This window comes from Paraburkholderia caffeinitolerans (genome assembly GCF_902859945.1).
In the GTDB taxonomy this organism is placed as follows: Bacteria; Pseudomonadota; Gammaproteobacteria; order Burkholderiales; family Burkholderiaceae; genus Paraburkholderia; species Paraburkholderia caffeinitolerans.
Genome location: NZ_CADIKL010000014.1, coordinates 115,344 through 169,613, shown reverse-complemented (window position 1 = coordinate 169,613; position 54,270 = coordinate 115,344). Strand labels below are relative to the sequence as shown.

Sequence of the window (54,270 nt, the reverse complement as noted above, 5' to 3'; positions counted from 1 at the left end):
CGCGAGGTCTTCGCCGTCGACGAAGATCTTGCCCGAGGTGGCCGTTTCGAAGCCCGCGAGCATGCGCAGCAGCGTGGACTTGCCGCAGCCCGAGCTGCCGAGCAGCGCGAAAAGCTCGTTCTTCGCGATGTTCAGGCTCACGTTGTTGACGGCGACGCTGTCGCCGAACTTCTTGACGACGTTTTCGATACGCACGAAGGCGTCGCGGGAGCTAGCCGCGGTATTGGCGCGAGCGGCTTCTGAGGCGTTGACTTTGGACGTCGGATTCATGATGTAACTGGGTTCCTTTCTGATCGCATGCACTGGCATGTTCTTGCCAGATTGGGCAAACGCGGGCGCGAGTTGCCCCACACGGGGCGCTCGAGGCGACTCGCGGATATCAGTACTGCGAACTGGGCTCGTTGGAGGCTAGTGCGTCGATTTAAAAAAAGGGGGGCGACGCACTCAACCGGACTTCGAAACAGCGAACTTCTGAGGAAGAGGGGTCGAGCGATCCCTCTTCCGCGCGTTGTCTCCTTCCTTCTGCTTCGGCTTCCTTCCAGGGCGGATAACCGATCTGTTCAGTCGATCAGTGGCCGGTCTTCAACTGCGACCACAGGCGGTTTTCGAGGCGCAGGATGTCGGCCGGCATCGGCTTCATCAGCGTCATCTTCTTGAGCACGTCTTCGGACGGATAAACCGTCGGGTCCTGCGCGACCCCAGGCGTCACGAACTGGCGCGCGGCCTTGTTCGCGGTCGGATAGAACACTTCGTTGGTGATGGCCGCGTTGACCTTCGGATCTTCGATGTAGTTGATCCACTTCATCGCGTTCTCGGCATTCGGCGCGTCCTTCGGAATCACCATCACGTCGAACCAGAGCAGCCCGCCTTCCTTCACGTTCGAGAACTTGATGTGATACGAGCGCTTGGCTTCTTCGGCGCGGCGGTGCGCGATGCCTACGTCGCCCGACCAGCCGACCGCCACGCAAACATCGTTGTTCACGAGGTCGTTGATGTAGCCCGACGAATTGAACTGCGTGATGTACGGGCGGACTTTCTTCAGCACTTCATAGGCGGCCTGGTAGTCGGCCGGGTTCGTGCTGTTCGGGTCCTTGTGCATGTATTGCAGCGTCGCTGCGAACACGTCCACGGCCTGATCGAGGAACGACACGCCGCAGCTCTTGAGCTTCGAAAGATTGGCGGGGTCGAGCACGAGCGCCCAGCTGTCCACCGGCGCATTCGGGCCGAGTGCCTTTTCGACGGCCTCCTGGTTGTAGCCGATGCCGTCGGTGCCGAAGGCCCAGGGCACGCCGTACTGATTGCCCGGATCGGCGTCGGCGATCATGTGCATGAGCACGGGGTCGAGGTTCGCGAGGTTGGGGATCTTCGACTTGTCGAGCTTCTGGTACACGCCGGCCTGGATCTGCTTGGCCATGTAATTCGAGGTGGGCACCACGATGTCGTAGCCCGAGCTGCCGGCGAGCAGCTTGGCTTGCAGCGTGTCGTCGCTATCGTAGTTGTCGTACTTCACGTGGATGCCCGACTGCTTTTCGAAGTTCGGGATCGTGTCCTTCGCAATGTAGTCGGACCAGTTGTAGACATTGAGCTGGCCGTCGGCGGCGTGCGCCGGCGCGCTCGAGGTCGCCGTGAGGCCCGCGCATACAGCAAGCGCGGCGAGCGCGACAGCGTGACGAAGATGACTGACACTCATGTTGATATCCCTGGAAGGTGAGGATTGGCGGGCGGCGCACGCACCCCGTTGTGCGCCGCCGGCCCTTACGTTTGCAGCGTTACGAAAGTCCCAGTTGTTGCGCGGTTGCGTCGATGGCCTTCTTCGCCTTCGTCACGATTTCGTCGATCTCGGCGCGCGTGATCACGAGCGGCGGCGAGAGCAGCATGCGGTCGCCGGTGGCGCGCATGATGAGGTTGCCGTTGAAGCAGAAGTCGCGGCAGATCGTGCCCACGTCGCCGCCATTCGCGAAGCGCTTGCGCGACTTCGGGTCCTCGGCGAGCTGCAGGCCCGCGACCAGACCGGCGCCCGAGATGTCGCCGATGATCGGGTGATTGGCGAAGGTTTCGCGCAGGCGCTGCTGGAAGTACGGGCCGGTGTCCGTCTTCACGCGCTCGACGATCTTCTCGTCGCGCAGCAGCTTGAGGTTCGCAACCGCCACGGCCGCCGCCACCGGATGGCCCGAGTACGTGAGGCCGTGATTGAAGTCGCCGTTCTCGATGAGCGCCTTCGCCACGCGGTCATGGATGCCCACTGCGCCCATCGGCACATAGCCGCTCGTGAGGCCCTTGGCCATCGTGACCAGATCGGGCTCGAAGCCCAGGTGCTGATGCGCGAACCATTCGCCGGTGCGCCCGAAGCCGCCGATCACTTCGTCGGCGCACAGCAGGATGTCGTACTTGCGGCAGATGCGCTGGATTTCCGGCCAGTAGGTCGAGGGCGGGAAAATCACGCCGCCCGCGCCCTGGAACGGCTCGCCGATGAACGCGGCCACGTTCTCCGCGCCCACTTCGAGAATCTTCGCCTCGAGCTGTTGCGCACGTTCGAGGCCGAACTCTTCGGGCGTGATGTCGCCTTGCGCTTCGCCGAAGAAGTACGGTTGATCGATGTGCACGATGTTCTCGACCTTCGAGGGCATCTGCTCGTGCATGTAGCCCATGCCGCCGAGCGTGCCGCCCGCGATGGTCGAACCGTGATAGGCGTTCTTGCGCGAGATGACGACCTTCTTCGAAGGCTTGCCTTGCGTGAGCCAGTACTGGTGCACGATGCGCAGCACCGTGTCGTTGCCTTCCGAGCCGCTGTTGCAATAGAAGAAGTGATTGAACGGCTCGGGCGACACCTCGGCGAGCAGCGCCGAAAGCTCGATCACCGGCGGATGCGTGGTCTTGAAGAAGGTGTTGTAGAAGGGCAGTTCCTGCAACTGCTTGTAGGCGGCATCGGCCAGTTCCTTGCGGCTGTAGCCCACGTTCACGCACCAGAGTCCGGCCATGCCGTCGATGATCTGGTTGCCTTCCGAGTCCCACAGGTACACGCCCTTCGCTTTCACGATCACGCGGCTGCCAGCCTTGTTGAGCGAGCCCATGTCGGAGAACGGATGGATGTGATGCGCGGCGTCGAGCGCGCGGTACTCGGCGGTCGAGCGCGCGCTTTGCGTCGATTGCGCGCGCAGCGTCGTCGGCACTTCTTGCAGCGCGCTGGCGGGGGCGTCGATTCGATAGTTCATGTTTCGTTTCTCCTTTCTGTTACACGTGCAGCAGCAGGTGCCTGCGTTCCCACGAGCTGATCACGCGGAAATAGGCTTCGTATTCGGTTTCCTTGAGCGCGAGATACGCGCGCACGAACTTCTCGCCAAGAATCTCCTTCAGCGGCTCCGATGCGCTCATCAGCGTCAGGCCCTCTTCGAGGTTGCGCGGCAACTGGTACGGCAGTGAATAGCCGTCGGAGAGCAGGGGCTCGGTCGGCTTGAGGTGCTGCGTCATGCCGAGGTAGCCCGCGGCCAGCGTCGCGGCCATCGCAAGGTACGGGTTCGTGTCGACGCCCGGAATGCGGTTCTCGATGCGGCGCGCGCCCGGCGACGAGTGCGGCACGCGAAAGCCCACCGTGCGGTTGTCGTAGCCCCAGGCGACGTTGATCGGCGCGGCCATGAAGCGCGAGAGGCGGCGGTACGAGTTGATGTACGGCGCGAAGATCGGCATCAGCGCGGGCGTGTACTTCTGCAGGCCGGCGATGTACGCGTAGAACATGTCGGTCGCCTTGCCGTCCGCGCCCGTGAAGAGGTTCTGGCCGTTTTCGGAGGACACGATGCTCTGGTGCATGTGCATGGCCGAGCCCGGCTCGTTCTCCATCGGCTTCGCCATGAACGTGGCGTACATATGGTGGCGCAGCGCCGCTTCGCGCACCGTGCGCTTGAAGAGGAACACCTGGTCCGCGAGCTTCAGGGCGTCGCCGTGCAGGAAGTTGATCTCCATCTGCGCCGCGCCCACTTCGTGAATCAGCGTGTCGACTTCGAGGCCCTGAATATCGCAGTACTCGTAGATGTCTTCGAACAGCGGGTCGAATTCGTTGACCGCTTCGATCGAATACGCCTGGCGGCCCGTTTCCGGGCGGCCCGTGCGGCCCACGGGCGGCGCGAGCGGAATATCCGGATCCTTGTTCATGTCGACGAGATAGAACTCCAGCTCCGGCGCGATTACGGGCTTCCAGCCCTTCGCTTCGTAGAGTTCGAGCACGCGGCGCAGCACGCGGCGCGGCGAGATCTCGACCGGCGTGCCGTCGAAGTGCACGCAATCGTGGATCACTTGCGCCGTGGGGTCGACGGCCCACGGAATGATGCGGATGGTCGAGGGGTCGGGCACGCACACCATGTCGGGGTCGGTGACGCCGGTGAAGCTGCCGTCTTCCGGATAGTCGCCGGTCACGGTCTGGATCATCACCGCTTGAGGCAGGCGCATGTTCTCGCCGAATTCGAACTTGCTGCGCGGGATGATCTTGCCGCGCGCGATGCCCGCCATGTCGGGGATGATCGCTTCGATTTCGGTAATGTGGTGCTTCTTCAGGAAGTCGTCGATGTCGTTCATGATGATTCTCTCTGTTCTGTATGAGCCGGCGTCATGCGTGCATTGATTGGCGCTCGGCTCCGCGCGGTATTCGGGCCAGCATGCGAGCGCGGCAAGCGTCGCCGAAGGCGCGGAAGATCGCAGTGGATAGCGCGTTCTGCGCGTGCTGCCATTCGGGATGCCATTGCACGCCGAGCGCGAAGCTCGCTGCATTGGCCACGCTGATCGCTTCGATAAGGCCGTCCGGTGCCGTTGCTTCCACAACGAGATTGCCGCCGAGCGTTTCGATGCCTTGCCCGTGCAGCGAATTCACGCGGGCTTCGCGTGCTCCGCCGGCGAGTCGTTGCAGCAAGCCGCCCTCGGCCAGCGCGATGGCGTGCGCCGGACCATATTGCGTGTCCAGCGTGTCGGCCTTGTTCTCGCGATGGTCGTCGAAGCCTTCAACGGCATGCACTTGCTGATGCAGCGTGCCGCCGAACACGACGTTCATCTCCTGATAACCGCGGCAGATGCCGAGCACGGGCACGCCCGCTTCGATGGCTGCGCGCATCAGCGGCAGCGTGGTGGCGTCGCGCTCGGGGTCGTGCAGCGTGCCCGTTGCGCTGGCCGTGCCGCCGTAACGATGCGGCTCCACGTTCGAATAGCTGCCGGTGAAGAGCAGGCCGTCCACGGCTTCGAGCAGGTCGGCCGTGGCCTGTCGCGCGCCGAGCGCCGGCAGCACCAGCACGAGCCCGCCCGAGCCGTCCACGGCGGCGGCGATGTACTTCTCGCCGGCCACGTGCGACGCGTGCGGTCCCATCATCGTGCGATCGGCGGTGACTCCAATCAATGGCTTGGTTCGCATGACTAATGTTTCACTTCTTCTGCCCGGAAAACGCATGTGCGTATCGTTTTTCAGCGATGTCCGGACGTGACATGACCTTGCGACCTTGCACGAGGCAAAGCCGCAAACCTTGGGTGCTGCGCGAGAGCGTCGCTAACGCATCGCGCTGCGGGTGGAGATCATGTAGGCGGTTCGTTTTCGGCCGTTATGCGGCGACACCGTGCAAAGACGTGCGCATCCGCGCCGCGGGCGCGCAGCAATGCGGCTCGCGAGCAATCGACGGCGATGAAAACGAACGGCGCAGGAAGGAGAGGCGCTAGGGCAGGAGCGACGCGACTTCGTCGGTATGAACGGCGATGAAGGCGCGGGCCGAGACGGCGTTATGGCGTCGAACGGACCGGCGGGAAAGAATGGTGAAGACGGACGGAAGCAGGCGAGAGGCAAGCCTGCCGCGAATGCCGTCGGCGATGGCGGCGCAGTCACTGCGAAGACACCTCGCATGACTTCGTTCCCATCTCACCAGAGGGCCACGGACTCTCACAATTACACTCGACTGGGTGGTTAAAAAATTGCCCGATTTATTCAGTGCGGTATGAATACTTCGCACTGCATCAATCTGAACATCGGTGTCGTTCAATGTACTTCGCATGAATGGCTTGTTGCAGGACCGTTTCATGCTCGCAGTCATCGTTCGATCGACCTGTGTTTCAGCATATACGAGCCAAAAAGGCCGTCAATTATTTTTTACGTTTTTTATGTCAGCACTTTCCCGAGGGTGTCCTATAAACCACGACAAACACGCAATATGCCCTGTCGTTTTTATATTTCGATTTACTTACAGGGGTTTCCACTAGCGCAAAATTTCGCAAACTGATTAGAATATTCAACACATCCAACGCGCCGTTTGGCTGTTGTTCGTTCGTCGTTCATTGTTGTCCGCAGTTGTCTTTCGGCGCGCTCCCTGATCAACCGGCTTTCGAACGTGACCGAGTCCGCTTCCACTGAAGTCGCAACACGCCTGCGTTACGTGCGCAAGCGCTATGGGTTGTCGCAGCGCGAGCTCGCCAAGCGCGCGGGCGTCACGAACGGCGCGATCTCGCTGATCGAGCAAAGTCGTGTCAGTCCCTCTGTGGGCTCGCTCAAGAAGCTGCTCGAGTGCATTCCCATGAGTCTCGCGGAATTCTTCACCTTCGATCTGAATGAGGGTTCGAGCGTGGTGTCGCGTCGTGGCGAGATGCCCAATCTCGGCAACGCGTCCATCGAGTTCTACCTCGCTGGCTCGAACGTGAAGGACCGCAACATGGGCATCATGCGCGAGGTGTATCAGCCGCTCGCCGACACCGGCGCCGAAATGCTCACGCATGCGGGCCACGAGGGCGGCGTCGTGGTGGCCGGCCAGCTCGAACTGAGCGTGGACGGCACGACCTGGCTGCTCGACCCCGGCGACAGCTACTACTTCGAAAGCCGTCTTCCGCACCGGTTTCGCAATCCCAGCGCGAGCGATGTTTGCGAGGTGGTGTCGGCCAATTCGCCGCCCACTTTCTGACTCGCGCATATCAGGTTCGCTTCTTGCTGCCATTGGGCTGAATTCAGGCTGAACGTCGCCTGAAATTCGGCCGCGTCCCCGGCACGCGAAGCGGATCGCAAATCATTGAGGCATCCTCATGGAAAAGAGAACTCTCGCTTACTGGCAGGACAAGGCCGCAACGCTTTCGATTGAAGGGCGTGCATTCATCGACGGCGCGTCGCGCGACGCGTACTCGGGCCGCACCTTCGATTGCGTGAGCCCGATCGACGGCCGCGTGCTCGCGAGCGTGGCTGATTGCGGCGCGGCCGATGTCGATGCCGCCGTGGCTGCTGCGCGCCGCTCGTTCGAGCAAGGCGTATGGGCAGGCCGCAATCCGCGCGAGCGCAAGGCTGTGCTGCTGCGCTGGGCCGCGCTGATGCGCGAGCACCTGGACGAACTCGCGCTGCTCGAAACACTCGACGCAGGCAAGCCGATTGGCGACACCACCACGGTGGACGTGCCGGGCGCGGCCTATTGCGTTGAATGGTTCGCCGAAGCCATCGACAAGGTGGGCGGCGAAGTCGTGCCCGCCGACCATCATCTCGTGGGCCTCGTCACGCGCGAGCCCATCGGCGTGGTGGCGGCCGTGGTGCCGTGGAATTTCCCGATCCTGATGGCGTCGTGGAAGTTCGGTCCCGCGCTGGCCGCCGGCAACAGTGTCGTGCTCAAGCCTTCGGAGAAGTCGCCGCTCACGGCTATTCGCGTGGCGCAGCTCGCGCACGAGGCCGGCATTCCGGCGGGCGTGTTCAACGTGCTGCCGGGCGGCGGCGAGCCGGGCAAGCTGCTGGCGCTGCATCGCGACGTGGATTGCCTTGCCTTCACGGGGTCGACCAACGTGGGCAAGCAGATCATGCAGTACGCGGGCCAGTCCAACCTCAAGCGCGTGTGGCTCGAACTCGGCGGCAAGTCGCCCAACATCGTGTTGCCCGACTGCCCGGACCTCGATCGCGCGGCCAAAGCCGCAGCGGGCGCGATCTTCTACAACATGGGCGAGATGTGTACGGCCGGCTCGCGCCTGCTCGTGCATCGCGACATCAAGGACGTGTTCCTCGCGAAGCTGCTGGAAGCGGCGAAGGCATACAAGCCTGGGAATCCTCTTGATCCCGATGTCTCGATGGGCGCGATCGTCGACAAGCTTCAGCTCGAGCGCGTGCTCGGCTATATCGAGGCGGGGCGCAAGGATTCCACGCTGCTGCTGGGCGGCGAGCGCGTGAACGCGTCGAGCGGCGGCTTCTACGTGGAGCCGACCGTGTTCGATACGCGCCACGATGCGCGCATCGCGCGCGAGGAGATTTTTGGCCCGGTGCTTTCGGTCATTACGTTCGACACGATCGACGAAGCGGTGCGCGTCGCCAACGACAGCGATTACGGTCTGGCGGCGGCGGTGTGGACGGCGAACCTCACGCATGCGCACGAGATTTCGCGCCGCCTGCGCGCGGGCACCGTGTGGGTCAACTGCTATGACGAAGGCGGCGACATGAACTTCCCGTTTGGCGGCTTCAAGGAATCGGGCAACGGCCGCGATAAATCGCTCCATGCGCTCGAGAAGTACACCGAACTGAAGTCCACGCTCGTGCGGCTGCGCTAAAAGAGGGGAGTGAGCCCGCGCGGCAGCGCAAGCTTGCCGCGCGGGCTAGCGCGCAAGAGCAAGTCCGCGGGCGATTCGTATGATCGGCTTGATCAGCGCTCGACGAGCGCGCCCAGATTGGCGCGCACGCGCTGGAGCATCCGGCTGAACTGCTCGGCTTCTTCGGGCGTGAAGCCGGCCAGCGCTTCGGCCTGCACTTCGTCGCCCACGCGGCGCGCGCCGCTGAGCGCACTTTCGGCCTTGGGCGTGAGGCTCACCAGCCATTCGCGGCGGTCCTCTGGGTTGGGCGCACGCACGACCCAGCCGCCTTCCTCCATTCTTTCCAGCAGCCTGCCAGCGGAAATCGGCGCGACTTCGAGCCGCTCGGCCAGGCTCGCCTGGTTCATGTCGCCGTAATGCGCGAGGTACGCGATCGTGCGGCACTGCGCGCGCGTGAGTTCGAGCGACGACTTTGCAAGCTCGTCGTAACGTTTGCCATACAGGCTGCCCACGTCGACGACGAGAAAGCCGAAGCGTTTTTCCAGGTCGGTAGTCATCGCGCGATTATACGGTGCGCCGCACGGGCGGAGCCTCGCGGCCGCACGCCCATTCTTTATGGTTGTGCCGGGTCGGGCGGGCCGTATAATAAGCAGGCTTACTATCGTGCCACCTGGTCCCCACTTAGCCGCCACGCCGCCACGCGCCGCCCGAACCCACGATGACCGCAGTTCCGCACGGCACCGCCCCGCAGCGTGAGGGCGCGCCGCTCAATCGCGGCATGATCACTTTGTCGATCATGCTCGCCACGCTGATGCAGACGCTCGACAGCACGATCGCCAACGTCGCGCTCCCGCACATGCAGGGCGCGCTTTCGGCGTCGCAGGACGAGATCACGTGGGTGCTCACCTCGTACATCGTGGCGGCGGCCATCGCCACGCCGCTCACGGGGTGGCTCGCCGACCGCTTCGGCGTGAAGCGGCTGCTTGGTGTGGCCATTGCGGGCTTCACGGTGGCCTCGGCGTTGTGCGGGCTCTCGGAAACGCTCGGCGAGATTGTCGGCTCGCGCCTGTTGCAGGGGGTGTTCGGCGCGTCGCTCGTGCCGCTCTCGCAGTCCATCCTGCTCGACATCAATCCGCGCGAGCGCCAGGGGCAGGCCATGGCGGTCTGGGGCATGGGCGTGATGGTGGGCCCCGTGCTCGGCCCCACACTGGGCGGCTGGCTTACAGATAGCTACAACTGGCGTTGGGTGTTCTTCATCAACGTGCCGATCGGCGCGTTCGCGTTCTTCGGCGTCTCCACGTTCATGCCCTCGCGCACGTCGCGCCGCGACACGCGCTTCGACGTGTTCGGCTTCGCCACGCTGGCGCTCGCCATCGGCGCGCTGCAGGCCTTGCTCGACCGCGGCGAACAGCTCGACTGGTTCGGTTCGCTCGAAATCCGCATCGAAGCGCTGGTCGCGTGCATTGCGTTCGCGTTCTTCGTCGTGCACACGGCCACTTCGGGCCCCAATACGTTCTTTCGCTATCAACTGCTCAAGGACCGCAATTTCGCCACTGGCACGCTGTTCATCTTCGTGATTGGCGCGGTGCTCTATGCCACGCGTGCGCTCCTGCCGCCGATGCTGCAGAACCTGATGGGCTACCCGGTCGCCACCACCGGTCTCGTCACGGCGCCTAGCGGCGCGGGCACCATGCTGGCCATGTTGATCGCGGGACGCCTGCTCAAGCACGTGGACGCTCGCGCGATGCTGCTGTTCGGCTTCGTGGTCTCGGCCTATGCGCTGTGGCAGATGATGCAGTACACGATCGTGCTTTCGGCCTCCGATATCGTGTGGCCCGGCGTGGTGCAGGGCTTCGGGCTCGGCTTCGTGTTCGTGCCGCTTTCCACGCTGACGTTTTCCACGCTCTCGGCTCCGCTGCGCGCGGACGGCACCGCCACGTACAGCCTGATGCGCAACATCGGCAGCAGTATCGGCATTTCGATCGTGCAGACGTTCGTGACGCGCGGCACGCAGATCGCGCACGCGGATCTCGCCGCGAACATCACGCCGTTCAACCCGGCGCTCCAGCCGCTGCTCGCGTCCGGATCGCGCTACGATCTCGCCGTGCTCAACCAGTCGATTACGCAGCAGGCGCAGATGATTGCGTACCTGAACGACTTCAAGATGATGTTCGTCGCCACGCTGCTGGTGATTCCGCTGCTCGTGCTGATCCGGCCTTCGTCGGGCAGCACGGCGGTCGACACGAGCCACGCGGCGATGGACTGACCTCCAGCGCTTTTCGCGCGCGAGACTCGCGCGGCACATTCACGTTCGCACGATTCGCACGATTCGCCCGATGCTCTCCGCTGTCTCGATCCTGCTGCCTGTTTTCGGCCTCATCTTTGCCGGCTTCGCTTGCCGCCGCTGCGGCGTGCTCGGTCCCACGGCGGCCTCCGAGCTGAACCGCTTCGTCGTGTGGCTGGCGCTGCCCGCGCTGCTCTTCGACATCCTCGCGCACGCAACGTGGCATGAACTCTTTCAACCCGCTTTCGTCGCGGCGTTCAGCCTCGCGGGGCTGGCGGTGTTCGCGGCCGTGGTGGGCGTGCGGCTCCTGCTCGGACGCTCGCTCGCCGACGCCAGCATCGACGGGCTCGCCGCTTCGTATCCGAACACGGGCTATGTGGGCTTTCCGCTGTGCATGATCGCGTTCGGGCCGGCAAGCCTCACGCCCACGACCATCGCCACGATACTGGTGGTATGCGTGCTGTTTGCGATGGCCATTGTGCTGATCGAGACCGGCCTGCAAAGCGAACGCCGTCCGCACCGGCTGCTGATCAAGGTGGTGCGCTCGCTCATGCGCAATCCGCTGCTCGTCGCCCCCGCATTGGGCGCCATTGTGTCGGGCACGCATCTCGTGCTGCCGGCGAGCGCGGAGACCTTCCTCAAGCTGCTGGGCGGCGCGGCCAGCCCCTGCGCGCTCGTGAGTCTTGGGCTTTTTCTCGCCGAGCGCCGTGCGAAAAGCGAAGCGCCGCCCGAGTCGTCGTGGTGGCTCACGCTGTCGAAGCTCGTGGTGCAGCCGGTGCTCACGTGGTGGCTGGCCGCGCGTGTGTTTGCGCTGCCGGAGCAGCTCGTGGAGATCGCCGTACTGCTGGCGGCGCTGCCCACCGGTACCGGGCCGTTCATGCTCGCGGAATACTACCGGCGCGAGGCACATGTCACGTCGCGCACGATTCTTCACTCGACGCTGGGTTCGCTCGTCACGCTCACGCTGATCCTGCTGCATTTGCATAGCCGCTGACGCTGTGGGGTGTGATGGAATCGGATTGCGCTATTTGCTAAGGATATCGAATTATTGTTTGCGTTTTGAAAGATTGCCGATTGTGTTCTTTCGTCAATGCGACAAGGTCCATCCGCAAACGGCTTGAGCGGATTTTCCAAAATTTCCTTTAACCGTCCTCAAACTTCGCTTGACTAGCGGCGCATTGCGCCATGCCCGCCGCGTATACTTTTCACCGCGATGCCGCTCCCGCGGATCACGCAAATATCTTATTTTCCAGCTATCTTTCCCGAATGGTGTGCCGCTGCCCGGGCCACTGTTGTCCGCCTGCTCGACCCTTTCCGTCCTGCAATCCGCCATCTGAAATGTTGTGAAAGCCATTTCGCAACGTCACCGAGACTGCATATGAAAGACATCCGCTCCAAAGCTTTCGCCATGCCGTTCACCAACCCGGCTTTCCCGCCGGGGCCCTACAAGTTCGTCAATCGCGAATTCCTGATCATCACGTATCGCACCGATATCGACCGGTTGCGCAAGGTCGTGCCCGAGCCGCTCGAGGTGGTGGATCCGCTGGTCAGCTACGAGTTCATCCGCATGCCGGATTCAACGGGCTTCGGCGATTACACGGAAAGCGGGCAGGTCATTCCCGTGAAGTACGAGGGGCAGCCCGGCAGCTACACGCACTCGATGTATCTCGACGACCACCCGCCCATTGCCGGCGGCCGCGAATTGTGGGGTTTCCCCAAAAAACTCGCGACTCCGCGGCTGGAGCCGTATTCGGACACGCTGGTCGGCACGCTCGATTACGGCCCGGTGCGCATCGCCACCGGCACGATGGGCTACAAGCATCGCGAACTCGACGTGGCCGAGCAGGCGCGGCGGCTCGCGGGCCCCAACTACCTGCTCAAGATCGTGCCGCATGTGGACGGCTCGCCGCGCGTTTGCGAACTGGTGCGCTACTACATGAAGGACATCGTGCTGAAGGGCGCATGGACCGGGCCGGCCGCGCTGCATCTGGTTCCGCATGCGCTCGCGCCCATCGCCGACCTGCCGGTGCTCGAAATCGTCGAGGCGCGGCATCTGCTCGCGGACCTCACGCTCGGTCTTGGCGAAGTCGTCCACGACTATCTGGCGCAATAAATCGCGCAGCACGCGCGGCTCGGTTCAAGCCAACTCCAACTCCAACTCCAACTCCAACTCAAGCAAGGCGGAAACAACATCATGAAGAAGCTCGAAGGCAAGACGGCAGTGGTTACCGGTGCGGCCAGCGGCATCGGCAAGGAGATTGCACTCACGCTCGCCGCGCAAGGCGCGGCGGTCGCCATCGCCGACCTCAACCAGAGCGGCGCCGACGCCGTGGCCGAGGAGATCAAGGGCGCGGGCGGCAAGGCCATCGGCATCGCCATGGACGTGACCAGCGAAGAGGCCGTGAACGAGGGCATCGATCAGGTGGCCGCATCGTTCGGTTCGATCGACATTCTGGTTTCTAACGCCGGCATCCAGATCGTGAACCCCATCGAAAACTACGCGTTCTCCGACTGGAAGAAGATGCAGGCCATTCACGTCGATGGCGCGTTTCTCACCACCAAGGCGGCGCTCAAGTACATGTACAAGGCCGATCGCGGCGGCGTCGTGATCTACATGGGCTCGGTGCATTCGCACGAGGCTTCGCCGCTCAAATCGGCGTATGTGGCAGCCAAGCATGCGCTGCTGGGTCTCGCACGCGTGCTCGCGAAGGAAGGTGGCAAGCACAACGTGCGCTCGCACGTGGTTTGCCCGGGCTTCGTGCGCACGCCGCTGGTGGAAAAGCAGATTCCCGAGCAGGCGAAGGAACTGGGCATTTCCGAGGAAGAAGTGGTCAAGCGCGTGATGCTGGGCGGCACGGTGGACGGCATTTTCACGACGGTCGAAGACGTCGCGCAGACGGTGCTGTTCCTCTCGGCATTCCCGAGCGCGGCCTTCACGGGCCAGTCGTTCGTGGTGAGCCACGGCTGGTTCATGCAATGAGCGAGTCCGACAACGTCGAGCGGCCCGCGCCCACGAAGCGCGGCGAGGCCGCCGCCGGGGCCGCGCGCGAGCATCACGCGCGCAGCCTCGACTACGAGACCGTCGCGCTGGTGCTGCAGGGCGGCGGCGCGCTGGGCGCGTATCAGGCCGGTGTGATGGAGGGGTTGAGCGAGGCGCGCATTCCGCTCAACTGGGTCGCGGGCATTTCGATTGGCGCGCTCAACACCGCCATCATTGCCGGCAACGAGCCATCCATGCGGGTGCCGCGCTTGCGCGAATTCTGGGAGACGATCTGCCAGCCGGGCTTCACGCCGGCCATGCCGGTCCCGATCGAGCATGCGCTATTCTCGGTTTCCGATGCAACGCGTTCGATGCTGACTGCGTTCCAGGCAGCGAGTGCCGCCGCGCAAGGGCAGAGTGGTTTCTTTGCGCCGCGCGTGCCCACGCCGCTGCCCTGGCTCGCGAACGCACCGGATCGGGTCAGCTGGTACGACACCACGCCGCTCAAGGCCACGCTCGAGCGGTTCTGCGATTTCGGGCGAATCAATTCGGGCGAGATGCGGGTCTCGGTGGGCGCCGTGAATGTGGCCGACGGTAATTTCGTCTATTTCGACAACACGCGCACGACGCTGCGCGCCGAGCATTTCATCGCTTCAGGCGCGTTGCCGCCGGGTTTCGCGCCCGTGGAAATCGAAGGCCAGTTCTACTGGGACGGCGGCGTGGTGTCGAATACGCCGCTGCACGAAGTGCTCGGGGCGTCGCCGCGCCGGGACACGCTCGTGTTCCAGGTTGACCTTTGGTCCGCGCGAGGCGCCGTGCCGCAAACGCTGGAAAACGTTGGCACGCGCGTGAAGGACATCCAGTATTCGAGCCGCACGCGCTTCGTCACGGACATGCTGCAACGCGAGCAGCGCTACCGGCATTTGCTGCGCGAGCTGCTGGAACGGGTGCCGGAGGCCACGCGCGAAAGCGACCGGCTCTGCAAGCTTGTCGAGAGTCTCGCGTGCAACAAGCGCTACAACGTGCTGCAACTGATCTATCAGCAGCAGAAGTTCGAGCGCGGCGACAAGGACTACCAGTTCGGCCGGTCCACCATGCGCAGCCATTGGGAGGCCGGGTTGAGCGACATCCGCCGCACGCTCAGTCAGGACACCTGGCTCGATTTGCCCGATAACCAGTCGGGCTTCGTCACGCACGATATTCATCGCGTGAGCCGTTAATGTGCCCTTGCGGTGACCGGCGCCGGCTTGACCGCCGGTGCCGCTTCAAATGGCTCGCCGAACACCTGGTTCACCGCTTTATTTCACTGCCCCCAGCGCGAGCCCCTTCACCATATAGCGCTGCAGCCACGCGAACACCACGGAAACCGGCAGCGTAGCCGCGAGCGTGGCCGCCATCACCAGTTCCCATTCGACGGTGTACTTGCCGGCCACCATGTCCGTGACCTGCACGGTGAGCGTCTTGTTCTCGGGCGAGCGGATCAGCGTATAGACCACCGCGAATTCGTTCCACGCGCTAATGAACGTGAAGATTGCGGTGACCACCACGGCCGGCACTGCGAGCGGCAGGAACACGCGCAGTACCGCGCCGCTGCGGCTGCACCCTTCTAGCCAGGCCGACTCTTCGAGATCGCGCGGCACGGTCTGAAAATACGAAGACAGCATCCACACCGCGAACGCAATGTTGAACGCCGCATACGAGACAATCACGCCGATCTTCGAATCGACGAGATTGCCGTCGCCGTAAGGGATCATCGCGGCGAGCCGGAACAGGCCCACCACCAGCAGGATGGGCGAGAGCATCTGCGTGACGAGCAGGAACTGCCGGTAGAGCCCGCGCCCGCGAAACGGAAAGCGCGCGAGCGCGTAGGCGGCGGGCAGGCTCACCGCGAGCGCGAGCGCCGTGGAAAGGCACGAAATCACGATGCTGTTGCGCAGCGCGACGCCGAAGTTCGCGGCCTGCCACATGTCGACATAGTTTTCCCAGCGCCAGTGCACGGGCAGCCAGCGCGCCGGATAGACGAACACCTCGGAGGCGGGTTTGAGCGAGGTGAAGAACATCACCGCGAACGGGAACAGCACGGCCACCACGAGCGGCGAGAGCGCGAGCCAGCACCAGAGCGAGCGTTTGAGCTTGCGGTTCATGCGAGGTCTCCTTCGGCGCTGCCGCCGCGCCTGGCCTGCACGCGCAGGTAAGCCACCGAGAACGCGAACAGGATCACGAGCATGATGAGCGAGACGGCGGCCGCTTCGCCGGGCCGGCCGAGCCGGAAGCCGAGTTCGTAGAGGTAGGTGACGAGAATGTGGGTGCTGTCGTCGGGGCCGCCTTGCGTCATCACCCAGATGATCGGGAACGAGTTGAACACGTAGATCACGTTGAGCAGGATAGCCATGTTGATGAAGGGCTTGAGCAGCGGCAGCGTGAGTTGGCGGAATTGCTGCCAGGCGCTCGCGCCGTCGATGCGCGCGGCTTCGTAGATGTCGCTGGGCACCGAGGAGAGCCCGCCCAGCAGGATCGTGGTGCTGAACGGGATCGACACCAGAATGCCCACGGCAATCTCGACCGGGAACGCATATTGCGGCGTGGCGAGCCAATGGATGGGCCCCGAGATCATGCCGAGGCGCTGCAGCGTGACGTTGACCATGCCGTAGTCGTCGTTGAAGGCCCAGCGCCAGACCACGGCGGTCATGGTGAGCGAGACCGACCACGGCAGCATGACGATGGTGCGCGCGATACCGCGTCCATAGAAGTCCTGATTGAGGATCAGTGCGACCGGCACGGAAATCGCCACCGTGCCCACCACGACGCAGAACGTCCAGATCAGCGTGTTCTTCAGCGCGCTCAGGAATACGGGGTCGGTGAAGACGTTGTAGAAGTTCTGCAGGCCGCTGAAGCCGCGAATCTGGCCGAAGCGCGATACCTCGTGCAGCGATTGGTACACGATGTTGAAGATCGGGTAGCTGATGATGAACAGCGCCAGCGCGAGGCTCGGCACGATCAGTAGCCAGGGGGCGCGGGGCACGGCGATGGCGCGGTGTGATCGGCTCATGTGACTCGTTGAACTCATGCGACGGCGGTTCGTGGTGCGTGGCAGCGGGTTGGGCGGGGCGCTTGCCTGGCCGCTCGCCGGACCGGCTGGCGGCGTTTGCTTCAGGGGACCGTGGGTCATGGCGTAATGCGTCCGGTGTTGCGGTCGTTGCATGAACGAACCGGCGCGCCGCGTAGCGAATCCCATGCTACGCCACGCGCCGGTTTTTTGCGGCGATGAAGCGCCTTGCTGCTTTTCCAGCAGTGGACGCCGCTTACTTCCCGAGCGACTTGTTGGCTTCGGCGGCGGCCTGGTTCAGCGCGTCGGCGGGCTTGGCCTTGCCGAGGTAGATCGACTGCATCGCGTTGGTCACGGCCTTGGCGGTGTCTTCCCAGCCCGTCACGGTGGGCGCGAAGCGCGCATGCGGCAGCAGCGCGACGAAGGCCTTCGTGTCCGGATCCTGGAACGCCGGGTCGGTGGCTTCAGCCTTGGTCGTCGGCAGGAAGCCCTCGGTGCTCGTGAACTCCACGCGCGGCTGCTTGGTGAACAGGAAGTCGAGGAATTTCCACGCGCTCTTCTTCACCTTCGAGTTCTTGAACATCATGATCGAGTCCGTGACCGCGTAGGTCGCGGGCGTCGTGCCCACCGGGATCGGGTCGATGCCGTACTTGATGTTCGGCGCTTCCTTCTTGAGCTGCTTGGCGAGGAACGGCGCGGAAATCATCATCGCCACGCGGCCCTGCTTGAAGAGGTTCTGCACGTCCTCGCGGCTGTAGCCCGTGACGCCCGGCTCCGTGAGCCCTTCGTCGATCAGGGTCTTGTAGAGCGTGGCCGCCTTCACGCCGGCCGGCGAATTGAACGCGGCCTTGCCGTCCTTGCCCACCACCTCGCCGCCGTTGGTCCACAGCGCATAGTAGTAGTACACGTCGGTTTCGATTTCCTTGCCTTGCAGGCCGAACCCGGCAATGCCCTTGGCCTTGAGTTTCTTCGAGGCGTCGATCACCTCGTTCCAGCTCTTCGGGCCGTTCGGATAGCCCACCGAGGCGAGCATGTCCTTGTTGTAGTAGAGCGCGCGCGCGGAGGCGGCGATCGGCAAGCCGTAAATCTTGCCGTTGATCTCGCCGGGCGCGAGGAACGGGCCGATGAAGCGGCCCTTGAAGCTCGCGTCCATGTAGGGGTCGAGCGGCTCGGCAATGTCGTCCTTCACGAAGTCGAGCAGCCAGCGCGTGCCGATGATCGCGAGGTCGGCGTTCGCGCCGCCGGAGATATCGGTCTGCAGCTTCTGTTGCAGCGAGTCCCAGTTCACGTCTTCGATCTTGATGGTGGTGCCGGGATTGGCGGCTTCGAACTGCTTGGCCATTTTCTCGAAGTACGGGGCCGTGGCGTCGCTGTAGTGAGCGACGGTCACGCGGACCGTGTCGGCGTGCGCCGCGACAGCGATACCTGTGAACGTCAGCGCGACGGCGAGCTTGCCGAGCGTGAGGGATGCACGTGCCTTAAACGCCATTCTCTGTCTCCTGTGTCGATGGAAGCGGGTGCTTTGGCACCGCGTCCCATCCCATGCGGGGTGGTTGCTGCCTGGTTTTTCGGGTGATTGCCGCCGCCTTGGCTCCGGTCGTCGTGCTGACCGTCTTGCGTTGTATGAAAAAATCCTACAGGATGAAAAAAGCGTTGTCACCTGGGAAACGCGAGATTGTTTCGCAAGCCGGAAATTGCCTAACATGCTGTAAAACAGGGGGAATTAATGCGGCGTCGCAGCAGCGAACGGTTTGTGCAAGCCCGCAGGCAAGATCGCACGCAACCCACTATGTAGGAAATTTACAGCCCGGCCGGGCGCATGGCGGGGCCTTTCGAATCCTTCGCGGAGAGTCGACGATGAGCCGGGTGGTGCTGGTGACGGGCGCGTGCGGCGGTATTGGCCGTGCGCTATGCAAGCGATTTCACGAGGCGGGCGATACCGTGCTCGCGCTCGATCGCGACGAGGCCGGCGTGCAGGCGCTGGCGGACGAGTTCGGCGCGCTGCGCCTCGAAGCGCTGGCCGCCGACGTGAGCGATCAGGCCGCCGTTGCCGATGCCGTGGCGCGCGCCGTGGCTGCGCGCGGCCCGGTCGAGGTGGCCGTGGCCAACGCGGGCGCCGCGCTCGGCACGACGCTCGCGCATACCGACGCCGCAAGCTGGCGGCGCGACATCGACCTGAACCTGAACGGCACGTACTACACCGTCGAAGCCGTGCGCCGATCGATGATCGAACGCGGGCGCGGCGTGCTCGTGCTGATCGGCTCGGTGAACGGGCTGTCCGCGCTCGGCCATCCCGCGTACAGCGCCGCGAAGGCGGGACTCGTGAGTTACACGAAGGCGCTGGCCATGGAACTCGGGCCGCACGGGATTCGCGCGAACATCGTCTGCCCCGGCACGGTGAAAACGCCGGCCTGGCATGCGCGCGTGACGCAGCATCCGAAAATATTCGAAGAACTAATGAAATGGTATCCGCTCGGCGACGTGGCCACGCCCGAGGACATCGCCGACGCCGTGCAGTTTCTCGCGTCGCCGCAGGCGCGCGTGATCACGGGCGTGGCGCTGCCGGTGGACGCGGGCCTCATGGCCGGCAACCGGCTGATGGCCAACGAGCTCACGCTCGATCCGTTCTGAAGCGCGCGGCAAGCGACGACAGCACAAAAGGACAGCCCAAGAGGACAACATGGCGGCAGTGCAACTGAACGGCATCTACAAACGCTACGGCGACACCCAGGTCGTGCACGGCGTGGACCTCGACATCGCGGACGGCGAATTCGTCGTGCTGGTCGGGCCCTCGGGCTGCGGCAAGACCACCTTGATGCGCATGATCGCGGGTCTCGAAGACATCAGCGGCGGCGACCTCACCATCGGCGGCACGCTTGCGAATACGCTGCCGCCGCAGCAGCGCAATATCTCGATGGTGTTCCAGAGCTACGCGCTCTATCCGCATCTCTCGGTCTACGACAACATCGCGTTCGGGCCGCGCATCCGCAAGGAGCGCGAGGACGGGTTCAAGCCGCGCATCGAGGCCGCCGCGAAAATGCTCAACCTGTCGGGCTATCTCGACCGCCTGCCGCGCGCGCTCTCGGGCGGCCAGCGCCAACGCGTGGCGATGGGGCGCGCCGTGGTGCGCGAGCCTTCATTGTTTCTGTTCGACGAACCGCTCTCGAATCTCGACGCCAAGCTGCGCGTGCAGATGCGCACGGAAATCAAGGCGCTGCATCAGCGCCTGCGCAACACGGTGGTGTACGTCACGCACGACCAGATCGAAGCGATGACCATGGCCGACCGCATTGTGGTGATGAACGCGGGGCGCATCGAGCAGATCGGCAAGCCGCTCGATCTCTATGACAAGCCGGGCAACTTGTTCGTGGCGAGCTTTCTGGGCTCGCCTTCGATGAACTTCGCCTCGGGCAGCGTGATGAGCGACGCGCGCGGCACGGCGCTCGTGCTCGAGGACGGCGTGCGCATTGCGCTGCCCGAGGGCCGTGCGCAAGCCGGCGCGCGTGTGACGCTCGGCATTCGCCCCGAGCACATCGAAACCCAGGGCGGCGACGTGCCGTTCAACGTCGAGGTGATCGAGCCGACTGGCGCGGAGACGCACTTGTACGGGAAAATAGGCGGCACGACCTGGTGCGTCACGACGCGTGCGCGGCCCGGCATCGAACCGGGGCAGCGCTTGACGCTGGGGCTGCCGCCCGCACACCTGCATCTGTTCGATACCGAAAGCGGCAAGCGGCTCGACTGACGAAGCAACGAAGCACGGGTCGCTCGCACCTTCCAGGGCTTATCCACGGAACACAGCTTGCCGGTCTCCAATCTGATCCATCACATCCGCAACGTAGCGGAGTCGCTGCGGCCCGCCGAACGCAAGGTCGCGGAGATGGTGCTTGCCGACATCGACTTCGCGATGCGCGCGAGCATCACCGAACTCGCGCTGCGCGCCGAAGTGTCCGAGCCATCGGTTACGCGTTTTTGTCGCGCGGTGGGCGCGCACGGCCTGCGCGACTTCAAGATGCGGCTCGCGCAGAGCGCTGCGGGCGGCATGCCGTTTGCCGCCGCGCGCGAAGTGGCGAGCGGCGACCTCACGCCGGCCAGCACGCTATTCGACCGCGTGACGGAGCAGGTGGTGCAGGGCGTGCAGCACGCGCGCGCTTCACTGGACCCGGCTGTGTTCGAGGCGGCGGTGGCGGCGCTTGCGAGCGCGCGTCGCGTCTATTTCTTTGGCGTGGGTGCGGGCTCGGGGCTCGTGGCGCAGGACGCGGCGCTGCGCCTGCTGCGTCTGGACATCGCCGCGAGCGCCTTCACCGACGCGCATTTGCAGCGGCTCTATGCGGGCTTGCTCGAACCCGGCGATGTGGCGTTCGCGATCTCGCAGTCGGGCCGCAGCGTGGAAGTGAACGAGAGCATCCAGATCGCGAAGGAGCGCGGGGCGACCACCATCGCGCTCACCAATGCGGGGGCGCGGCTTGCGTGGGTGGTGGATATTCCGTTGCTGTTGCGCGTGCCGGAATCCGAAGCGCCGGAAGAGGCGCATGCAGCGGGCGTGGCGCGCATCGTGCATCTCGCGGTGATGGACGCGCTCGCGATGGGCGTGGCGCTCGGACTGGGTCCGAAGACGCTCGAGAAGATGCGCGATGCGCGGGGGCGCTAACGCTTCCTCAACCTCACCGGCATCGTATCCGGCACCATCGTAAACGCCGACACCTCGTTGATCTTCGCCGGGTCGATGGCCATCTCGATCGAGAATTCGTTCATCAGCATGGAGAGCGCGAGGCGCATCTCCACGGTCGCGAGATGACGCCCCGGACACACGCGCGGCCCCGCGCCGAACTGTAGATAGGCGCGCACGTCGTGCGGACCGCCGTGAGCCTCATGCTCGCCGCTGTGCTCCCTCTTATGCATCCAGCGCCACGGATCGTAGCGCTGCGGATCGGCGAAATTCCTTGCGTCGACCATCGCGGGTCGCGCCACGAAGAACATGCGCGTGCCACGGGGCAACGCCACGCCGTCGAGCACCACGTCTTCGAGCGGTTCGAACGAGTGCACGGCCGCCACGGGGCGCAGACGCGTTGCCTCGATGCAGATCGCCTCGAAGAGGTCGAGCTCCTTGAGCGTCGCGTAGTCGGGGCATACGCTCGCTTCGCCAAGCACGCGGCGCGCCTGTTCGCCCAGATGCGTCTGCAGTTGCGGGTCCGCCGCGAGGTAGGGCAGCGTCCATGCGATCGAATCGGCGGTGGTGTCTTCGCCCGCGAGCAGAATCGTTAGCGCGTTGGCGCGGATCTGCGCATCGGTGATGGGCGTCGCGCCGGGTTCCGCTTTTGAGTCCTGCTGCTGCGCGAGCATCGCTTCGAGCAGGTTGCGCGGCGTTTCCGAAGGCTCGTCGCGCATGCGTTCGCGGGCGCGCGCCATCATCGCGTTGACGTAGCGGTGCACTTCGGCCAGCGATTGATCGAGCTTGCGGTCGGCGGGCAGCTTGAAGTAGCGCCAATACGGAAAGAGCGCGTTGATGCGGCCCATCACGCTCGGCAGGATTCGCTCCAGATGCTCCTGAATCACGCCGTGGTCGCGCTCGAGCGTGCGCGGGTCTTCGCCGAATGCGAGCGCACTCGTTACGTCCACGGTGTAGCGCTTGAGGTCGTCGGTCATCTCCACGGTTTCGCCGCGCTCGGCTGCACGCAGCCAGCGTGCGCGCAGCCGCCCGGTGATGTCGGCAAGCGTGGGATAGAACGCCTTGATGGTCGGAATCGAGAGCGCCTGCATCACGAGGCGGCGTTGCGGCTCCCAGGCCGCGCCTTCCGCCGAGAACAGGCCGTTGCAGCCCATCTCCTCGAGCACGGCTTCGATCGGCTGATAGCGCCGGTAGCGGTGCGGGCGCTCGCGCATGATCTGCTGGATCAGCTCGGGGTCGGTCCAGATCGTGATGGGGATGCTGCCCACCTGGAAGCGGTAGGGCGTGCCGAGCTCGGCGGCCCAGCGTTCGAGGATCAGATGCAGCCGCGCGGGCGAGAGCTGCAGCAGATTGCCGACGAGCGGCAGGCCGCGCGGACACGGCAGGTCGGCGACCTGGCGCTGCGCGGTGCGAGAACCGGTGGAGGCCGTGTTCATGAGCGCTTCCTTGGTGGCGGCTGGTGTGGCTGTTGCGTGGCTGCTTGCGAACGACTGGGGGCCGATTATAGCGACGCAGCCCCAGCCACATATCCGAAGCGGCGCGACAGGCGCTCGGCCGAGGCGCTTAGCCGCTGCGCGCTGTCGCCTTCGCTGGCCGTGTCGAAGTTGCCCGATGGCCCCATCAGCGCGAGCACGAGGCACACGCTGCCGGTGTGGTCGAACACGGGCGCGGCCACGGTGCTGATGCCGGGGATCGGATTGTCGAGTGCGGTGTCGAGCCGTTGAGCGCGGATCGCGGCAAGGCGTTCGGCGTAGCGCGGGTCGGGTGATGCCGATTGCGTGCGCGCCGACGATGACGGCGACGGCGCGCCGGCGAGGCGCAGGCCGTCTTGCACGAGCAGTTCGGCGCGCATGTCGTCGTCGAGCCAGGCCGCGAACACGCGGCCGATGGCCGTGTTCACGAGCGACATTACCGTGCCTGGCCGCAGGCTCACGTGCAGCGGGCGCGGCGATTCTTCGAGGCGCACGACCGTGGGCCCGAGCGGCCCCGGCACCGCGAGCGCCACACTCATGCCGGTGCTGGCGGCGAGGTCGACCAGTTCGGCATCGGCTTCGCGCACGGGCGAGAGGCGCGCGAGTCCCAGCAGGCCCAGTTCGAGGCTCAAGGGGCCGGCTTCGTAACGGCCCGCCGCGTCGCGTGCGAGCAGGCCGGTCTTGAGCAGGCTCACGAGGTGCGGGAACGCCTTCGCGCTCGGCATGCCGGCCGCTGACGCGAGGTCGCGCAGCGAGAGCGGCGAGCCGGCCGCCACGAGTGCGGCGAGCAATTCGCCCGTGGCGTCGAGCGCCTGGATGCCGCGCTGCGGCTTATCGACGGATTCCGCCTGCGGCGCGGGTTCGGCGCGGGATTCTTCCGTGGCCTTGGCAGTGGACGGGGTGTGGGCTCGGGGCATGGTGGCGGCTTTAGTTCGGAGCGGAGGCGGGAGGGGGGGTGACAGCGCCAGGGGCGTCGGAAGCAGCCGCAGAGGCGGCCTCCGGAAAGGCGGCCTCGGCGATCTCGCGCGCGGCCTCGCGCAGTGCGTTCACGAGCGCGCTGGCTGGGCGCACATCGAGCACGCCGGTGGCGCCCACGGCCGTGAGCGTGAGGCGCAATCCATGCTGCGGATCGAGCACCGGCACGCAGGCGCTGCTGACGCCGGGGCTGGGCGAGTCGATGCCGAGTTCGAAGCCGCGCGCGCGGATGGTGTCGAGCGTGGCGGTGAAGGCGGCATCGTGGTTCGGCGATGCGTCGCCTTGCTTCGACGCGGCTTTGCTCCCCGCCGCCGTAGCGGCCGTCGACGTCGCGCCGTCTGCCGTCGTGCCGTGCCAGACCGGCTGCGCCGTCTGGTTGCGCCACATCGCGCGCAGCGCGGCTTCGTCGAGGAACGCGCAGAACACGCGGCCCGTGGAGGTGGCCGGCAGCGACATCACCGTGCCCACGTGCAGGTTCACGTGCAGCGGCAGGCTTGCGTGCTCGTAGCGCACGATGGTCGGCCCCTGCGGCCCGGCAATGCACAGCGCGATGCTGCAGTTGTGCGCCTGCGCGAGCGCTGCTGCGCGCGGTACGGCTTCACGCAAGGCGGGTTCCTGTGCCAGATGCAGGAGGCCGAGGCGCAGTGCGAGCGGCCCCGCCTCGTAGCGCCCGGACAGCGCGTCGCGCTTGATCAGGCCGAGCCGCGTGAGGCTTACCAGATAGGCGTGCGCCTGGCTCGACGCGATTTCGGCGCCCGCCGCGAGATCGCTGGGCGCGAGCGGCGCGCGGGCGTCGGCGAGCACGCGCAACAGACGCGCGGCTACTTCCACGCTCTGAATGCCGCGCTGCGTCTTGCCCGCGCCCGCGCCCGCGCCCGCGTCCGCATCCGGCGTGGCGTGCGGAGCGGACGTGGCGGACTTGGCCGAGGCGGCGGCGGCGCGCGCGTTGCGAGGGGTCTTCACTCGTTGTCCCGGGCTGAAAAAGGGTCCATGTTAACCGAACGGCGCGCAAACACTTGCGTTCGGGTTATTTGCATATGGCTAGTGTATTCGCCATTGACAAATAAAAACGGGCGGGCGATCATGGCCTCACCCCGGCAAAACAGCGGCTCATTCACAACCAGGCGGGGCGAGACATTCGGGCGGGCGTCATGCCCGCCATTGCGGCGCGTGCTCGCGCGGGCCGCCCTGCCTCGCTCTGTCGTTCGCTCCCCCAACGGATACGGAGACTCAGATGGCAAAGGCGTTCGCATCGCAGGCGGATCTCGAAGAGAAACAGGTCACCTTCACGCAGCTTTCGGAAAACGCGTACGCGTACACCACGGAAGGCGATCCGAACTCGGGCGTCATCATCGGCGACGACGGCGTGATGATCGTCGACACCACCGCTACGCCCGCCATGGCGCAGGACCTCATCGCGAAGATCCGCAGCGTCACGGACAAGCCCATCAAATACGTCGTGCTCTCGCACTATCACGCGGTGCGCGTGCTAGGCGCGTCGGCGTATTTCAAGGAAGGCGCGCAGCAGATCATCGCGAGCCGCGGCACCTACGAAATGATCGTCGAGCGCGGCGAAGCCGACATGAAGTCGGAGATCGAGCGCTTCCCGCGTCTGTTCGCGGGTGTCGAAACCGTGCCGGGCCTCACGTGGCCCACGCTCGTGTTCGATAAGGAAATCACGCTGTTCCTCGGCAAGCTCGAAGTGAAGATTGCCCACCTGGGCTCGGGCCACACGAAGGGCGACACCGTGGTGTGGCTGCCGCAGCAGAAGGTGCTGTTCTCGGGCGACCTCGTGGAATACGACGCGGCCTGCTATTGCGGCGACGCCCAGCTCGAACAATGGCCCGCCACGCTCGAAGCGCTGCGCTCGCTTGGCGCGCAAAAGCTCGTGCCGGGCCGCGGCCCCGCGCTCGTCACGCCTGAAGAAGTGAACAAGGGCCTCGACTACACCAAGGACTTCGTCACCACGCTGCTTGCGCAGGGCCGCAAGGCGGTCGAGCAAAAGCTCGACCTCAAGGACGCCATGGCGCTCACGCGCGAAGCGATGGACCCGAAGTTCGGCCATGTCTTCATTTACGAGCATTGCCTGCCGTTCGACGTGTCGCGCGCCTATGACGAGGCGAGCGGCATCGCGCATCCGCGCATCTGGACCGCGCAGCGCGACAAGGATATGTGGGACGCGCTGCAGGATTGAAACGGCGTGTGCAGGAGGAACTAGGTGGAGACAACAATGATCGACTATCAGACGCTGACCTTCGAATACACGCGCTGTAGCGAGCAAAGCCCGGATGCCGCCGCGAGCGTGCATCCGGTCGTGGTGGTGGGCGCGGGGCCGGTGGGTCTCGCTACGGCAATCGATCTTGCGCAGCACGGCTTGCCCGTGGTGCTCGTGGACGACGACTGCACGCTCTCCACAGGCTCGCGCGCGATCTGCTTTTCGAAGCGCTCGCTCGATATCTTCGACCGGCTCGGCTGCGGCGAGCGCATGGTCGAGAAAGGCGTGAGCTGGAACGTGGGCAAGGTGTTCCGCAAGGACGAGCTGGTGTACAGCTTCAACTTGCTGCCGGAAAGCGGGCATCACCGGCCTGCGTTCGTCAATCTTCAGCAGTACTACGTGGAAGGCTTCCTGCTCGAACGCGCGCAGGAACTGCCCAACCTCGAGATCCGCTGGAAGAGCAAGGTGACGGGCCTCGCGCAGCACGGCACGCCGGGCGCCGAAGACGCACGCGTGACGCTCGAAGTCGAAACGCCGGACGGCCCTTACGCACTGCTCGCGCGTTACGTGGTGGCCGCCGACGGTTCGCGCAGCCCGGTGCGCAAGCTCATGGGCCTCGACAGCCACGGCCGCACCTTCAAGGACCGCTTCCTGATCGCCGACGTGAAGATGGAAGCCGAGTTTCCCACCGAGCGCTGGTTCTGGTTCGATCCGCCGTTTCACCCGAACCAGTCGGTGCTGCTGCATCGCCAGCCCGACAACGTCTGGCGCATCGACTTCCAGTTGGGCTGGGATGCCGACCCGGTCCTCGAAAAGACGCCCGAGCGTGTAATTCCGCGCGTGCGCGCGCTGCTCGGCCCCGACGTGAAGTTCGAGCTGGAGTGGGTGAGCATCTACACGTTTTCGTGCTTGCGCATGGACAGCTTCCGCCACGGCAACGTGCTGTTCGCGGGCGACTCGGCGCACCTTGTTTCGCCGTTCGGCGCGCGCGGCGCGAATAGCGGCTTCCAGGACGGCGAGAACCTCGCATGGAAGCTCGCGATGGTGCTGGAGCAGCGCGCGCCCGATGCGCTGCTCGACACCTATGCGAGCGAACGCGAATACGCCGCTGACGAAAACATCCGCAACTCCACGCGCTCGACCGACTTCATCACGCCGAAGAGCGCGGTGAGCCGCGTGTTCCGCGACGCCGTGCTGACGCTCGCGCGTGAGCACGCCTTCGCGCGGCAACTGGTGAACAGCGGGCGGCTTTCGGTGCCTGCGGTGCTGCACGAATCGACGCTCAATACGGCCGATGAAGAGACCTTCGCTGGCCAGATGGTGCCGGGCGCGTCGTGCGCCGATGCTCCGGTGGCCGACGCGCAAGGCGCGCCGCAATGGTTGCTCGCGCAACTCGGCGGGCGCTTCGCGGGGCTGCTGTTCTGCCGCGCGGGATCGGCGCTAGACGGTGGCACGCGTGCGGCGCTCGATGCGCTGGCGCGTGGCCCGGTGCCGATGCATTTCGTGGTGGTGCTCGATGGCGAGGGCGCCGTGCCCGAGGGCCTGCCTTCGAATGCGACGGTGCTGCGCGACGCCGAAGGCCTGGCCGCGCAACGCTACGGCGCGCAAGACGGCGCGTTCTATCTGATCCGGCCCGATCAGCATGTATGCGCGCGCTGGCGTCGCGCCGACGCATCGCGCGTCGAGCATGCGCTCAAGCGGGCGTTGTGCGTGGCCGGCACGGCTTGACGCGCCGGACCGCCAATAAAGGAGACAACGATGCTCAACACCCAACCCAACCTCGCACGCCCCGACGACTTCTACGAGGCGCTCATCGACATGCATCGCGATCTCGACGAGGCACAGAGTCAGTCAGTCAATGCGCAATTGATTTTGCTGCTCGCGAATCACGTGGGCGAGCACGAGGCGTTGATGGAGGCGATCCGTTTTGCACGAGCGGGCGTGGCGTGCGCGCCCGAAGGCAATGGCGTTGCAGGCGGTCACGGCCAGTTGGCGGCTTGATGGTGTGAAAGCGCGCGGGGTTCTGGCTCCGCGCGCTTCAGGGACCGTTTAACCGATCACTTCACCGCATCGCCCTCGCGATGCACCGGCTCCGTCTCCTTCAACTGCTTCGCGAGCCGCGATGCCTGCAAATAGCCCGGATTCGCGGGCCGCTTCAGATAGCGCCCCGCGCCGCGCCGCGCGCGCAAGTCGCCATCGGCCCACACGAGTTCCCCCTGCGAAACCGTATGTGTGGGCACGCCGCGCACCGTCATGCCTTCGAACACGTTGAAGTCCACGTTCTGATGATGCGTCTTCACCGAGATCGTGCGTGTGCCCTGCGGGTCCCAGACCACCAGATCGGCATCCGAACCCACGGCCACCGCGCCCTTGCGCGGGTAGAGATTGAAGATCTGCGCGGCGTTCGTGGAGGTCACGCGCACGAACTCGTTCGGCGTGAGACGCCCGGTGTTCACGCCCTGATCCCATAGCACGGCCATGCGGTCTTCCACGCCGCCACAACCATTAGGAATCCGTGTGAAATCATTGCGCCCCATGGCCTTCTGCGAGGCGCAGAACACGCAGTGATCGGTGGCCGTGGTGTGCAGCAGGCCGCCTTGCAGCCCGCGCCAGAGCGCGTCGCGATGCTCCTTCGTGCGGAACGGCGGGCTCATCACGTGCGCGGCCGCGCGCGTCCAGTCGGGGTCGCGATACACCGACTCGTCGATCACCAGATGGCCCGCGAGCACTTCGCCGAAGACGCGCTGGCCTTCGGCGCGCGCGCGCGTGATGGCTTCGAGCGCCTCTTTCGCGGAGACGTGCACGATATACACGGGCACGCCCAACACCTGCGCAATGCGCATCGCGCGGTTCGCGGCTTCGCCTTCCACCTCGGGCGGCCGCGAGAGCGGATGCGCCTCCGGCCCGGTGAAGCCGCGCGCGAGCAACTGCCGCTGAAGCTGGAACACGAGCTCGCCGTTTTCCGCGTGCACGGTGGGCAGCGCGCCCAGTTCCAGTGCGCGCGCGAAGCTGTTCACGAGGATCTCGTCGTCGGCCATGATGGCGTTCTTGTACGCCATGAAGTGCTTGAAGCTCGATACGCCGTGGTCCTGCACGAGCAGCCCCATGTCGCGATGCACGCTCTCGTCCCACCACGTCACCGCCACGTGAAAGCCGTAGTCGGCGGCGGCCTTCCCGGCCCAGCCGCGCCATTCGCGGAACGCGTCCATGAGCGGCTGCTTCGGGTTCGGAATCACGAAGTCGATGATCGACGTGGTGCCGCCCGCGAGCCCCGCCGCCGTGCCGCTGAAGAAGTCGTCGCTCGCGGTGGTGCCCATGAACGGCAGCTCCATGTGCGTGTGCGGGTCGATGCCGCCTGGCATCACGTATTGCCCGCCCGCGTCCACCACGGTGGCGCCCGCAGGCGCGTCGAGGTTCTCGCCGATCGCCTGAATGATGCCGTTATCACAGAGCACGTCCGCGCGATAGCTCTTGTCCGCGTCGACGACGGTGCCGCCTCGAATCAGGATCGCCATGATGCAATGTCTCCTTCGGTTACGTGATCGGTTATGCGTTCGCAATACGCGGGCTGCGGCTCTTACCGAGCTTCATCAGCACGCCGTAGACGACGGCTGCGATGGCGAGTCCCACGAACCACGCATAGGTATAGAGGTTCTTGAACGCATCGGGCACCGAGGGAAACGCATTCGGAAACGCCACGTTCAAGAAGCCCGGCAGATTCGGCAACACGCCCGCCACGAGCGCGATCACGGCGGCGATGTTCCAGCCGTTCGTGTAGGCATATTCTCCGTTTTCCTCGAAGAGCTGGTCGGTGTTCAGGCGCGTGCCGCGAATCAGGAAGTAGTCGACCATGAGAATGCCCGCCACCGGCCCGAGCAGCGCCGAATAGCCCACCAGCCACGTGAAGATATAACCCTCCGTGGTGGCCAGAATCTTCCACGGCATCATCACGATGGCGATGGTCGCCGTGATCAGGCCGCCCGCCTTGTACGAGATGCCCTTGGGCCAGAGGCTCGAAAAATCATAAGCAGGACCGACCAGATTCGCCGCGAGATTGCAGCACATGGTGTCGAGCGTGAGGATCACGAGCGCGATGCCCACGCCGATGCCTTCCATGCGGCTCGTGACGTCGATGGGGTCCCAGATCGCCTTGCCGTAGATCACCACGGTGGCCGAGGTAACTACGACCGAGACCACCGAGAGCAGCGCCATCGGGATCGGCAGGCCCAGCGCCTGGCCCACGAGCTGATCCTTCTGCGTTTTCGCGAAGCGCGTGAAGTCGGGGATGTTGAGCGCGAGCGTGGCCCAGAAGCCCACCATCGCCGTGAGGCCCGGCCAGAAGGTGGCCCAGAAGAGCCCGGCCTTCTTGCCGCCGGGCGCGAACTGCGAGGGCTGCGAGAGCATCGAGCCCACGCCGCCCGCCTTCGAGCAGGCCCACCAGACCAGCGCCACGCACATCACGACCTTGATGGGCGCCGACCAGCTTTCGAGCCAGCGGATCGAGTCGGTGCCGTGCACGATGAAGTAGAGTTGCAGCGCCCAGAAGATCAGGAAGCACGCGCCCTGGGCGATCGAAATGCCGAGAAACGGCAGCGCGTCGCCGACCAGTGCATTGTGCGTGAGGATGTTGGCGAGCGTGTAGATCGCGCTGCCGCCGAGCCACGACTGAATGCCGTACCAGCCGCACGCCACGATGGCGCGCAGCATGGCGGGCAGCTTCGCGCCCTGGGTGCCGAACGATGAGCGCACCAGCACCGCGTAGGGAATGCCATATTTCGCGCCCGCGTGGCCGATCAGCAGCATGGGCACGAGCACGATCACATTGCCGAGCAGCACCGTGATCACGGCCTGCCACGGCGACATGCCCTGTTCGGTGAGCCCCGCCGCGAGCATGTACGAGGCGATGTTCATCACCATGCCCACCCACAGCGCGGCGAAGTGATACCAGCGCCACGTGCGCTGGAAGGCGCGCGTGGGCGCGAGGTCGTCGTTGTATAGCTCGCTGGCGCTGCGGCGCGCGTGCGCGTCGCCTTCCATATCACCGCTGGCTGCTGGCTGGCTCATGGTGCGGGTTCTCCTGGCGTCTCGTTGCTCAGGTTGGGGGAGAGTGTGGATCAGGCCGCCTTCGGATCGGCCGCGCGGGCCGGATTGTTCGGATGCGTGGTCCAGTTCGCGTAACGTGCCGTGTCGACGCGCTCCATCGTGATGCATTGGTCGACCGGGCAGACATGCATGCATAAATTGCACCCGACGCAGTTCGCATCGACCACTTCGAAGTGGCGCTTGCCGTCCTTCGTCGCGGTGATGGCCTGGTGCGAGGTGTCCTCGCAGGCGATATGGCACAGGCCGCACTGGATGCAGCGGTCCTGGTCGATGCGGGCCTTGATGTCGTAGTTCAGGTTCAGGTATTGCCAGTCGGTGACGTTCTGCACCGCGCGGCCGCGAATCGCATCGAGGTTCGCGTAGCCCTTGTCGTCCATCCAGTTGGAGAGCCCGTCGATCATGTCCTGGACGATTCGGAATCCGTAATGCATCGCGGCGGTGCACACTTGCACGCTTCCGGCGCCCAGCACCATGAATTCGGCGGCGTCGCGCCAGTCGGAAATGCCGCCGATGCCTGAGATCGGCAGGCCCTGGGTTTGCGGGTCGCGCGCGATTTCGGCCACCATATGCAGCGCGATCGGCTTGGCGGCGGGGCCGCAGTAGCCGCCGTGCGTGCCCTTGCCGTCCACGGTGGGCAGCGGCGCCATGGCGTCGAGGTCCACGCCCACGATCGAATTGATGGTGTTGATGAGCGAGACGCCGTCCGCGCCGCCCTTGAACGCGGCGCGCGCGCCGTGGCGAATGTCGGTCACGTTGGGCGTGAGCTTCACGAGGCAGGGCAGGCGCGTGCCTTCCTTCACCCAGCGCGTGACCATTTCGATGTATTCGGGCACCTGGCCCACCGCCGCGCCCATGCCGCGCTCGCTCATGCCGTGCGGGCAGCCGAAGTTGAGCTCGACGGCGTCGGCGCCGGTGTCTTCCACCAGCGGCAGGATCCATTTCCAGTCCTGCTCGGTGCACGGCACCATCAGCGAGACGATCAGCGCGCGGTCGGGCCAGTCGCGCTTGACCTGCACGATTTCCTTGAGGTTCACGTCGAGCGGGCGGTCGGTGATGAGTTCGATGTTGTTCAGGCCCGCGATGCGCTGGCCGCGCCAGGTGGTGGCGCCGTAGCGCGAGCTCACGTTCACCACGTGCGGATCGAGCCCGAGCGTCTTCCAGACCACGCCGCCCCAGCCGGCCTCGAAGGCACGGTTGACGTTATAGGCCTTGTCGGTGGGCGGCGCGGAGGCGAGCCAGAACGGGTTGGGCGATTGAATACCGGCAATCGTGCAGCGGAGGTCGGCCATGATGCGGCTCCAAATGAAGGGCGTTCGTTTTTGTCGAAATGGATCGGTCGAGTGCGCGCGTCTTGCGTCGCTCAAGCCGCTTTCGTCGCCTGCGCAGCGAGATAGCGGTCGATCGCGCGCGCAGCGAGCTTGCCGTCCTGCACCGCCTGCACGGTGAGATCGGTCGCGCCGTGGCCCGCACAATCGCCGCCGGCCCAGACGCCTTCGAGCGAGGTCGCGCCATCGGCCTCAACGGCGATGCGCACGCCGCCCTCGGTCAATTGCAGCGCTTCGAAGCCCGCGGGCAGCAGCTTCTGGCCGATCGCCTTGAACACCATGTCGGCCTCGATGCGTTCGATCTCGCCGGTGCCTTGCAGCACGCCGTTCGCGTCGAGCGCCGTGCGCTCGAACTCGACGGCCTCGACACGGCCCGTACCCAAAATCCGCAACGGCTTGCGCCACTCGACGATCGTTACACCCTCGGTGCGCGCGAATTCCTGCTCGGCCCACGTGGCGCTCATGTGCGCGCTGCCGCGCCGGTAGGCGAGCGTGACGTGCTCCGCGCCGAGCTTGCGGCTTTGCACGGCGGCGTCGATTGCGGTGTTGCCGCCGCCGATCACCACGACGCGGCGGCCCGTGGGCAAGGCGCCCAGGTCGCGCGCCTGGCGCAGTTCGGCGATGAACTCCACGGCGTCGCGCACGCCGTCGAGCGCTTCGCCTTCGATGCGCAGCGCCTGCGTGCCGCCCAAACCGATGCCGATGAACACCGCATCGAACGTTTCGCGCAGCGTGTCGAGCGAGAGATCGCCGCCCAGCCGCTTGCCCGATTCGATCACGATCCCGCCAATGGAGAGCAGCCACTGGACTTCGCGCTGGGCGAAATCGTCGACAGTCTTGTACGCGGCGATGCCATATTCGTTGAGCCCGCCGGGCTTCCCGCGCGCGTCGAACACCGTCACGGTGTGCCCGGCCAGGGCGAGCCCATGCGCGCACGCGAGCCCCGCAGGACCCGCGCCGACCACGGCCACGCGCCGCCCGGTCTCGCTCGTGCGCTTGAAGAGCGGCGCCGCGCCCTGGGCCTCGCGCGCCACCTGGAAATCGGTGGCATGGCGCTGCAGCGCGCCGATCTGGACTGGTTCGCTATCCTGATGATTTCGCACGCAGGCGCCTTCACACAGAATCTCGGTGGGACACACGCGCGAACACATGCCGCCGAGCGGGTTGGCGCTCAGGATGTCGCGCGCCGCGCCTTTGAGGTTGCCGTTGCCGATCTTGCGGATGAAGCCCGGGATGTCGATGCCGGTGGGGCAGGCCGCGATGCAGGGCGCGTCGTAGCAGTAGTGGCAGCGGTCGGCGGCGATGACGGCGGCATCGGCGGAGAGGGGCGGGGCGACATCGGCGAAATTGCAGCCGAGCGCCTCGGCGCTGAGGCGTCCTGCAGCAACGCCTTGCTTTTGCGTAATAGATGCAGATGCGGCGGCACGCGAGTTCGAGTGGGACATCCGGATGCTCCTTGCGAGGCAAAACACGGGCCCGCCGGCTGCGCGCGAGGCGTCGCAGCCGGTACGTGGGGAAATGCTGGAATCGCTGCGCGGCGCTTGGGTCGCTTAGCTTGGACTGCTTATTTCGAATCGTGAGGCATCAACCCGGCTCGGACGCGCGTTCGAGCATCGCGTGCAGCAGCACGTTCGCGCCCGCCTCGATCCACTCCTGCGTCGCGTCCTCGACCTCGTTGTGGCTGATGCCGTCGATGCACGGCACGAACACCATCGAAGTCGGCGCGACCGTCGCGAGATAGCACGCGTCGTGGCCCGCGCCGGAGACGATATTGCGGTTCGAATAGCCGAAGCGCTCCGCCGCCGCGCGCACGGACTTCACGCAGTCCGCGTCGAACGGCACCGGCGCGTAATAGAAAATCTGCTCGAGCTGTGTTTCGAGCTTGCCTTGCTCGGCGATCTTCGCGATGCCTTCGCGCAGCTCAGCGTCCATTTTCGCGAGCACCTCGTCCTGCGGATGGCGAAAGTCGATGGTGAAGAACACGCGCCCCGGAATCACGTTGCGCGAGTTCGGATGCACCTGCATCATGCCGACCGTCGCGCACGCAAGCGGTGCATGGCGCAGGCCGATTTCGTTCACGAGCTGCACCACGCGCGATGCGCCGAGCAGCGCGTCGCGGCGGCGCGGCATGGGCGTGGGGCCCGCGTGCGCCTCCTGGCCCGTGAGCACGACTTCGTACCAGCGTTGGCCTTGGGCATCGGTCACCACGCCGATGGTTTTATTCTCCGCTTCGAGTATCGGCCCCTGCTCGATGTGCAGTTCGAACGCTGCGTGAATCTTGCGCCCGCCGCACGGCAGGTCGCCCGCATAGCCGATGCGCTGCAATTCCTCGCCGATGGTCTTGCCGTCCACGTCCTTGCGCGAGAGACCGTAGTCGAGCGTGAACACGCCCGCGAACACGCCGGACGCCACCATCGCGGGCGCGAAACGCGAGCCTTCCTCGTTGGTCCAGATTACGGTCTCGATGGGGTGTTCGGTCTGAATGCCGTGGTCGTTGAGCGAGCGGATGACTTCCAGCCCGCCGAGCACGCCGTAGATGCCGTCGAAGCGGCCGCCGGTGGGCTGCGAATCGGCGTGCGAGCCGGTCATCACGGGCGGCAGGTCATTGTTGCGGCCCGCGCGGCGCATGAAGACATTGCCCATCTGATCGACGCTCACCGTGCAGCCGGCTTCTTTCGCCCACTTCACGATGAGGTCGCGGCCCGCCTTGTCGAGATCGGTGAGCGCGAGGCGGCAGACGCCGCCTTTCGCGGTCGCGCCGATCTTCGCCATCTCCATGAGGCTGTCCCAGAGGCGCTGGCCGTTCACATGAATCGCGGTGGTCAACGCAGCTTCGCTTACGGTGTTCATGCGTGCTCTCCTCTTTTGCGAATCCTGTCCGATTGGACAGGTTGTAGGCGATAAACTTGGGGAATTCAATGCGGTGTTACGAGCGAAAAGCGTGCCATCGATGTTGCACTGCATGAAAGCGCATCGGCGGCGCGCAGGTTTACCCGAAGGTTCGCCATGCGCGTGCACACGTAAAGCATAGGCCGTGACTACAATGAAACCGGCGTTGCGTTGCGAATGAGGTGCGCGACGCCTTTCCATCCTCGAAGCGGACCGAACGCCATGCGCGACGACGACACGAACACGCCAGCCGCGAATCTTGCGTTGCGCACCAGCGCGAGCGCGCGCGACGACGCTGACGCGGCGCACAAGCCGCGCCGCAAGGCGTCGATTCGCGCCTCCAATGAAACGCATCTGCTGACCTGCGCGGAAGCGGTTTTCGCGGAACGGGGCTTCGAGGGCGCGAGCACGGCGTTGATCGCCGAGCGCGCCGGCTTGCCGAAGGCGAATCTGCACTACTACTTCCCCACCAAGCTCGCGCTCTATTGGCGCGTGCTCGACGACGTATTCGAGGAATGGAACGCCGCCGCCGACACCTTCGACGCGAGCGACGACCCGGTGGTCGCCATCGGCGGCTATGTGCGCGCGAAGATGGAACTTTCGCGACGCCGTCCGCTGGGCTCCAAAGTGTGGGCCAACGAGATCATCAGCGGGGCCACGCACATGCATGACATTCTGCTCAAGCGCGTGAAGCCGTGGATGGAGTCGCGCGTGCAACTGATCGAGCGCTGGATCGACGAGGGGCTGCTCGCGCCGCTGGACCCCAAAACGCTGCTCTTCATGATCTGGGCGACCACGCAGCATTACGCCGATTTCGAGGCGCAGATTCGCGCGCTCGCGGGCAAGCGCGCGCTATCGGCCGCGAGCTTCGAGGCCACGACCGAAGAGGTCGTGACGATGATCCTGCGCGCGAGCGGGGCGCGCTCGCCAGGCGAGTAAGCTGCCTCGCGCATTTGATACGGATGACGAACTAAATGGCACGATGCGATGGAATGTGTCGAGTGGTGAGAACAGTGAAAGCTTTGCGAACCAGGTAAAAAATTGGCTGGCGGAGTTAATGAAAGAATCCGAAGGAGTCGGAAAACACTTTGCCCGATAGAGCGCTTTTCCTTTCATTTCACGTCGAGTCGCGCTGCGTTGAACTGTTCTTGAAGGGGGCAATTGGCGCTGTTTCAGTGCAAGGCTCGGCACCGATGACCCACGACTTAAACAACCTCTTCCTGGAGTATCGTCGCCTTTATCCCGAATTGAGGTTTTCTTTCGAAGGCCCGTCGCGCTTCGGCGTCAGCACAAATTTTGACCTATTTCCGGACGATCAGGAGAATTTCCATTCGACATTGGATCAGCGACATCGATACCCCTCGGATCGAAAGCGCAACACGTTTGCCACTAAGGAGGTGTTTGATCCGATGGTGACATTGAAGGAACTCGACGAACTCGATCGAGAGTTGAAAGTCCTGGAATGGGCGCGCATTCGACCTTATCTGAGTAGAGAGCCGGAGATCGAGTAGATATCGTGCGACGTGGGTATTTCTCGGTCCGACAAGCAGGCATCGCGATCATGCGTTTTGCAGGGCATAGTGCTGCTGTTGCAGCGTGTCGGGCCAGTCGGCCGCGCTTGACAATACAGAGCACAGCGCGCCCCTGCGGTCACTCTTCGTCACCAATCCGTTGGGAGTTTGAGAGGGCGCCATGCCGGGCCTCCCATTCGCGGCGCGTTCGTGCTAACTCTTGGGCAAGCAATTCTTCGTCCGGAAGGACCATATGATATTCGGCCGCGAGCACCTTATTCGGTAGGCCATCGAGGGCATATCGCGCGACTGCGGTATTGGTTCGAGCACAAAGTATTAGCCCTACCGGTGGATTTTCGCCCGGAAGTGTCCACTGTTCCTTTGCGTAGTTGCAGTACATGTGCATCTGGCCCACATCCGCGTGATTCAGTTCAGTTAGCTTGAGATCGATGATGACGAGGCATCGCAGGCGCCGATGAAAAAACAACAGGTCGACGCGAAACCAACTGTCACCGATTCGCAGGCGTCGCTGGCGGCCCACAAATGCGAAGTCACTGCCGAGTTCGAGCAGAAAATCTTCGAGGCGATGGATCAGTGCTTCTTCGAGCTGCGTCTCGGAATATTCGTCTTTCAAGTCCAGGAATTCGAGAACGTACGGGTCCTTGATTGCTTCTTCGGGCGTGACGGAGTCGCCGCGCTGCGCGATGCCGCCCTTTTCGAGCATCGCGCGCTTGTTTTGAGACATCAGCGTGCGAGTGTAGAACTGGCTGTCAATTTGACGACCCAACTGGCGCACGCTCCAACCGCCGCGCAACGCCTCGGCTTCGTAAAAGCGACGTTCTTCAGGCGAACGCGTGCGCCGTAGCAGGTAGACGTAATGCGTCCATGAAAGCGGAAAGACCTCGGCCAGATGCTGGAGCGAAAAATTCCGAATCGGTGATTCGGAAATCACTGTCGGGGGATAGTTCTGGAAGAGCAGACGCATTAGTTCCAGGTTATCAACCCCGAAGCCGCGTCCGAACCTTTTGGTGAGGTCGGCGGACAAGCGCTGCAGGAGCGCGTGTCCATACGCCGCGCGATTCTCTCCAGCTTGCTCTGATTCGACGATGCGACGGCCGATTTGCCAATACGTCGCGGTCATCAGCGTATTGACGTTGCGTGCCGCGGCCTGTCGACCCTGTTCGAGCAGTGCGACCACATCGCCGAGGGTGTTGCGATATTCGCCCTCGGACAAGGGCATATCGTTTGTTGGTTTCATTCGGTCTCTATCTCCCAGGACGTTCTTTGGCGGTGACTTCGGTACAAAGCGGACGCGTTTGCGTCATAGCCCGGTTTACGGGATGCCGCAACTGCCTGCCTCAGTTCCTCCAGGAGCGACAGTCAAGCGGGCCGCCCTCATCAGCGCTTCATTTGCCTCCGCCAAAACGAAGCCTACCTCGATGAGCCTTTTCGCCGTCAAGGGGGATTGCCTTACCGGTTGTCAGTTCGCAGCCTATACAGGCCGACCGATGCATCGGGATGGGCGCGACTGCTGTGGAGGCCAACATGACTCACACCTGCATCGACGCCACGTCCTTCATGCAGCGCAGCGCGAACATCGAGCGGCTATGGCGGATGCTCGAAATGCGATAGAGCTTTTCGCGCAGGAAGCGCTCGTAGCCCGCCGTGCCATCCACGGCCACCTTGATCCAGTAGTCGTATTCGCCGGAGACGAGATACGCCTCCAGCACTTCGGGTAGCGCCGCGAGCTCCGCGCCGAAGCGCGCGAGCGCGTCGTCTTCGTGGCGGTCGAGCGTGACTTCGAGAATCACGATATCGGCGAAACCCAGCTTGCGCTGGTTCACGAGTGCGACATAGCCGTCGATGTAGCCGTCGGCTTCGAGCTGGCGCGTGCGGTTCCAGCATGCCGTGGTCGACATGCCTACTTGTTCCGCGAGTTCGGCGTTGGAAAGGCGTGCGTTCTGCTGGAGCGCGCGCAGGATCTTGCGGTCCTGGTTGTCGAGCGGTTTGGACGGGCGTTCGCGGGTACTCATGGCGGGTGGAATTCTCTACAGGGAATGGCAATTTTAGCGGAAGGATGTTCCGGAAATGAGCGTTTTTTGCCTGAAAACAGGAAGCCTTTACAGGCTCATTGCCGGTATATTTTCTCCATGCCTTCTTGCCCGGCACAACCCACGCGGCCACCTCCCCGCGTTGGGGTGCGCCGCCGCAGCCACAAGCCGCGGCGGACCGTCAGAGCCGGTTTCCGCTGCACCCTGCGGCGGCCATCGGGCGTTGCGCGCGTTCATCACGCGGCCAGCAATGTCCGATCGGGCAGATGGCATTTGAAACCGCGCCGTTGCGCGGTTTTTTGTTGCCCGCTTTCGCATCACCCCCTCACCACGCCTACCCTGAATTCCCGAAATGTCGCCCCAGCTGTATTTGTCGTTTCTTGCCGCCGCGCTGGTTCTCGTCTACACCCCCGGTCCCGTCAACGTGCTCACGATGAGCCATGCGCTCAACGCCGGCTGGCGTCGCGCGCTGCCTTGCGTCTGGGGCGGCACGCTCGCGGTGCTGCTGCAACTCGTCTTCACGGCGCTTTGCCTGAATTCGCTGCTGTTCATTAGTGAGCATTCACTTACTGTGCTGCGCTGGGCCGGCGCGGCCTATCTCGTCTGGCTAGGTTGCAAGCAGTGGCGCAGCCGCACGCTCGGGGGCGAGCCAGGCGCGGAGCCTGCGGAGTCGGCGCTCACTTCCCGGCGCGATCTGTTCTGGCGCGGATTTGCCACCTCGGGGCTCAATCCCAAGACCTTGCTGTTCTTTCCGTCGTTTTTTCCGCAGTTCATCAGCGCGGATGCGGCGTGGAGCGCGAACCGGCAGTATGTCGTGCTGGCGGCGACGTTTGCGTTGCTGTTCGCGGGCGGCGTGGCGTCGATGGCGCTGTTTTCGCACCGCCTGCGTCACGTGCTGCAACGGCCCAAGCGGCTGCGCGCGGTTAACCGCTTGATGGGCAGCATGCTGGTGGGCATGGGGGCGATGATGGCGGGCCTGCGCTAGGCGCGCGGATAGCCGCCGGATCCGCTGGATTCTGGCGCTGCGGCCCGGACGCCGGGGAGGCGTCCGGATGGGCTGCTCAGGGTGCCTTGGCGGCCGTTGGGGCCGAGGCCGAAATCGGGGCGCTGGTGGCGTTGGCCGTCACCGACGAGGCCGCTGTCGCGCTTTGGGCACCGCTGGCGGGTGCAGGAGCCGCAGCAGCCGATGCCGTCGCGGGCTGCGCGGCCGTGTGCGCAGGCGTTGCCGAAGCTAGCGCAGCCGACGAAGCCGCTGAAGCCGGCACGGCAGCCGTACCGGTCGCTGCGGCAGCCGATGCCGCCACCGGCAGCACCGGCGTGAGCAGCGTTGCCTCCGAGGCGGGCGATGCCGGGAAGACCGCATGTACGCCGCTTGCAGCGGCAACGGGCGCAGCCGCATGCGTGGCTGCCTGCACGGATATTGCGTTCGTTGAGCTCGGCACGGTAGAGGCATGCAGCACCGTCGCCCCAGTCACCGCAGCCGCTGCGGCAGCGGCCGCTGCTGCTGGCGCCGTGGAAGCGCCCGGCGCCGCCGCGTTCACCATCGCCGGATTGGGCTCCAGTTGCAGCGGCATGGCCTTGATATCGCCGCCCGGCACCGGCTCGCTGCGCGCGATCCCGCCCAGATAGCGCCCCACGAGATCGAAGAAGCGCTTGTAGAACTCGGTCGACTGGACCGTCTCGCTCGAGACCTTGACCATTTCGTCGCTGTTCGAGTGAATCGGCAGCGAGACCGAGCCGAGAATCGACAACCCCACGCTCGCCGAGGTCGCGCTCTTCTTGAGCGCATAGCCGTTCTGCACGGCATTGACGTACAGCATGCTCGTGTTCGTGGCGTCGGAGGGCGTGCACACCACGTGCACTTCCACGGCGATGTGCTGGTCCACCGACGGCTGGAAATTCTTGGTGGCGTCGACGGTGTCGTTGCGCGTCATCGTCGTCATGTAGCCTTGGCTCAGCAGCGCGCGGCGCGCTGCCTCGCAGGCATCGGTGCTGGCGTAGTTGAAGCCGTGCGAGAACGGGCTCGGTGCGTTGCTCAGCAGCTGGTCGTCCCGAAACGACGGTGCGGGCGACGAGCACGCACTGAGGGCGGCGGCAAGCGGAATCAGCAGAAACGGAACGACTCTTGAAATACGGGGCATGGTGCGTACGAACAAGGCGGCGAGCGTGCCGGCAAACGAGAGGACGGCATGCATTGTAGTTCGGTTCGGGTCTGCGTGACCGAAGCGGCTGTTTGATCCCGACCCCGCAATCGCGTTTGCGCGTGGCCCCAAAAACGAAAAAACGGGCTGTCGCGTGAAGCGAAGCCCGTCTTGAGGTGCCGCACGCGGCACGCTTCCTTACACGGCCATTTCAGGCGGTGCGCGGCGGAAGCAGCGCGTGATCCAGCCGAGATACGCGAGCCCGAGCACGAACCAGATCACGCCCAGCGCGATCGCGGTTTTCTCGAGGCTGCACAGCAACCAGATGTCGGTGACCGCGCCGATGAGCGGGAACACGAGGCCGCCCAAGAAGCCGAAGCCGCGCGTGCCGGCCGCGCCGCTCAGGTATTGGCGGATCACGCACAGGTTCACCGAGGTGAACGCGAGGAACGCGCCGAAGTTGATGAACGAAGTGGACGTGGCCACGTCGAGCTTCAGCGCGATCAGGCCGATCGCGCCGGCAATCGCGATGTTGATGGCGGGCGTGCGAAAGCGCGGGTGAATGAAGCCGAAGATCGACTTGGGCAGCACTTCGTCGCGGCCCATCGCGTAAAGCAGGCGTCCCACGCTCGCTTGCGCCGAGATGCCGGACGCAAACTGCGCGAGGATCAGGCCAGCGAGGAAGATCGTCACGAAAATGTCGCCGCCCACTTTGCGCGCGATTTCGAACGCGGCCGAATCGGGGTCCTTGAACACGGCGCCTGGATGCGCGAGCTGCAGCGTGTACGCGGCGATCACGAAGATCGCGCCGCCCAGCAGCGCGATCAGCACGATGGCGCGCGGGATGTTCTTTTCCGGCTCGATGGTTTCTTCGGTGAGCGTGGACACGGCGTCGAAGCCGAGATACGAATACGCGGCGATGGCGGCGCCCGCCATCGTGGCCGAAAGCGGCACGTGCGGCTGGAAGAATGGCTGAGCCGCGAGCAGGCCGCCGGGGCCGGCCGCCGCCGCTGCATAGTGCAGGCACAGCACGACGAAGATGGCGGCAATGCCGAGCTGCACGATCATCAGCACGATGTTGAAGCGCGCCGCGAGTTCGATGCCGATGATGTTCAGGCCGCTCGTGAGCACGATGAACGCGACGATCCAGATCCACGCAGGCACGTGCGGAAATGCAGCGCCGAGGTAGGCCGCGCCGATCAGCCAGATCACCATCGGCAGGAAGAAGTAGTCGAGCAGCGTGGCCCAGCCGATCATGAAGCCCATGTGCGCATTGAAGCTCTTGCGCGTGTAGGTGTAGGCCGAGCCCGCCACCGGGAACAGACGCGCGAGCTTGCCGTAGCTGAGTGCGGTGAACACGATCGCGATGAGCGCGATGAGGTAGGCGAGCGCGGCGGTGTCCTGGCTCGCGCCCGCGAGCACGCCGTAGGTTCCATAGACGATCAGCGGCGCCATGTAGGCAAGGCCGAACAGGAGCACGGAGGGCAGGCCGAGTGTGCGCTTGAGATGCGGTTCGCGCGCGTGGCTGGCTGCGCGTGTTCCCGCGCTTGCCTCCGCGTTCGTCCCCGCGTTCGTCCCCGCGTTTGTCCCGTTGGTGCCGCGTTCGGCCGGCGTTGAGGAAGGCTTCATGATGCAGGTGTCTCCTGAGTGCTGCGAGTGTAGTCCGCGCGCGAGCATGCAAGCCCCTGCGGGGCGGCGCACGCCTCGTGGCTTCTATCGTTTGCGGGTTGCTTGTGGTGCGTGAGCGCAGCCTGTGCCGGGCGCTATGCCACTGGCCTGGCGGCGCGTTTAGCGGCTCGTGCGGGCGCGGATGTTGAGCGAGCGGCGGCCCTGCGCGTCGTTTTCGTCGACGAGATTCAGCGCGATGCGCGCGTCATGTACATAGCTGTAATGCTCGCGGCTTTGCGCGAGCAGCGCGCGGTCCACGGTTACGGGCAGCACCGCGTCTTCGCTCTTGAGTTCGGCCAGCACGTCGCCGAACGGACTGATGAGCGCCGATTCGCCGGGGAACGTGAGGTTGTCGTCGCCGTCGCCGGTGCGGTTCACGAGCGCGGCGAACGCCTGGTTCTCCATCGCGCGCGCGACAATGGCGCGGCGGTGCACCGGGCCGAACGGATTCATGTTGCCGTTCGTGACGATCAGCATTTCCGCGCCGAGCATGCCGAGCGCGCGCGCCGATTCCGGAAACTCGATGTCGTAGCAGATCAGCAGGCCGACCGTCATGCCCTTGAATTCGCAGACCTCGAAGCGGTCGCCGGGCGTGAAGACGCCCACGTCGGTGGCCCACAGATGGGTCTTGCGGTAACGCAGCGCGATCTCGCCGCGTTCGTCGATCAGCACGGTGGTGTTGTAGAAATGTTCGCCATCACGTTCGGCCAGGCCCACGGCCACGGCCATCTGGGCGTTGCGCGCGGCGTCGCGCACCGCGCTGAGCGACGGGCCGGAGAGCGTCTCGGCCACGTCGCGCACGCTCTCGCGGGTGGGAAAGCCGGTGAGCGTGGCTTCGGGGAACACCATCAGGTCGGTACCCGCACGGCGCTTGCCGATCGCGTCGAGCGTGCGCGCCAGATTGGGCGCGACGACGCCGTCAACGAGGGGGATTTGTGCGAGTTCGAGTTGCATGCCTGTCTCCTTGCTCCGCGTGAGCGTTATGAGAGGCTATTATCACCACGTTATTTTTGCTCGGAAATTACCCTGCAGGGGTACCCTGACCGGAGGAATCATGGAACTCGACTGGCAAGACCGCGCGTTCCATCACCATATCGCGACGCTCATCGAAGCCCTCGACGGCCCCGACTTCTGGACTCGCCTGACGCGCGTGATCGAGCGGTTCGTCGCCTTCGACAACTGGGTCGCGCTCGTTTTCATGCGCGATCGCGCGCCGCTCGTCTGCGCCGAGTCGCCGATGCCCGACGGCACCGTGGATCTGTTGTTCCGCGCGTATCTGGAGGGCATGTACCAGCTCGATCCGTTCTATATCAACGCATGCGAAAAGCCGCGCGCGGGGCTTGTCACACTCGCCGAAGTCGCGCCCGATAACTTCCGCATGACGGATTACTACCAGCGCTATTTCAAGAGCAACATCATCGGCGACGAAGTGCAGTTCAATCACCCGCTCGACGCGCGCCGCACGCTGATTTTCTCGATGGGCGCAACGCGCCATTACACCGAGCGCGATATTGCGATGTTCGCGATGTTCGCGCCGTGGGTGATGGCGTTGATGCGGCAGCGGCTGCCTTATGAGACGTTCTCGATGTCGGAGACAACAGAAGCGGGCGGGGGCGCACCGCGCCCGGAGGCCGTGGCGGCAAGCGACACGGACCACGCAAGCCGCTTCGAAGCGGTCGCGAAGCAAAGCGGCCGCACGCCGCTCACGGCGCGCGAGATCGAAGTGGTGCGCCAGAGCCTTTCGGGTTTTTCGACACGTGCGATTGCCGAGCGGCTCGACATCTCGTTCGAAACCGTGCGCGCGCACAAGAAGCATATTTACGCAAAGCTCGGCGTTAGTTCGCAGTCGGAACTATTTGCGCTGTTCTACGAACCGATGGGGCGTGAAGCGGGGTAACGGCGCGAGCGCATGTGCGGCACGCGCGTTAGAACTCGACCAGCGCGAAATCTTCCTTGCCCACGTCGCATAGCGGGCAGCGCCAGTCGTCGGGCACGTCGGCCCAGCGCGTGCCGGGGGCGAGACCGTCGTCGGGCGCGCCGGCTGCTTCGTCGTACACCCAGCCGCAGATCACGCAGACCCATTGCTTGAGGCCTTGATCGGCTGGGGCGGCGTGTGCGGGGCTTGCGATGGCGGCATCCGCTTGAGGTTCGCGCGGCGTGTCGAGTGTCACGACGAGCGGCGCCGAAGTGGTTTCGCGCGCGGAGAGCTTTGCTTGCAGCGTTTCGAGCAGCGCGGCGGCTTCCGCAGCGGTGAGGTCGATCCAGTAGGGATCGCCTGCGCCATCGTTGAGGCGCTCGGGTGAGAACTGGATTTCGAGGGCGACGCCTTTCTTGTACATAAGCGAAAACGGTAGAGCGTGCGTCCGGCGCGGTGCTCAGGCGAAGTGCTGGAGCACGAGCGAGGCCGCGATGCCGCCAAAGGCGATCAGCGCGAGCAACTGCAAAAGCGAGATGGACTTGCGCGCGGTGGCGGTAGCGGGGACGGATTGACGGTTCGAGTTCATGGCGTGCGGTGCGTTGGTGCGTTGCTGGTGCGTTGGGTGCGCCGGGATCGGCGCGGCCGGCAAGTTTCGCACGATTTCGCATAGGGAGGGACGATTGCGCGCAGTTCGCGCGCACGGGTCGCACCCCAGGGGCCAGCCGTGCGGCCCACACAGGCATTCCGCACGGTGGCCCTGATTATCGCCGCTAATGCGCCGAATATTGCGAAGCGTGCGGAGATGGATTATTTCGCGAGGGTTGAGAGCGGAGTGGGGGCGCGAGCATCGCTCAACGCCCGCACAACTCCTCAAGACATGCCTCAAACGCCCTTAACAACCCATCGACATCGGCTTCGGCGGTATCGGGGCACACGAGCATCATGTTGTGAAACGGCGTGATGAGCACGCCCCGGTTGAGCAGATAAAGATGGATGACTTGCTCAAGCTCGTCGTCCATCGCGGCGCGTGCCTCGCTGCCGTTGCGCGGCGGCGTGGCGCAGAACTGGAACTCGCTGCGCGCGCCCACGCGCGTCACGCACCACGGCAGCGCATGGCGCGCGATCGCGGCCGTGAGGCCCTGCGCGAGGCGCTCGGCGAGCGCGAACATCCGCGTGTAGGCCGCATCGGTCATGACTTCGTCGAGCGTCGCGCGCATCGCGCTCATCGAGAGCGCGTTCGCCGTGAGCGTCGTGCCGATGCCCGAGTGGCCCGGCGGTGCATCGAGCTTCGCCTTTTGCGCACGTGCGGCGAGCTCGGCGGAAAAGCCGTACACCGCGCACGGCACGCCGCCGCCCACGGGCTTGCCGAGCACGAAGAGATCGGGTTCGATGCCGTGCTCGCGCGCATAGCCGCGCGGGCCGCTGCTGATGGTGTGCGTTTCGTCGATCAGCAGCAGCGTGCCGTAGCGCTTCATGAGCGCTTGCGCGTCGCGCCAGAAGTCGGGTTCGGGCAGCACCATGCCCACATTGGTCATCGCGGGCTCGGCCAGCACGCAGGCCACGTCGCCATCGGCGAGCGCGCGTTCGAGTGCATCGAGGTCGTTGAATTCCACCACGCGCGTGTACGGCAGCAGGTCGTGCACCTGGCCCAGCAGGCTCGGGCGCTGCGTAGGCTTGCCGTCGACGAGATCCACGAAGACATCGTCCACGGTGCCGTGATAGCAGCCGTTGAACACCACGATCGTGTTGCGCCCGGTAGCCGCGCGCGCCCAGCGCAGCGCGAAGCGGTTGGCGTCGCTCGCGGTCATGGCGAATTGCCAGTACGGCAAGCCGAAGCGCTGCGCGAGCGCCGTGCTCACGGCCACTGCGTCGGCGCCTGGCAGCATGGTCGTGAAGCCGCGCTGCGCCTGGCGCGCGAGCGCCTGCGCAACGGCGGGCGGCGCGTGGCCAAACATCGCTCCGGTGTCGCCGAGGCAGAAGTCGATGTAGCGGTGGCCGTCCACGTCGGTGAAGGCTGCGCCGCGCGCCGCATCCACGTAGAGCGAGAACGGCGTGGGCCAGTCGTTCATCCAGTGCAGCGGCACGCCGAACAGCAGATGCTGCGCGGCTTGCGTGGATAGTGACTGCGACTTCGGGCGCGCGGCGACAAAGGCGTCGCGCTCGCGTGCCAGGATGCGCTGCGCGCGCTCCCGGTTCACGCCTTGGCGGTCTTGCATGGGTGCTTCCTCGAGGATGGAATCGCGCCGATCCTCGCATGCACCCATACCGAAGTAAATTCGGGTGCGCCCGCCTTACTTCCTGTCGATCGAGAACTTGCCCGGACCCGCCACGGCGAGCACGATCAGGCCGCCCGCGATGCTGAGGTTCTTGTAGAAATTGATCATGTTCGCCATCTGTTCCATGCCGGTCATGGTCCAGAAGTGATGGCCGATGAACGCGGTGGCGACGGTATAGATCGCCAGCAGCACCGCGAGCGGGCGCGTAAAGAAGCCCACGAGCAGCAGGATGCCCACCGCGAGTTCCATGACGACCGCGACGACGGCCGAGAGCATCGGTATCGGCGCGCCTTCGTGCGCCATGAAGTCGACCGTGCCGGCAAACCCGGTGATCTTGGACCAGCCGAACAGGATGAAAAGCGAGGTCAGCAGGACGCGTGAAACGAGCAGGGCGAGGTCGTTGCCCTGGCCGAAGAGGTTGTATCGCATGGCAGTGCTCCCGAGAGGTTAAAGACGTTGGTTCGTTTGCCTTGCTGCAGGTGTCGGCAGCGCGGCCCGCGGGTTCGCGGGCCGCGCTGGAACGGCTTACGACCAGAGCTCCGACACCTCGATATTACGCAGATCGAACACCAGCACTTCGGCATCGTGTCCATCGGTGAAGGTCAGCTCGCGCTCCGAGCGGATACGCGCGCCGTCGCCTTCGCCCAGTTCCACGCCGTTGACCTTCACGCTGCCGCGCGCCACGTGCACATAGGCGTAGCGGTTCGCGTCGAGCGCGATGGTGGCGCTCTCCGCGCCGTCGAAGCGGCCCGCATACACCCGCGCGTCCTGGCGCAGTTCCAGCGATTCGGCGGCGCCGTCCGGCGAGAGGATCAGGCGCAGCTTGCCGCGCTTTTCCGCGTCCGCAATGTTCTTCTGCTGATAGCGCGGTTGAGCGCCCTTCACGTTCGGTGCGATCCAGATTTGCAGGAAGTGCACCGGCTGTTCGGCCGAGTGGTTGAACTCGCTGTGCGCGACGCCCGTGCCGGCGCTCATCAACTGCACGTCGCCGGGAACGATCACCGAGCCGGTGCCCATCGAGTCCTTGTGCTCGAGTCCGCCTTCCAGCACGTACGAGAAGATTTCCATGTCGCGGTGCGGGTGCTTGCCGAAGCCGCGGCCCGGGGCCACACGGTCGTCGTTGATCACGAGCAGGTCCGAGAAGCCGATCTGCTTCGGATCGTAGTAGTTCGCGAACGAAAACGTGTGGCGCGAGCTAAGCCAGCCATGTTCGCCGCGGCCGCGTTGGTCTGCTTTGCGAAGTTCGATCATGTTCGTTTCTCCGTTTGTTCCGATGTCCGGTTGCGATGAACACAGTTTAGGTCAACCGATGCGGTACGGAGCGTCGTAAAATACGACTAACTGTCATATTCAAGTGGACAATCGCCATGCAACTCGACGACATGCGCATCTTCGTCAGCGCCGTGGAGGCGGGCAGTTTCACGGCGGCGGCCAACCGGCTGCGGCTCTCGAAGCAATTCGTGAGTCGTCGCGTAGCCGCGCTCGAAGCCGACCTCGGCGCGCGCCTGCTGGTGCGCAATACGCGCAAGCTGGCCGTGACGGACCTCGGCCAGGAGTTCCACGAGCGCGCGAAGCGCATCCTCGCCGAGGTGGCCGACACGGAACAGGCCATGTCGGCGCGCCGCTCGGAGCCGCGCGGCCTGCTCAAGGTGAGCGCGCCGATGTCGTTCGGCATGGCCCATCTCTCGCCGCTCGTCGCCGAATTCCTGCGCGCGCACCCCGACGTGCACTTCGACATGGACCTGAGCGACCGCAACGTCGACGTGATCGGCGAGGGCTTCGACATGGCGCTGCGCATCGGGCGGCTTGCCGATTCCACGCTGATCGGCCAGAAGCTCATCGACGTGCGCATGATCGCCTGCTGCAGCCCCGGCTACCGGCGCCGGCACCGCGCGCTGCAAACGCCCGCCGATCTCGCGCAGCACGCCTGCCTGCCGTACGGGCAGCAAGGGCGCGCGTCGTGGGATTTCATGATCGACGGGGTGCGCACGCCGTTCGAGGTGCGCGGGCCGCTGCGGGCCAACAACGGCGAGGTGATTCGCGATGCGGCCGTGGCGGGGCTCGGCATTTGTTATCTGCCGGACTTCATCGTGGCGGGATCGGTGGACGCGGGGCTGCTGGTGGAAGTGCTCGAAGCGTTCATGCCGCCGCCCAATGCACTGCATGCGCTGTATCCGCAGCACCGCGAAGCTTCCGTGACCATCCGCGCATTCACGCAATTTTTGCGTGAGCAACTGGCCGCTCGCGCGGCAACTGCGCGTGGCGGAGCGCTTTGATGCGAAATCCCGGGGGATTGGGTGTGCCGGCCTTGTGATTGGGCGGTTGCGCCCGCATCTGACAGACTGCCGCCCCGGCGGCGCTGCCCGGTATATCGGGCAGATGAGGTGGAATGTCGCAATTTCGTTGTATGCTCACCGCCCCAGAGGTCGCTCAGGCCGCCTCGATGCGGGCGCGGAACGCCGTGCTGGCGGGCTTCGGAAGCTCATTCAGGGTTTTCTATGAGGTTCGATAGGCACAGTTTATTCCAGCGATCAACGTAATCAATTTTTCAAATGGTCGTGATTCCCGTAATCTACGTCCATCCCTTTCCAACCCAGAGCGAGGAAACAACTGATGTCTCTCATCAACACGCAAGTCAAGCCGTTCAAGGCCACCGCATTCCACAATGGCAAGTTCGTTCCGGTCTCTGAAGAGAACTTCCTGGGCAAGTGGTCCGTGGTCGTGTTCTACCCGGCCGACTTCACTTTCGTGTGCCCGACCGAACTCGGCGACCTGGCCGACCAATACGCAGAATTCCAGAAGCTGGGCGTTGAAGTCTACGGCGTGTCGACCGATACCCACTTCACGCACAAGGCATGGCACGACACGTCGGAAACGATCGCCAAGATCAAGTACCCGCTCGTCGGCGACCCCACGGGCGCGATCACGCGCAACTTCGACGTGATGATCGAAGAAGAAGGCCTGGCGCTGCGCGGCACGTTCGTGATCAACCCGCAAGGCGAGATCAAGCTGTGCGAAATCCACGACAACGGCATTGGCCGTGACGCCAAGGAACTGCTGCGCAAGGTTCAGGCTGCTCAGTACGTTGCTGCTCACCCGGGCGAAGTGTGCCCCGCCAAGTGGACGCCGGGCGCTGAAACGCTCAAGCCGTCGCTCGACCTCGTCGGCAAGATCTAAGCGTTGTTGTTCGAATGCGTTTCGCCTGAAACGCATGACGCTGAAATCACACTGAGCTGTAAAACCGGGCCGCGCCCTTCGCGGCTTGCGGCCCGGTCGCCTCGCAGAGGAACCCACGAGGCTCCCTTATTGCCAGGCATTGCTTAGCATATCCACGCTCCTTCTCCAGCCGGAACACGCCATGCTCGACGCCAATCTCAAGACCCAACTGAAAAGCTACCTCGAAAAAGTCACGCAGTCGATTGAGATCGTTGCGTATCTGGACGACGGCGAGAAGTCGCAAGAACTGCAGCAACTGCTGCAGGACATCGCATCGCTCTCGGATCGCATCGCTTATGAAGAACGCCGTGGCGCCGCAATTGGCGACGCGCGTACCCCTTCGTTTGCGATCAAGCGCGCGAACTCCGACGTCAAGGTGACGTTCGCGGGCATTCCGATGGGCCATGAATTCACGTCGCTCGTGTTGGCGCTGCTTCAGGTGGGTGGCCACCCGGTCAAGCTCGAAAATGATGTTATCGAACAGGTGAAGGCGCTCGACGGCGCGTTCTCGTTCGAAGTCTATATGTCGCTGTCGTGCCAGAACTGTCCGGAAGTCGTGCAGTCGATCAACGCAATGGCCGTGCTCAACCCGAACGTGCAGATTGTCACGATCGACGGCGCGCTGTTCCAGGACGAAGTCGAGCAGCGCAAGATCATGGCTGTGCCGACCATCTTCCTGAACGGCGAAGTGTTCGGCCAGGGCCGCATGGGTGTCGAGGAGATTCTCGCGAAGCTCGACACCGGCGCTTCGGCGCGTGCCGCCGAAAAGCTCAATCAGAAAGATATTTTCGACATGCTCATCGTCGGCGGCGGTCCCGCTGGCGCAGCGGCCGCGATTTACGCGGCGCGCAAAGGCATTCGCACCGGTGTGCTCGCCGAACGCTTCGGTGGCCAGGTGCTCGATACGATGTCGATCGAAAACTTCGTCTCGGTGAAGGAAACCGACGGGCCGAAGTTCGCGGTGGCGCTCGAACAGCACGTGCGCGCCTACGACGTCGACATCATGAATCTGCAACGCGCCGAAGCGCTCACCGCGGTGGGCAATGGCTTCGAAGTGCGCACCGCGAGCGGCGCGACGCTGCGCGCGAAGAGCGTGGTGCTGGCCACGGGCGCGCGCTGGCGCAATGTCGATGTGCCGGGCGAGCAGGAGTACAAGAACAAGGGCGTGGCGTACTGCCCGCACTGCGATGGCCCGCTTTTCAAGGGCAAGCGCGTGGCCGTGATCGGCGGCGGCAACTCGGGCGTCGAGGCGGCCATCGACCTCGCGGGCATCGTGAGCCATGTGACGCTGCTCGAATTCGGCGCGCAACTGCGTGCGGACGAAGTGCTCCAGCGCAAGCTGCGCAGCCTGCCGAACGTCACCGTGCACGTGAATGCGCAGACCACGGAAATCTCGGGTGACGGCCAGAAGGTCACGGGCCTCGCTTATCTCGATCGCACCTCGGGCGAGAAGCATCGCGTCGAACTCGAAGGCGTGTTCGTGCAGATCGGCCTTGTGCCGAACACCGAATTCCTCAAGGGTACGGTGGCGCTTTCGAAGCATGGCGAGATCGAAGTGGACGCGAAGGGTCAGACTTCGGTGCCGGGCGTGTTCGCTGCGGGCGACGTGACGACCGTGCCGTTCAAGCAGATCGTGATCGCCGTGGGCGAAGGCGCGAAGGCATCGCTGGGCGCGTTCGACTACCTGATCCGCTCGTCGGTGGAGCAGGAAGAAGACGCGAGCGCGGCTGCAGCGGTGGCGTAAGTTCGCCTGCAAAGGCCAGCAGCATCATGAAAAACGCCGGCGACCGCCGGCGTTTTTTTGTTACGTTGCGCTGTCACTCATTCCTGCACGAGCGAGTTGCGATACGAAAAACCCACTGCTGCATCCGCATGCTTTTGTCGATGCGCGTTGCGCAGCGGCTTGAGCACGAACACGGCCAGCAGCGCGGAGACCGCCGCCATGCCCGACGCGAGCATGAACACGGCGTGCCAGCTTCCGGTGGCCGCGGTGATCACGCTGGAGAACGGCACGAGCAGCGCAGCGGTGCCTTTCGCGGTGTAGAGCAGACCGGCGTTGGTTGCCGCGAACTTCGGGCCGAAGGTGTCGCCGCAGGTGGCGGGAAAGAGACTGTAGATCTCGCCCCACGCGAAGAACACGATGCCTGTGAGCACGACGAAGGCAACCGGGCTGTGTCCGTAGCGCGAGAGCAGCACGATGCCGACCGCCTCCACAGCGAACGCGACGAACATCGTGTTCTCGCGGCCAATGCGGTCCGACACCCAGCCGAAGAACGGACGCGTGAGGCCATTGAGCACGCGGTCGATGGTGAGCGCGAACGTGAGCGCGGGCAGCGTGAGGCCGAGCAGCGAGACCGGCGCGTCGTGCAGGCCGAAGTCCTTCGCGATCGGGCCGAGCTGCGCGGTCGCCATCAGGCCGCCGGCGGCCATCATCACGAACATCGCGTACATCACCCAGAAGATCGGCGAGGCGATCACTTCGCGTGGGCCCGCGTTATAGACGGCGCTCACGCCTTGCGCGGCGTGCTTCGCGGCTTGTCCAATGGCGCGCTTCGCGGCTGCGACGCCATGCGAAGCGGGCGCCGCGAGCGCGAGGCCGAGCACCAGCACGACGATCCCCTGACCGAGGCCGAACCAGAGGAACGTAGCCTCATAGCCGCTGCTCTTGATCATGTTGGCGATGGGCACGACGGTGGCCGCCGATCCCGCGCCGAAGCCCGCCGCCGTGATGCCGGCCGCGAGGCCCCGGCGATTGGGGAACCACTTGAGCGCGTTGCCGACGCAAGTGCCGTACACGGCGCCCGCGCCAAGCCCGCCCACGGCCGCCGCGACGTAGAGCATAGGCAGCGAAGCGGCGAACGAGTTGAGCACCCAGGCGATCGCGCACAGCAGCCCGCCGCCGACGACCACGGGACGCGGGCCATATTTGTCGACGAGCCAACCTTCGACCGGCACGAGCCAGGTTTCAGTGACGACGAAGATCGTGAATGCGACCTGAATCGCGGCGCGCCCCCAGTGGTACTTCTCGTTGATCGGATTGACGAACAGCGTCCAGCCGTACTGCATGTTGGCGATCATCGCCATGCAGATCACGCCGAACACGAGCTGAACCCATGGCGACGCAAAGCGCGACGCCCCTCCTTGCCGATGCTCCATCAGTGTCTCCTTGTTGATGTTCCGCGAGGCCGTTTTTGCATCTGGTTGCGGCCCTTGAATCCTGTCGTTTAGCTGACAGTCGTTTACACAATATGTGATATATCAACAGAGTCAAGCGGAAGCAACATCGGTATTTCCACTAATCCGGGACATTGATGAGTAGGCTTTTTGAAAGCTTTGAATCGATGCCGAAAAGGCAAAAAAAAGCCCGCAGGGCAAGGCCTGGCGGGCTGAGTCATGCGCGAGATAGTGGAGGTCGCGACATGTGATGCCGTTATAGGTGAAAGTTTTTTGTAATGAAAGAAGAATTTTTCCAAAATCTTTCATTCTGAAATTAATGAAAGATTTAATGGCCTTGAGAATGGCCTTGAAGCAAGCGAGCAGCGGCTTGCCGATCGACTTATCCGCGCGCCGCAATCTCCTTCTTCCAACCGGCGATGATCTTCGCTGCGAGCGCGTTGTAGTCGCCGTCGAAGTGATGGCTGCCGCTCGTCTTCACGAGCTCGATGCCGGTGTTCGCGAGCGCCGGGCACAGCGTGTCTTTTTCATCGGCGCCATAGATGCATTGGACGATCGCGGGCGGCACCTTCGCGAGTTCGGGGCGAACTTGCAGCGCCTTCTCGCTCGCGGGCATGCCGAGCCAGCCCGTCACGCGGATCTGGAAATCGGCGTCGGGCGCGAAGCCAAGCAGCGACATGTAGGAGACCTTCGCACGCAGCGCATCGGGCAGGCGGTTGTAGGCGAACGGCATCACGTCCGCACCGAACGAATAGCCCACCAGCGCGATGTGCTTCGCGTGCCAGCGCGCGGCGTAGGTGTTGAGCACGCGCGCGAGATCATGGCTCGTTTGAGCGGGTGTTTTCTCGCTCCAGA

Annotated in this window: 51 protein-coding genes (1 of these 51 cut by a window edge); 20 read left to right on the top strand and 31 right to left on the bottom strand. The window is 64.6% G+C overall.

Annotated elements, in window-relative coordinates:
* The 6 genes from HV773_RS16570 to HV773_RS36880 form a co-directional block, all read right to left on the bottom strand.
* A partial coding sequence (locus HV773_RS16570) for an ATP-binding cassette domain-containing protein (protein ID WP_175195570.1) occupies positions 1-270 on the bottom strand: 270 nt, incomplete at its 3' end.
* Positions 271-568: 298 nt separating this feature from the next.
* On the bottom strand, positions 569-1,690 hold the full coding sequence (locus HV773_RS16565; protein WP_175195568.1) for a polyamine ABC transporter substrate-binding protein: 1,122 nt from the start codon (positions 1,688-1,690) through the stop codon (positions 569-571).
* A gap of 79 nt (positions 1,691-1,769) precedes the next feature.
* The gene (locus HV773_RS16560; protein WP_175195566.1) at positions 1,770-3,212 is read right to left on the bottom strand and encodes an aspartate aminotransferase family protein; all 1,443 of its coding nucleotides are present in this window, start codon (positions 3,210-3,212) and stop codon (positions 1,770-1,772) included.
* Positions 3,213-3,231: 19 nt separating this feature from the next.
* Positions 3,232-4,566: a glutamine synthetase family protein gene (locus tag HV773_RS16555; protein ID WP_175195564.1), complete on the bottom strand. Its 1,335-nt coding sequence runs from the start codon at positions 4,564-4,566 to the stop codon at positions 3,232-3,234.
* 31 nt (positions 4,567-4,597) lie between these two features.
* Positions 4,598-5,389 (bottom strand): gamma-glutamyl-gamma-aminobutyrate hydrolase family protein, encoded by a 792-nt coding sequence (locus tag HV773_RS16550; protein ID WP_175195562.1) that lies wholly within the window; start codon positions 5,387-5,389, stop codon positions 4,598-4,600.
* A gap of 295 nt (positions 5,390-5,684) precedes the next feature.
* The gene (locus tag HV773_RS36880; protein ID WP_246282293.1) at positions 5,685-5,909 is read right to left on the bottom strand and encodes a hypothetical protein; all 225 of its coding nucleotides are present in this window, start codon (positions 5,907-5,909) and stop codon (positions 5,685-5,687) included.
* A gap of 441 nt (positions 5,910-6,350) precedes the next feature.
* On the opposite strand from HV773_RS36880, the gene HV773_RS16545 reads away from it, so the two are divergent.
* On the top strand, positions 6,351-6,914 hold the full coding sequence (locus HV773_RS16545; protein ID WP_175195560.1) for a cupin domain-containing protein: 564 nt from the start codon (positions 6,351-6,353) through the stop codon (positions 6,912-6,914).
* Between the two features lie 118 nt (positions 6,915-7,032).
* Positions 7,033-8,523, top strand: a complete 1,491-nt coding sequence (locus HV773_RS16540; RefSeq protein ID WP_175195558.1) for an aldehyde dehydrogenase — start codon at positions 7,033-7,035, stop codon at positions 8,521-8,523.
* Between the two features lie 92 nt (positions 8,524-8,615).
* On the opposite strand, the gene HV773_RS16535 is transcribed toward HV773_RS16540, so the two are convergent.
* Positions 8,616-9,059, bottom strand: coding sequence for a MarR family winged helix-turn-helix transcriptional regulator (locus tag HV773_RS16535; RefSeq protein ID WP_175195556.1), 444 nt, complete (start codon positions 9,057-9,059; stop codon positions 8,616-8,618).
* A gap of 161 nt (positions 9,060-9,220) precedes the next feature.
* Here HV773_RS16535 and HV773_RS16530 point away from each other — a divergent pair, with 161 nt between their 5' ends.
* The 5 genes from HV773_RS16530 (at position 9,221) to HV773_RS16510 (ending at position 14,986) form a co-directional block, all read left to right on the top strand.
* Positions 9,221-10,768, top strand: a complete 1,548-nt coding sequence (locus tag HV773_RS16530; RefSeq protein ID WP_246282288.1) for a DHA2 family efflux MFS transporter permease subunit — start codon at positions 9,221-9,223, stop codon at positions 10,766-10,768.
* A gap of 70 nt (positions 10,769-10,838) precedes the next feature.
* Positions 10,839-11,780 (top strand): AEC family transporter, encoded by a 942-nt coding sequence (locus HV773_RS16525; protein ID WP_175195554.1) that lies wholly within the window; start codon positions 10,839-10,841, stop codon positions 11,778-11,780.
* 384 nt (positions 11,781-12,164) lie between these two features.
* A complete protein-coding gene (locus HV773_RS16520) occupies positions 12,165-12,899 on the top strand; it encodes an acetoacetate decarboxylase (RefSeq protein WP_377729365.1) in 735 nt (244 codons plus the stop codon).
* Between the two features lie 81 nt (positions 12,900-12,980).
* Entirely contained in the window at positions 12,981-13,766 is a 786-nt protein-coding gene (locus HV773_RS16515; RefSeq protein WP_175195552.1) for a 3-hydroxybutyrate dehydrogenase, read from the top strand.
* Complete coding sequence (locus tag HV773_RS16510) at positions 13,763-14,986, top strand: DUF3734 domain-containing protein (RefSeq protein ID WP_175195550.1); 1,224 nt, start codon at positions 13,763-13,765, stop codon at positions 14,984-14,986. The genes HV773_RS16515 and HV773_RS16510 overlap by 4 nt, the downstream gene beginning before the upstream one ends.
* A gap of 78 nt (positions 14,987-15,064) precedes the next feature.
* Here HV773_RS16510 and HV773_RS16505 read toward each other — a convergent pair whose 3' ends face one another.
* The 3 genes from HV773_RS16505 to HV773_RS16495 all read right to left on the bottom strand — a co-directional run bounded on the left by HV773_RS16505 (position 15,065) and on the right by HV773_RS16495 (position 18,301).
* The gene (locus HV773_RS16505; RefSeq protein WP_175195548.1) at positions 15,065-15,910 is read right to left on the bottom strand and encodes a carbohydrate ABC transporter permease; all 846 of its coding nucleotides are present in this window, start codon (positions 15,908-15,910) and stop codon (positions 15,065-15,067) included.
* Positions 15,907-16,815 (bottom strand): carbohydrate ABC transporter permease, encoded by a 909-nt coding sequence (locus HV773_RS16500; RefSeq protein ID WP_175195546.1) that lies wholly within the window; start codon positions 16,813-16,815, stop codon positions 15,907-15,909. Before HV773_RS16500 ends, HV773_RS16505 begins: the two co-directional genes overlap by 4 nt.
* 253 nt (positions 16,816-17,068) lie before the next feature.
* Positions 17,069-18,301 (bottom strand): ABC transporter substrate-binding protein, encoded by a 1,233-nt coding sequence (locus HV773_RS16495; protein ID WP_175195544.1) that lies wholly within the window; start codon positions 18,299-18,301, stop codon positions 17,069-17,071.
* A gap of 368 nt (positions 18,302-18,669) precedes the next feature.
* Between HV773_RS16495 and HV773_RS16490 the strand changes: the two genes are divergently transcribed.
* From HV773_RS16490 to HV773_RS16480, 3 genes are read left to right on the top strand one after another with little or no spacing between them, the layout of a single operon-like run.
* Entirely contained in the window at positions 18,670-19,443 is a 774-nt protein-coding gene (locus HV773_RS16490; RefSeq protein WP_175195542.1) for an SDR family oxidoreductase, read from the top strand.
* Between the two features lie 49 nt (positions 19,444-19,492).
* Complete coding sequence (locus HV773_RS16485; RefSeq protein WP_175195540.1) at positions 19,493-20,557, top strand: ABC transporter ATP-binding protein; 1,065 nt, start codon at positions 19,493-19,495, stop codon at positions 20,555-20,557.
* Positions 20,558-20,614: 57 nt separating this feature from the next.
* A complete protein-coding gene (locus HV773_RS16480; protein WP_175195537.1) occupies positions 20,615-21,463 on the top strand; it encodes a MurR/RpiR family transcriptional regulator in 849 nt (282 codons plus the stop codon).
* Here the strand turns inward: HV773_RS16480 and HV773_RS16475 are convergent.
* The 3 genes from HV773_RS16475 to HV773_RS16465 form a co-directional block, all read right to left on the bottom strand.
* Positions 21,460-22,917 (bottom strand): cytochrome P450, encoded by a 1,458-nt coding sequence (locus HV773_RS16475; RefSeq protein WP_175195535.1) that lies wholly within the window; start codon positions 22,915-22,917, stop codon positions 21,460-21,462. The two genes, HV773_RS16480 and HV773_RS16475, sit on opposite strands and share 4 nt — an antisense overlap.
* Positions 22,918-22,982: 65 nt before the next feature.
* Positions 22,983-23,870 carry an IclR family transcriptional regulator gene (locus HV773_RS16470; protein ID WP_175195533.1) on the bottom strand — a complete coding sequence of 296 codons (888 nt, stop codon included), beginning with the start codon at positions 23,868-23,870 and terminating at the stop codon, positions 22,983-22,985.
* Between the two features lie 10 nt (positions 23,871-23,880).
* Positions 23,881-24,891 carry an IclR family transcriptional regulator gene (locus HV773_RS16465; RefSeq protein ID WP_175195531.1) on the bottom strand — a complete coding sequence of 337 codons (1,011 nt, stop codon included), beginning with the start codon at positions 24,889-24,891 and terminating at the stop codon, positions 23,881-23,883.
* 271 nt (positions 24,892-25,162) lie between these two features.
* Between HV773_RS16465 and HV773_RS16460 the strand changes: the two genes are divergently transcribed.
* Genes HV773_RS16460 through HV773_RS16450 form a run of 3 tightly spaced genes read left to right on the top strand, consistent with a single transcriptional unit; the run spans position 25,163 to position 28,144 of the window.
* Positions 25,163-26,122, top strand: a complete 960-nt coding sequence (locus tag HV773_RS16460; RefSeq protein WP_175195529.1) for an MBL fold metallo-hydrolase — start codon at positions 25,163-25,165, stop codon at positions 26,120-26,122.
* 36 nt (positions 26,123-26,158) lie between these two features.
* A complete protein-coding gene (locus tag HV773_RS16455; protein WP_175195528.1) occupies positions 26,159-27,871 on the top strand; it encodes an FAD-dependent oxidoreductase in 1,713 nt (570 codons plus the stop codon).
* Positions 27,872-27,901: 30 nt separating this feature from the next.
* Positions 27,902-28,144, top strand: coding sequence for a DUF2783 domain-containing protein (locus HV773_RS16450; RefSeq protein ID WP_175195526.1), 243 nt, complete (start codon positions 27,902-27,904; stop codon positions 28,142-28,144).
* Between the two features lie 56 nt (positions 28,145-28,200).
* Here HV773_RS16450 and hydA read toward each other — a convergent pair whose 3' ends face one another.
* The 5 genes from hydA to HV773_RS16425 all read right to left on the bottom strand — a co-directional run bounded on the left by hydA (position 28,201) and on the right by HV773_RS16425 (position 35,421).
* Entirely contained in the window at positions 28,201-29,658 is a 1,458-nt protein-coding gene (hydA, locus tag HV773_RS16445) for a dihydropyrimidinase (RefSeq protein ID WP_175195524.1), read from the bottom strand.
* A gap of 31 nt (positions 29,659-29,689) precedes the next feature.
* A complete protein-coding gene (locus HV773_RS16440) occupies positions 29,690-31,207 on the bottom strand; it encodes an NCS1 family nucleobase:cation symporter-1 (protein WP_175195522.1) in 1,518 nt (505 codons plus the stop codon).
* A gap of 50 nt (positions 31,208-31,257) precedes the next feature.
* Positions 31,258-32,535: an NAD-dependent dihydropyrimidine dehydrogenase subunit PreA gene (preA, locus tag HV773_RS16435; RefSeq protein WP_175195520.1), complete on the bottom strand. Its 1,278-nt coding sequence runs from the start codon at positions 32,533-32,535 to the stop codon at positions 31,258-31,260.
* A 71-nt stretch (positions 32,536-32,606) separates the two neighbouring features.
* Entirely contained in the window at positions 32,607-34,016 is a 1,410-nt protein-coding gene (locus tag HV773_RS16430) for an NAD(P)-dependent oxidoreductase (RefSeq protein WP_175195518.1), read from the bottom strand.
* Between the two features lie 139 nt (positions 34,017-34,155).
* The gene (locus tag HV773_RS16425) at positions 34,156-35,421 is read right to left on the bottom strand and encodes a Zn-dependent hydrolase (RefSeq protein WP_175195517.1); all 1,266 of its coding nucleotides are present in this window, start codon (positions 35,419-35,421) and stop codon (positions 34,156-34,158) included.
* Between the two features lie 261 nt (positions 35,422-35,682).
* Here HV773_RS16425 and HV773_RS16420 point away from each other — a divergent pair, with 261 nt between their 5' ends.
* Together HV773_RS16420 and HV773_RS16415 are read left to right on the top strand one after the other, a co-directional pair.
* Positions 35,683-36,399 (top strand): TetR/AcrR family transcriptional regulator, encoded by a 717-nt coding sequence (locus tag HV773_RS16420; RefSeq protein WP_175195515.1) that lies wholly within the window; start codon positions 35,683-35,685, stop codon positions 36,397-36,399.
* A gap of 149 nt (positions 36,400-36,548) precedes the next feature.
* Positions 36,549-36,971, top strand: coding sequence for a hypothetical protein (locus HV773_RS16415; protein WP_175195513.1), 423 nt, complete (start codon positions 36,549-36,551; stop codon positions 36,969-36,971).
* A 139-nt stretch (positions 36,972-37,110) separates the two neighbouring features.
* Here HV773_RS16415 and HV773_RS16410 read toward each other — a convergent pair whose 3' ends face one another.
* Positions 37,111-38,229, bottom strand: a complete 1,119-nt coding sequence (locus HV773_RS16410) for a PDDEXK nuclease domain-containing protein (protein WP_246282287.1) — start codon at positions 38,227-38,229, stop codon at positions 37,111-37,113.
* A 292-nt stretch (positions 38,230-38,521) separates the two neighbouring features.
* Positions 38,522-39,004 (bottom strand): Lrp/AsnC family transcriptional regulator, encoded by a 483-nt coding sequence (locus HV773_RS16405; RefSeq protein WP_175195512.1) that lies wholly within the window; start codon positions 39,002-39,004, stop codon positions 38,522-38,524.
* 370 nt (positions 39,005-39,374) lie between these two features.
* Between HV773_RS16405 and HV773_RS16400 the strand changes: the two genes are divergently transcribed.
* Positions 39,375-40,007, top strand: coding sequence for a LysE family translocator (locus HV773_RS16400; RefSeq protein ID WP_175195511.1), 633 nt, complete (start codon positions 39,375-39,377; stop codon positions 40,005-40,007).
* A gap of 76 nt (positions 40,008-40,083) precedes the next feature.
* Here the strand turns inward: HV773_RS16400 and HV773_RS16395 are convergent, their stop codons facing one another.
* The 3 genes from HV773_RS16395 to HV773_RS16385 all read right to left on the bottom strand — a co-directional run bounded on the left by HV773_RS16395 (position 40,084) and on the right by HV773_RS16385 (position 43,785).
* Complete coding sequence (locus HV773_RS16395) at positions 40,084-41,217, bottom strand: DUF2242 domain-containing protein (protein WP_246282286.1); 1,134 nt, start codon at positions 41,215-41,217, stop codon at positions 40,084-40,086.
* Positions 41,218-41,361: 144 nt separating this feature from the next.
* A complete protein-coding gene (locus tag HV773_RS16390; RefSeq protein WP_175195510.1) occupies positions 41,362-42,792 on the bottom strand; it encodes an APC family permease in 1,431 nt (476 codons plus the stop codon).
* 159 nt (positions 42,793-42,951) lie between these two features.
* Positions 42,952-43,785 (bottom strand): carbon-nitrogen hydrolase family protein, encoded by an 834-nt coding sequence (locus HV773_RS16385; RefSeq protein ID WP_175195509.1) that lies wholly within the window; start codon positions 43,783-43,785, stop codon positions 42,952-42,954.
* 100 nt (positions 43,786-43,885) lie between these two features.
* Between HV773_RS16385 and HV773_RS16380 the strand changes: the two genes are divergently transcribed.
* Positions 43,886-44,728, top strand: coding sequence for a helix-turn-helix transcriptional regulator (locus tag HV773_RS16380; RefSeq protein ID WP_175195508.1), 843 nt, complete (start codon positions 43,886-43,888; stop codon positions 44,726-44,728).
* Positions 44,729-44,756: 28 nt separating this feature from the next.
* Here HV773_RS16380 and HV773_RS16375 read toward each other — a convergent pair whose 3' ends face one another.
* From HV773_RS16375 to HV773_RS16360, 5 genes are all read right to left on the bottom strand, one after another.
* A complete protein-coding gene (locus HV773_RS16375; protein WP_175195507.1) occupies positions 44,757-45,170 on the bottom strand; it encodes a rubredoxin in 414 nt (137 codons plus the stop codon).
* A 36-nt stretch (positions 45,171-45,206) separates the two neighbouring features.
* On the bottom strand, positions 45,207-45,335 hold the full coding sequence (locus HV773_RS37265; RefSeq protein WP_281365280.1) for a hypothetical protein: 129 nt from the start codon (positions 45,333-45,335) through the stop codon (positions 45,207-45,209).
* A 265-nt stretch (positions 45,336-45,600) separates the two neighbouring features.
* Complete coding sequence (locus HV773_RS16370) at positions 45,601-46,965, bottom strand: aspartate aminotransferase family protein (protein ID WP_175195506.1); 1,365 nt, start codon at positions 46,963-46,965, stop codon at positions 45,601-45,603.
* Between the two features lie 75 nt (positions 46,966-47,040).
* Positions 47,041-47,454, bottom strand: coding sequence for a DoxX family protein (locus HV773_RS16365; RefSeq protein WP_175195504.1), 414 nt, complete (start codon positions 47,452-47,454; stop codon positions 47,041-47,043).
* A gap of 96 nt (positions 47,455-47,550) precedes the next feature.
* Positions 47,551-48,276 (bottom strand): pirin family protein, encoded by a 726-nt coding sequence (locus HV773_RS16360; RefSeq protein ID WP_175195502.1) that lies wholly within the window; start codon positions 48,274-48,276, stop codon positions 47,551-47,553.
* Between the two features lie 116 nt (positions 48,277-48,392).
* Here HV773_RS16360 and HV773_RS16355 point away from each other — a divergent pair, with 116 nt between their 5' ends.
* The 3 genes from HV773_RS16355 to ahpF all read left to right on the top strand — a co-directional run bounded on the left by HV773_RS16355 (position 48,393) and on the right by ahpF (position 51,985).
* Positions 48,393-49,301: a LysR family transcriptional regulator gene (locus tag HV773_RS16355; RefSeq protein WP_175195500.1), complete on the top strand. Its 909-nt coding sequence runs from the start codon at positions 48,393-48,395 to the stop codon at positions 49,299-49,301.
* A gap of 337 nt (positions 49,302-49,638) precedes the next feature.
* A complete protein-coding gene (ahpC, locus tag HV773_RS16350; RefSeq protein ID WP_175195498.1) occupies positions 49,639-50,202 on the top strand; it encodes an alkyl hydroperoxide reductase subunit C in 564 nt (187 codons plus the stop codon).
* Positions 50,203-50,383: 181 nt separating this feature from the next.
* Positions 50,384-51,985 carry an alkyl hydroperoxide reductase subunit F gene (gene ahpF, locus HV773_RS16345; RefSeq protein WP_175195496.1) on the top strand — a complete coding sequence of 534 codons (1,602 nt, stop codon included), beginning with the start codon at positions 50,384-50,386 and terminating at the stop codon, positions 51,983-51,985.
* A 77-nt stretch (positions 51,986-52,062) separates the two neighbouring features.
* Here ahpF and oxlT read toward each other — a convergent pair whose 3' ends face one another.
* From oxlT to HV773_RS16330, 3 genes are all read right to left on the bottom strand, one after another.
* Positions 52,063-53,397: an oxalate/formate MFS antiporter gene (oxlT, locus tag HV773_RS16340; protein ID WP_175195492.1), complete on the bottom strand. Its 1,335-nt coding sequence runs from the start codon at positions 53,395-53,397 to the stop codon at positions 52,063-52,065.
* A gap of 111 nt (positions 53,398-53,508) precedes the next feature.
* On the bottom strand, positions 53,509-53,814 hold the full coding sequence (locus HV773_RS16335; protein WP_175195491.1) for a hypothetical protein: 306 nt from the start codon (positions 53,812-53,814) through the stop codon (positions 53,509-53,511).
* Positions 53,798-54,270, bottom strand: partial view of a virulence factor family protein gene (locus HV773_RS16330; protein ID WP_175195490.1) — the final stretch only. Its footprint extends 910 nt past the window's final position; the window shows 473 of its 1,383 coding nt (coding positions 911-1,383); its start codon lies off the right edge, out of view; its stop codon occupies positions 53,798-53,800. Before HV773_RS16330 ends, HV773_RS16335 begins: the two co-directional genes overlap by 17 nt.

Bases quoted from the DNA above. Each gene is read 5' to 3' on its own strand.
- HV773_RS16565 (WP_175195568.1), bottom strand. From the start codon at position 1,690: ATGAGTGTCAGTCATCTTCGTCACGCTGTCGCGCTCGCCGCGCTTGCT.
- HV773_RS16560 (WP_175195566.1), bottom strand. From the start codon at position 3,212: ATGAACTATCGAATCGACGCCCCCGCCAGCGCGCTGCAAGAAGTGCCG.
- HV773_RS16555 (WP_175195564.1), bottom strand. From the start codon at position 4,566: ATGAACGACATCGACGACTTCCTGAAGAAGCACCACATTACCGAAATC.
- HV773_RS16550 (WP_175195562.1), bottom strand. From the start codon at position 5,389: ATGCGAACCAAGCCATTGATTGGAGTCACCGCCGATCGCACGATGATG.
- HV773_RS16540 (WP_175195558.1), top strand. From the start codon at position 7,033: ATGGAAAAGAGAACTCTCGCTTACTGGCAGGACAAGGCCGCAACGCTT.
- HV773_RS16535 (WP_175195556.1), bottom strand. From the start codon at position 9,059: ATGACTACCGACCTGGAAAAACGCTTCGGCTTTCTCGTCGTCGACGTG.
- HV773_RS16530 (WP_246282288.1), top strand. From the start codon at position 9,221: ATGACCGCAGTTCCGCACGGCACCGCCCCGCAGCGTGAGGGCGCGCCG.
- HV773_RS16525 (WP_175195554.1), top strand. From the start codon at position 10,839: ATGCTCTCCGCTGTCTCGATCCTGCTGCCTGTTTTCGGCCTCATCTTT.
- HV773_RS16520 (WP_377729365.1), top strand. From the start codon at position 12,165: ATGAAAGACATCCGCTCCAAAGCTTTCGCCATGCCGTTCACCAACCCG.
- HV773_RS16515 (WP_175195552.1), top strand. From the start codon at position 12,981: ATGAAGAAGCTCGAAGGCAAGACGGCAGTGGTTACCGGTGCGGCCAGC.
- HV773_RS16510 (WP_175195550.1), top strand. From the start codon at position 13,763: ATGAGCGAGTCCGACAACGTCGAGCGGCCCGCGCCCACGAAGCGCGGC.
- HV773_RS16505 (WP_175195548.1), bottom strand. From the start codon at position 15,910: ATGAACCGCAAGCTCAAACGCTCGCTCTGGTGCTGGCTCGCGCTCTCG.
- HV773_RS16500 (WP_175195546.1), bottom strand. From the start codon at position 16,815: ATGAGCCGATCACACCGCGCCATCGCCGTGCCCCGCGCCCCCTGGCTA.
- HV773_RS16495 (WP_175195544.1), bottom strand. From the start codon at position 18,301: ATGGCGTTTAAGGCACGTGCATCCCTCACGCTCGGCAAGCTCGCCGTC.
- HV773_RS16490 (WP_175195542.1), top strand. From the start codon at position 18,670: ATGAGCCGGGTGGTGCTGGTGACGGGCGCGTGCGGCGGTATTGGCCGT.
- HV773_RS16485 (WP_175195540.1), top strand. From the start codon at position 19,493: ATGGCGGCAGTGCAACTGAACGGCATCTACAAACGCTACGGCGACACC.
- HV773_RS16475 (WP_175195535.1), bottom strand. From the start codon at position 22,917: ATGAACACGGCCTCCACCGGTTCTCGCACCGCGCAGCGCCAGGTCGCC.
- HV773_RS16470 (WP_175195533.1), bottom strand. From the start codon at position 23,870: ATGCCCCGAGCCCACACCCCGTCCACTGCCAAGGCCACGGAAGAATCC.
- HV773_RS16460 (WP_175195529.1), top strand. From the start codon at position 25,163: ATGGCAAAGGCGTTCGCATCGCAGGCGGATCTCGAAGAGAAACAGGTC.
- HV773_RS16455 (WP_175195528.1), top strand. From the start codon at position 26,159: ATGATCGACTATCAGACGCTGACCTTCGAATACACGCGCTGTAGCGAG.
- HV773_RS16450 (WP_175195526.1), top strand. From the start codon at position 27,902: ATGCTCAACACCCAACCCAACCTCGCACGCCCCGACGACTTCTACGAG.
- hydA (WP_175195524.1), bottom strand. From the start codon at position 29,658: ATGGCGATCCTGATTCGAGGCGGCACCGTCGTCGACGCGGACAAGAGC.
- HV773_RS16440 (WP_175195522.1), bottom strand. From the start codon at position 31,207: ATGAGCCAGCCAGCAGCCAGCGGTGATATGGAAGGCGACGCGCACGCG.
- preA (WP_175195520.1), bottom strand. From the start codon at position 32,535: ATGGCCGACCTCCGCTGCACGATTGCCGGTATTCAATCGCCCAACCCG.
- HV773_RS16430 (WP_175195518.1), bottom strand. From the start codon at position 34,016: ATGTCCCACTCGAACTCGCGTGCCGCCGCATCTGCATCTATTACGCAA.
- HV773_RS16425 (WP_175195517.1), bottom strand. From the start codon at position 35,421: ATGAACACCGTAAGCGAAGCTGCGTTGACCACCGCGATTCATGTGAAC.
- HV773_RS16420 (WP_175195515.1), top strand. From the start codon at position 35,683: ATGCGCGACGACGACACGAACACGCCAGCCGCGAATCTTGCGTTGCGC.
- HV773_RS16410 (WP_246282287.1), bottom strand. From the start codon at position 38,229: ATGAAACCAACAAACGATATGCCCTTGTCCGAGGGCGAATATCGCAAC.
- HV773_RS16405 (WP_175195512.1), bottom strand. From the start codon at position 39,004: ATGAGTACCCGCGAACGCCCGTCCAAACCGCTCGACAACCAGGACCGC.
- HV773_RS16400 (WP_175195511.1), top strand. From the start codon at position 39,375: ATGTCGCCCCAGCTGTATTTGTCGTTTCTTGCCGCCGCGCTGGTTCTC.
- HV773_RS16395 (WP_246282286.1), bottom strand. From the start codon at position 41,217: ATGCATGCCGTCCTCTCGTTTGCCGGCACGCTCGCCGCCTTGTTCGTA.
- HV773_RS16390 (WP_175195510.1), bottom strand. From the start codon at position 42,792: ATGAAGCCTTCCTCAACGCCGGCCGAACGCGGCACCAACGGGACAAAC.
- HV773_RS16385 (WP_175195509.1), bottom strand. From the start codon at position 43,785: ATGCAACTCGAACTCGCACAAATCCCCCTCGTTGACGGCGTCGTCGCG.
- HV773_RS16380 (WP_175195508.1), top strand. From the start codon at position 43,886: ATGGAACTCGACTGGCAAGACCGCGCGTTCCATCACCATATCGCGACG.
- HV773_RS16375 (WP_175195507.1), bottom strand. From the start codon at position 45,170: ATGTACAAGAAAGGCGTCGCCCTCGAAATCCAGTTCTCACCCGAGCGC.
- HV773_RS37265 (WP_281365280.1), bottom strand. From the start codon at position 45,335: ATGAACTCGAACCGTCAATCCGTCCCCGCTACCGCCACCGCGCGCAAG.
- HV773_RS16370 (WP_175195506.1), bottom strand. From the start codon at position 46,965: ATGCAAGACCGCCAAGGCGTGAACCGGGAGCGCGCGCAGCGCATCCTG.
- HV773_RS16365 (WP_175195504.1), bottom strand. From the start codon at position 47,454: ATGCGATACAACCTCTTCGGCCAGGGCAACGACCTCGCCCTGCTCGTT.
- HV773_RS16360 (WP_175195502.1), bottom strand. From the start codon at position 48,276: ATGATCGAACTTCGCAAAGCAGACCAACGCGGCCGCGGCGAACATGGC.
- HV773_RS16355 (WP_175195500.1), top strand. From the start codon at position 48,393: ATGCAACTCGACGACATGCGCATCTTCGTCAGCGCCGTGGAGGCGGGC.
- ahpC (WP_175195498.1), top strand. From the start codon at position 49,639: ATGTCTCTCATCAACACGCAAGTCAAGCCGTTCAAGGCCACCGCATTC.
- ahpF (WP_175195496.1), top strand. From the start codon at position 50,384: ATGCTCGACGCCAATCTCAAGACCCAACTGAAAAGCTACCTCGAAAAA.
- oxlT (WP_175195492.1), bottom strand. From the start codon at position 53,397: ATGGAGCATCGGCAAGGAGGGGCGTCGCGCTTTGCGTCGCCATGGGTT.